A 48,800-nucleotide genomic window follows, 5' to 3' on the forward strand; every position below is an offset into this window, starting at 1 on the left:
ACCATAACACCTCTCTCTTTATTTTAAATTACTAAAAATCAAAACTAGAAAAAATAATTATTCCTTAGAGTTCTTAACTTATCTTATCTTAAAAAATAAAAAAGCCCTTTCATTCATACTAAATTTCCTAATAATTACAGTTTCAGTTTCACACCTCTAGCGTGATTCCCATTTGCCAAAATCGCTGTACGAATTGCTTGAATCCAAATTAAAAAGAGCACTTAAAAGTGCTCTTTTCGTGATAAGGAGTTTTCAATGAGTATGAAAAAAGCGATTTACGCTTGTCCCATACTTTAATATATGCTCGTTCTGTTCAAAAGGTGTACGGTTTATAAAATAAAAATGCTGATCCATAAAGAAATTAAAATTTTTATTATTTCACATCAAAATACTTTTCAAATACAAATGTTTGATCACCTATATAATTCAGCATAATGTTGAGTAATCTTCATATCATTCATATAATCTTTGAAACCTTGCCCTTCTAAATAATCTAATTTCCCTTACAAGATTGTAAGGATAGTGTAATCTAACATGATTTTTTTATTATCAAAAAAGCAGTATACTCTCTACAGAAACACATAAAAGGAGAAAAAATCACAAAAAAATTTTTAGCTATCATTTCATTATTTGCACTATTTTCTAGTTTTGCTATAGAGAGCCTATATAAAAAAAGCCGCTATTCTATAGCGACTTGCTTAGCTAATTCACATTGCAATCTATATTCTTCTAACTCCCAAATTTTATCAATAATGCGGTCTTTGCAACATTGAATTCCAATATTCACATCATAATTAGCAGGGGCTACACACGCGCTAGATTGGGTTAAAATGAATCCATTCGGCAACTTAGCAACCACTACTGTACATTTGCCATGAAACTCCTCAACTGTCCATCGAGTTTTTTCTAAAATACCATTAATATCTTCTTGTGTCACAGTATTCTTCATTTACTTCTCACCCTTCTGCCTTTGTTTTTCACCCTTCTTCTCTTCGATGTCTAACTTATGATGTTGTAACTCTAAGCCTTGTTCCTGCTTTTGTCTTTTCTCTTCTTGTATTTGTTACTCTTGTTCCATCTGCTGTTATACTTTTGGCGGTAACTAATCTTATAAGATGGATTTTCGAAATCCATTATGAATATATATATATGCACTTCATGTTCATAGAAGTCGCTAATTTTTAGCCTTTCTAATAGGAATTGTGGTGTCTGCATTGGGATTTCTCATAAATACTTTTTACCCTTCGTTTTATTTCATTAAGCAACTTTTTGGACATGAGCCTGGTATTATACCGAGCTCATGTCTTTTAGTTTTGTCTTAATTCTTTTATGATTATAGTATTCTATATACTTTGCGAATATTGCTTTTCCACCTTCATTACTATTTAAATACCGTCTCACTGCTCGTATTTTTTCTTTTGAAGAAAATTTAGCTATAAAAACTACATTCCAATTATAGCCCACTCTTCCCACTACCTAATATCAAAATGCTTTTCTTCTACAAATGTTTGTTGTCCAATATCAATCCAGCCATCTTCACGAGAATAAATATCATATGCAGTTGTACCATCAACTCGTCCCTTGAAACTTCCATCCGGAGCACCCGGTGCTGTATAAGTGTTGATGCCATACCCAACAGGATATTTTGAATAAGCACGGAACCATTGTACGTCAAAATGCTTCTGTTCAGCCCATTGTTGTCCACCAAGGCAAATCATATTTTGGTCACCACCGTACCAAGCGCCAGCAAGAATTAGATATGGTGTTTTATCAGTGATACGACCATTATAATAGCCGTCTTTAGGTGCTGTATATAAATTAATTCCATATCCTTCACGGTATTTTGAAATAGCAATACCAATACCTTTTGGTTGATTATTACTTGCATCCTCTCCTGTAAACCAAGAAAGTGGTTTACCTCCAACCAATTGATTTAAATCACAAGTGCCAATACCAGATACATTCCCTTTATCAGTATACTGCCAAATGTCACATGGAAATGCTGGTTTATTTCCGCCATAACGAGGTATCCATACAAAATCTGTATTTACTTTATCCATTCCAAAAGGCTCGTACATTTGATGAGCTACGTATAACCCTACCTTTCCAGCACCTAAGCGCCGCAATTCATCGATAAATGCTTGTGTACCAGCTCTCATGTCATCCATTGTCTTGACTTCAACGTCCGCTACCCAAACCGTAGCGCTCTTGTCACCGCGGTTCCAAAAGTCTTGTGCTTCTTTCTTTGCATCAGTAATAGATACAAAACGACAAAATGCGTAGTTTCCAAATGGTACACCATAATTCTTCATAGACGTTACGTAAGACTTGTACATTGGATCTACATAGGTTGAACCATCTTGTACACGGGCGATAACCCAATCAAGCTGAGGAGCCGCGACTGACCAATCAATATTACCGTTCCATTTTGAAATATCTACGATGTATCCCACTATTGAACATCTCCTTTATTATTATCATATTCAAGGCTTGTCTTTTTGCTCTTCACTCCTACAAATTCGAGCACATTTCTTAAAATATTAGGAAACTTACTCTCCACATGGCTAATGTTCATTTTTTCAATTTTTAATGAGAATTCGGCTCATTTTCTTCGTTTTTGGGGACAATTGATCCCTTAAGTTGATGTGGATGGAGTAGCACCAACATGTCGCAAATTTCGTACGCTAAAAAATTGTTCATTGTTTATTCAAATTACAGTGAACAAAAAAATGAACCTAAACAACCTTATTCTTCAAGACTTTAGGACAACTTATTTTCGAAAAGGTACAGTACCACATTTTAAAACGAAAAATAGTTATATATTGGAATTCCCATCATATATTTGTCTTATGTTCTATATAGAAGGGAATGTTGAAAAGTGGGGAATAATCACTTTCATAATGTGTTTGCTGTGAAACAAGAACATTTAGGACAAGTTCTTAAATTAAAGAAATTCTTTGAAGAATTGGATATGGATTTTAATGATTTCGCTGATCCTCGCACTCTAGTCAACGTGCTAGAATCAAATCGTGATATAAACTTTTTGAAGTCGTCACAGGAAGCAATCATCGGAGGAGAAGCACTTCAAATTTCAGAATTGATTGAGAAAATTAGTAATCTAATTATTAAAGATATATTAGCACTTCCTACTTATCGTTGGGGAGAAAGTATAAATCAAGATATTGTGAGGCAGGTGACCGATGCTATTACTAACATGTTTATTAATTTAAATAAGCAAGATGCTGAACCATGGATTTCCTGGTATAACACTGAGAATAGTTTTCCAAGATATACTTATAATATTTTAATCGCTATAGATACTCAGGAAAAAGACTATCTTATAGACGTTTTAGCAATTAGTTTTGATATTTTGGTTGTAAAAAAAACCAAACAGGAAGTTTGTTCTTTCACAGTTAATGATAGTGCACAATGCCTTATAATGATGAAACATATGCTTGTTGGGATTAAATTTGAAGATGTTTATCCCTCGTAACCCCCGCCCTTCTACTTATAAGTAGAGGGGCTGTTATTTTTGTTACACTCTTATATACTTTGAATCACATAGACCTTCACATATATATCATATTTTGCTGCTAACTGTTCCAATTTCTTTTCCCTATATTTTGAAACTGTAAAGATAAGATCCGGTTTCTTTTTCTTACTTTGTAAAACGAATTATATATAATAAAAAAATAAATAAGACACACATATAAGAAGAATGCATGTCTTACATTAAAAATGTCACAACCAAATAGAATTATTCCATATCCCTCTTCATTGTAATGAACTGGTTTATTAGAATAATCTAAAAATAACGATTTTTTAAGAACAAAAAACAGTAGTAATATTTAGTGTCCAGCCTCCCATGATAGAACCATCAAATACAACAAAATCATCAAATACAAAAAGGTTCCATACACCATTTGGATCTATTCCATTGAAAACACTTAAAGTCGATCCATATGGTCGTGACGGTGCTGGCGAGGGAAAAGTATCTAAAATTATAGGATCAATACCAAGATAATTAGTTGGTTTAAATGTACCAGAAACGATTTGACTATTGTCAGGAAGTAAAGATTGCGCAAAATCGTTAAAAGTTAATTTAACGTTATTAACATCAAACCCATCTCCCGCATCTGCCATAAGAATAACGTTTTGCCCTTGTGGTCCTACAAGTAAAATATCAACATCATCAGGAAATGCATGAGTCAAACCGATTAATGTCACTGTAACTTGAGTAACCCCACCAGATAAACCTGTAACATTAATGCTAGACGGATATGGTGTTGCTAGACCTTCGGATGGTATAACAATTGGAGACAAATTACTAAATGTCGCTGTGGAAACGATGCAAGGAGTAGGACAAGAAACAGAACGAAATCTGCATTTTTTTCTATTAAATGGAGACAAAAAATTCACCTCACTTATCTATACTATTATATTTAATGTAAAAATGAAGATTTTGCTTCTTATACTTGTCCCATTTATAGAGTACTTTAGATAATTTATTTACTAACGAATAAATATAGAAAAAAACTGTACGGAAGTGAATATAACGAATATGATTTAGTCTACCCTACCTTTTACGGAAACCCTTGCAGTTTGACACAGCTCTGGAAAAAGCTTATAAAGAAAAGTGAGGTTCCTAATATTCGGTTCCATGATCTAAGGCATACCCATGCAACTTTAATGTTGAAACAAGGGATTCATCCGAAGATTGTAAGTGAACGACTAGGACATAAAAGAGTAGGCATTAGACACCTACTCACATGTCGTACCAGGACTTCAAGAAACTGCGGTGGACCAATTTGCAAACGAATTGTTCGGAAATAAAACCGTTCGTTAGAAATTCGTTAGAAGTTTCGATTTTCCAATGAAATTACCACCTAAAAAATACAAAATAAAACAATTTTAAAGGGAGCGAAAAACATGAAAGAAATCAAGTCTGAAAAGGAATTTAAGGACATTATCGCAAGCGAGGAGCCAGTAGTAGTTAAGTTCTTCACAACATGGTGCCCAGATTGCGTACGTATGGACAACTTTATCGGGGATGTAATGGAAGAGTTCAATAAATTTGAATGGTATTCTATTAATAAAGATGAATTCCCAAGTATTGCAGAAGAGTATCAAGTAATGGGAATTCCTAGCTTATTAGTGTATCAAAATGGCGAAAAACTTGGTCATTTACATAGTGCAAATGCAAAAACAGAAGAACAAGTTACTGAGTTTTTAGAAGCGTACTAACATAGAAAAAATGCCTCTGAGTTTTATTCTTTCAGAGGCATTTTTTTAGCCTTTTTTTATGATTATCTTTCGCAATTGCTTAGTCATTTCTTCAGAAGTGTAATATGCTGTTTCCTCATGACCGATATACATAATTACACTTCTTTCCTCTTCATCTCCAAGGTATAAATGGATTCCATGTGTATCTCCATTTTGATATGTAATTAACAAATCGTATTATGGCTTTTCATTACTTCTTTTTTGTTTTTTTACGTCATGTAGCAGATTACGAATTCCCTCTAATTTTTCTTTATCTTCAATATTCATAAAATAATCTTCGTTTATACCACCAAACCCTTTTGAAGTAGATATCGACAGCTTAGAAATATCTTGTTTCTTTACGTTCTCTTCATTGAATACCCCACACCCTGCGCTAATCAATGTAATAAGCACTAGCATGAAATAAGATAATATTTTTCGCACCCTACTCCCTCCCTTTGTTATATTGCAAAGGAAATCCGATGAAATTTTAATCTTTTCTCACTTTGTACTTCGCAACATATTTTTCCTTCACGAAACTTTGTTACCCCCTACTTAAAAAGCTAAAAAACGTCAACAATGTTTGTATAGACCCACACGAGTTTCGTTTGATACTCTATTACTAGAAAGAAATTCCTAACAGAAAGGTGAGTGAGCGTTATGAATTCACTTTCTAATAAAGAAGCTGATAAAGGAGCTATTGTCAGCATTATCGCCTACATATTTTTGTCATCACTGAAAATCGTAATTAGCTATATTGCTCTTTCCAGTGCATTACGTGCAGACGGTTTAAATAATTTAACAGATATTGGTGCTTCTTTAGCTGTGTTAATCGGTTTAAAAATTTCTCGGAAGCCTCGCGATCCGGATCATCCGTATGGTCATTCACGTGCAGAACAAATCGCTTCACTTGTTGCTTCCTTTATTATGGCAACGGTTGGTTTAGAAGTTATTGTGAGTGCAATTCAATCCTTTTTTAATCCACAAAAAAACGCACCAAGTATGCTTGCAGCGTGGGTTGCCTTATTTTGTGCTGTCGTCATGTACGTCGTGTACAAATATAACAATAAAATTGCACAGCGTACAAAAAGTAAAGCATTAGAAGCCGCAGCGAAAGATAATTTATCAGATGCTCTTATTAGTATAGGTACAGTTGTCGGTATTGTTGCTTCTCAGTTCCACATGCCGATTCTCGATCCAATCGCGGCCTTACTTGTTGGTTTTATCATTTGCAAAACTGCGTGGGACATCTTTATAGAGGCTTCTCATATGTTAACCGATGGCATTGATCCGGATAAAATGGAGGAGTATTCACAAGCTGTCAAACTTGTTTCTGGTGTTGAACATATTGTTGATATTCGTGCACGTATGTATGGAAACCAAACGTATGTAGATATTACAATCGAAGTAGATGCTCATATGGACGTGAATAAAAGCCATCATATTACAGATAAAATCGAGGAAATGTTAGAACAAAAGTTTGGAATTTTGCACACTCATATTCATGTTGAGCCTATGCAAAAAGAACCTATGATGACATAGGTTCTTTTTTGATGAATGCTTGATGGAACATGATACATAAAACAAGCCAACTTCCACCCGCTGCCCAGCCCGCTAATATATCAGATGGATAATGGACCCCTAGATATACACGGCTAACAGAAATAGAGAATATCACGAAACATGTAATAAAAATAATCAATAACTTTCTATGCAATGTAATGCGATGTTCCGTGATTGTTACATAAGCGATAAACCCTAAAAATGCTGTGGCGTTCATCGTATGCCCGCTTGGAAAACTATATCCTGTAGCTGTAACAAGCTGCGTGACATCTGGTCTTGGTCGTTCATACCATAATTTTAGGAGGTTGTTAAGGTGACGAGATCCATAATAATTAATGATTAAAAATAACGCACCTAACAACTTTTTTCGAATGAGAAAGTACATCACAACTATGATTAATAACGGGAAATATATTTTTTTTGAACCAATATAAGACATCCAAGTGAAATAAGCCGTCAAATAATCGTTCCGAAAACTTTGAATAAAGTTAGTAACAACATCATCAAATTTCTCAACACAAGCGGTATGATACGAAAGTGATAATCCGACAAAACAAATAAGTAATACGCTTAACAAGTATACATGTCGATATCGTTTCACATACATAACCTCACTATACAAAAATAAAAAATGGAGCGGTTGTTTTAGTTTCCCTCTCCATTTCTTTTTTTATGCATCATTTATCAAGAAATATAACTATTAATTTTTTGCTGCATAGCCGGAATATCTTCACGCGTTACGGTAAAACGAACGACTCTTTCATCTAAGTCTAACGCTTCTGAAAATAACCCTGCTAATCCGCGGGCTTTTCTGTCTACTTCCATAACAATATCCAATCGATCATGCGCACGTGGTAAAATTAATAATTCCAATTCATCTAATTTTCCATAATATTGCCCTGAAACTGGCACAAACTCAAATTCTTGCGCGAATGGAATATTCGTACGTAAATAACGTGGCAGCTCTTCACATTCTGCTTGACGAAGCCTGAATCCTAATTGTTTTACACTATCTAAAACACTATTTAATAATGCATTCGGCAACACCTGAATGTAATCGCGATCACTCGGATCAATACTCCGCTTAATATCAAGACCTGTATGAACCCAAACCGTTTTCATGCCAAAAGTAAGCGGCGCTTCAATTGGCATGGGGAATGAAAATGGAATTTCTACTTTTTCATTTGGAGATATCGTAATAGGATCCGTTAAACGTACTCGTTCTAAATCGAATGTAGCGCTTACTTTTTTATCATCTACTTCTCTTATATACGACGTCGTTAATGTTAAGTAAATGCTTTCAATTTGTTGATCAACTGATCCGCCTGTAATATGAACCACGCCTACAATTTCTTCTCCTACTAAATATTCTTCTTTCTCAAGAACTGTATCAACTTTCGCGCTTCCTATTCCAACACTTGCTAAAAACTTTTGAAACATGTATCCCCCATCCTTTCTAATGTATGGCGTACATCTTTTCTAATCGCTTGTACATCTTCATAATATGGAGTCTTCATCCGTAGCATTCGCATAATAATTTCACGGTTTTCTTCCGCTAGCTGCAACTCTTCATACCATGGTCTTTCTTCTTTTGCAGTAGACTCATAACCAGAATATAATAAAAATAATGTAAAGTGACCTAGTGCATAAAAATCACTGCGATAGTGAACCTCTCGCATATAGGCTTGTTCTCCTTCATAGATCGATGCTCGTTCATCGATTTCTCCTATAAATCTAGCTAACCCAAAATCAATTATGCTAATCTGCCCCTCTTCCATTAAAATGTTTGGGGTTCGTAAGTCTCGATGAATAATACCTTTACTATGAAAATAAGAAACGAGCTCAAGTACCTTATATAAAATATGAAAAACTTCACGCTCTTCGTATACATGTCCATCTTTGAAAATGAAGTCTTCAAAATTATTACCTGGCATGTACTCCATTATAAAAAACGGCTGTTTTTTCCATATAAAACTATCATGTAAGCTTGGTATTGCTGGATGATCTAACTGTTCTAAAATTGCTTGCTCCTGTGCAAATGACCTTCGACCTGACATATACCTTTGCTTACTTTGTCTTAATTGTTTCAAAACCTTTTTTTCTTTCGTTTCCAAATCATAAACGATATATGTAAAGCCATAGCTACCCATTCCAATTACTGATTCAATTTTATAGCGCTGCGTAACAATTGTATCAGTGCGCAGCGGTCTATCAAACCAAGCAAGTATGTCACGCCACTTCATCAACTACTGGAAAAGAAACTACGGCTTTTACGTTTTCTTTTATAGTGTTGATGTCCATAGCCATGAGAATTTCTTCTCCTGTTATAATCGCTACTTGAATACGAGCGACCTCTATGACGATAATCGCTACTTGAGTAGGAACGATATCTACTCTTCTTTCCTAGCAAAGAATCAATAATTTTTTTGAACATCCCTTCACCTCTTGTTTCGAATTTTCCTTTTATTATACCAATAATAATCCTTTATGTTTGTGACAAGTTTGTAAAGAAAGAATTTTGAAGTGTAAAAAACGACGAGTAGGTCCCGTCGTTACTTTCACCCTTCATCTTCATCAAACACTTCATCAATCATACATTTTTCTAGTAAATACTCAAATGTAATATCAGCGAGATCCTCAATCTCTTCTCGCTTTGGCACATACCCTCTCTCAATTAGTTGCTCATAAAAAAACTCCGCAATTTCTTCCGTATCAATTACGACTTCAATTTCCTTCATGAGCATCACTCCTTTATTTCTGTTTTATGAAGAAATTTCAAAATTATGTATACGAGATTAGAAAAATAGATTTTCTTTTCTATATCATACTTGTCTGTCATATCAATTCAGCTCACAGCATACGATGTAGTACAAGCTATTTAAAGGGGGAAATAAAAAATGGAATACCAATATGAAGTAGAGCAAAGAAAAGAAGAGTTCATGCATGAAGATAAATGGGCAGACTCTGTCATTAAAGGGCTTATTATTTTTTTAACAATTGTAGGTATACCTTACACAGCTTATATTTTTGTTCAGTTCCTACTTACTTTCTAGCTATTTTTTCTCTGTTAATTTAACTAAATAATTATGGACGACATCCATAACAATTTTATATTCTTCATCTTGAAATGTTTCATATAATAATTGATAGTCATTATAAATGTCTAATAATCCATCAATAATTTCTTGTCGGCTTGTTTTAATACTCACCTTTTTGGAGTTGTTTATTGATTTCAATTTTCCTAAATCTAATTTATTCATCCCTGCTTTATCTTGTTTTAGTTTTTTCAAAATTGCATTAGCAGTTTGCGCATTCGCAAGCAAGGTTAAATCTGATTCATCAGCCTCTAACCACTCACCATCTGTAATTCTCGATAATTCATATATCGTATCTTCCCAAGCGTCATTTTTATACCGCCACACCTCTGTGCGAAACCCAACGATACGAAAAACATCTTTATCATATCCCGTAACTTGCACTAGGTCACCGAACGTAAAATGATAACGCAGTTCAATCCATTCTGTTTCACCTTTTTTCATTTCTTGTTCCGTGACATGTTGAAGTGTTTGTTCCACATAAAATCCATCATGATTATTAACTTCATATACATAAACACCATCTAATATTTTCATATTCGTAATTTTACCAACAGTTCCATATAGCGTAATCACGACTATGTCTCCCACATTGTATTTAGGTTGTTTTTTTCGTGCCATTTATCTCTCTCCTTTTTAAAGTCGTGATTTTGATAACAGTATATGCAAACGATGAAAAAACGCTTACCACATAAGCTTATATTCAAAAAAATTTTCAATAAAAAATACATCACTTTTTATAAAGTGATGTACCAGTATAGATATATTTTGTTTGATTATTATCTTTCCTGTATGTATAAATCCCAAGCTTCATCAAAAATAGTCATGCTGCCTAGTAATCCACTTAATTCTAAATACGAGCTAATTTCATCGTAATCTTCTGATTGCTTCGGAAAACTTAAATCATCATACATAGCTTCAGCTAAATCAGATACTTCATTTTTAACTAAAGACGCACGGTGCTTCATCATATAGTGATAAAATGACTTTTTCAAACATATTCCCTACCTTTCTAACTTGGATACATTATACAAGGGAGAACAGAAAAAAACCAGCATAATCGCTGGTTTTCTGGTTAAAAGTCAAAATAATTTCTCTTTAATAAGCGTGGACGTTCCATTAGTTCTTCATATGTTAATTGTTTCGGTAAATCTTTTGTATAAATTAAAAACAATTGATCTTCTATTTCTTTTACAACATGATCAGGCTGATAGTCCATTCCACATGATGAACAAGAAATACATGGTGTCTTTTGAATTTCAATGGCTTTTGTACCATCTGGCAATTCCCAATATACAGTATTCAGACTTTCTTTCGCTTCTGTACTGTCACACCACATACAATTCATACTGCGTCACCCTCAGCTTTTTTATTTTCTTCTAATTTCGCCATTTGTGCTTGATATTTTTTATCTTTTAACTGGTCACGCTTATCACGTTTATCTTTTAAAGAAGCATGTTCGTCATTTGTTTCATAATCTTTACGGCGATTCATACGTTGCAAGTCATCAGGAACAAGATTGAATTTCTTATCACTCATCAATCCAGCTACTCCAATATCAGAACGCTTCTCTTCATATGTTGGATAAATTTCTTTAAAGTAACCTTCTGCTCTTCCTGGCACATAATTTTCTGGTTCTGGATATGTTGTAATAACTCCTTCAAAGTTACGGAGTACAACTTTATCCGCGCTTTGTGAAATTAAATAGTTTGGCTGCAGGGCAATTTTTCCGCCTCCGCCTGGCGCATCAACAACAAACGTTGGAACCGCGTAACCAGACGTATGTCCACGTAGTCCCTCAATAATTTCTAACCCTTTGGAAACTGGAGCACGGAAGTGACCGATACCTTCTGATAAATCACATTGATAAATATAATACGGACGAACGCGAATTTTTACTAAATCATGCATTAGCTTTTTCATGATTGGTACACTATCGTTAATTCCAGCTAAAATAACTGCTTGGTTTCCTATTGGAACACCTGCATTTGCAAGCATTTCACATGCTAGTTTTGACTCTTCTGTAATTTCAATTGAAGTGTTAAAATGTGTATTTAACCATACTGGGTGATATTTTTTAATAATATTACATAGATTTTCTGTAATACGTTGTGGAAATACAACTGGTGCTCTCGTTCCGATACGAATAATTTCCACATGCGGAATTGCTCGTAAGTTCTTTAATACGTACTCTAAAATTTTATCATTAATAAGAAGACCATCACCGCCAGAAATTAAAACATCACGTACTTGTGGCGTTTGACTAATGTAAGCAATTGCATCGTCTAGTTGTTTTTTCGGAACACCCATTCCAATTTGTCCACTAAAACGACGACGTGTACAATAACGACAATACATAGAACATTGATTTGTTACTAGAAATAAAACACGATCTGGATAGCGATGTGTTAAACCTGGAACTGGTGAATCTTCATCTTCATGAAGTGGATCTTCTAAATCATATTTTGTTTTATATAATTCTTCCGAAATCGGTACAGATTGCATCCGAATCGGACAGCGTGGATCATCAGGATTCATAAGAGAAGCATAGTACGGTGTAATATTTAACGGAATCGTTTTCGTTGAAATCTTAACCCCTTCTTCTTCTTCTGGTGTTAAATTGATTACTTTCTTTAAATCATCTAACGTTTTAATCGTATTCGTTAATTGCCAAACCCAATCATTCCATTGCTCTTCTGTAACATCTTTCCATAATTCGATATCTTTCCAGTGACGATTTGGTTTGTATACATCATGTAACATTGCTATTCCCCCTTTTTTTACGCTCGCCATTTATATAAGCAATAATTATGCCAACTTTACATTCCCAATAAGAAATGGTGAAAAATATCCTATTATATAAGGAAAAAAGATTTTTTCTTATTTTAAATGGCGCTTATAATAAGCAGAATATTCATTACTTTCTGTATATGTAAACGCTCTTTTATTGGTGCAAACACACAAAAACCGCCGATTATTCGGCGGTTTTGTCATACTTATTTAATTTATACTGCAATGTTTGCCTTGGAATACCTAATAATTTAGCAGCTTGCAAAATATTCCCATCTGTTTCTGTTAGTGCTTGATCAATTAATTCTTTTTCTGTTTGATAAAGTGCCTCACGTAAAGGGAGGATGCTTTTCTTCTTATTCTTTGAATCCACCTCTTTTCGAAATGTTCGTGGTAAACAACTAACCGTTAAGGAGCTTCCTTCAGCAATAATTACAGCGTGTTCCATAGTATGTTTTAACTCTCTTACATTTCCAGGCCAATGGTATGCTAGTAATCTTTCTTTCGTCTCATTGTCAATATGAAGTACCTCTTTTTTATATTCTTTATTATAATCGTTTAAAAAGTACGACGCTAACAATAATACGTCTTCTTTTCGTTCACGAAGCGGTGGAATATATAGCGAAAATACATTTAAGCGATAATATAAATCCGTTCGAATTTTATTTTCACGTAAACATATCTCTGGAGGCTGATTCATCGCCGTAATGACGCGAACATCAACTTTTCTCGTCTTACTATCCCCTATACGACGAATCACTCCATCTTCTAATGCCCGAAGCATTTTTGCCTGCAGATCAAGGGGCATCGAATTTAATTCATCTAAAAATAATGTCCCTCCATCTGCAAGTTCAAATAACCCCGCACGTTCAATAGCACCTGTATAACTACCTTTTGTTGTCCCAAATAATAAACTCTCTAAAAGAGATTCTGGAAGAGCTGCACAGTTTTGAGCAATAAACGGTTTATTTTTCCGTTTTGAAGCCTCATGAATCGCTTGTACGAATAATTCTTTTCCAGTCCCTGTCTCCCCGTAGATTAAAACATTGGCATCTGTTGGGGCCACCTTTTGTGCCAAATCTTTCGTTTGTTTAAAGCGAGAATCTTCTGTCACAATTGTATTAAAGGCAACGTGCTTTTTTGTTACCTTTTTCCTAGAAGAACGTTTCATTTTCGATTGTAAATCGACAATGGTATCAGTTAACTTTTGAATTGTCGAGTAATCTTTTGCAATTTCAACAGCACCTGCAATTTTATCTTCTATAAAGATAGGTAATGTAGTATTTACAGTACAGACATCTTCACCGTTTAAATTTTGATACCGCTGTACTTGATGCAAAATCGGCTTTTTCGTATCTAAAACTTTCATAAGTGTACTCGTTTCCCTTGATAAGGATGGGAATGCTTCTAATAAATGCTTTCCTAATACATTCTCAATCTTTGAACCATCATGTTTTGCAGCAACAGTATTATAAAAAATTGTAATACCATTTTCATCCACCGCATGAATAGCTTCATCAATACTGCCCAAAATCGCCTCAATGACTTCTTGTGTCGAAACTGCTAGCATTGTCATCCCCCCTCTTGCCAAAAATCCAGCAAATTATATGCCGAATTTTCAGCACACCTGTGTGCGATTATAAGCATTACGATTCCGTTCTACTTTTTATTTATTTCATATTATTTATTTCTCATTTACAAGTGATATAATAAAATACACATCAGTGAAGGATTTTTCTATCCTCCACTGATGATTCTCCTAGCAAGCGAGGTTCTTACTACCCGTTAATACGAGATAAATCTTTCACCCATACATTCATATCTTCTAATTTATCAAAAATGTAGCAATTATTCGCTAGCCTTCCTGTATATGTATACCCTAGCTGATGAAAAGCTGCGTTCATTCCAAATGAAAGCGAACGTGCAATTGTGTAAGAACAAAAGATTGCTCTCTCTTGCAATTCTTCTTCTAACTTAATAAGTAAACTTTTCATAAATCCATGTTTTCGATATTCAGGTAACGTTGCACAATTCGTTAATTCCGCATTACCCTCTTTTACATTCATTTCTGCTGAAGCAGTACTAATAATACGCCCGTCTAATTCATACACATAATAAATTGTATCTTCTTTCATCGTTTGAACAACATAGTCTGCTTCATTTAACGGAGTTGGATAAATTTCAAACACTTTTCCAAACACACTTGCCAATTCTTCTGCGTCTTCCTCTGTCGCTTTTCGCAAGACAAATTTCTCAGGAACTTCTTTCTCCTTTACCTCTTTTTCCCTCACACCATCTATAATACGATCCTCATCAACCCACTGAATACTATTTCGTCTTTCATCATCACGGTATTTCACAAGAAAATACGCATCATGTCCTTGAAAATAATGTGGTATCGTCGCTTCTAATAAAAAGCCAAAAGAGAGCCACGCCGAAACATGCTCTCCCTTTCCTTTTATAATGCATTTGGTGAAAGAATGCTTCTCTGCTAACTCTTCTATTTTTTGCACAAGACTTTCTACATTTCCTGTATAATGGTCTACCCGAATACGTTTATTAAAATAATCTAGCGCTCCTTCTACAGTATAGTGGTTCGTCTGTTCTTTAAATAATTCATAATATTTCATTTTTTCACCTCACACCAGTCTAGTAATGTACATGCAATAATTTTTGCTGCGGCAATCATTTTATCCACTTCAATGTATTCATTTGGATAGTGGGCTACCTTTGTCTCCCCCGGTCCGAATATAATAGTTGGAATTTCTGCAATTTGTGTAAACAAACCACCATCCGTTCCCCATGGTGATGCTTCTATAATTGGACTTCTTCCTTCAATTTGAAGAAAATTATCTTGAAGCGTTGCAATAAGTTCATGCTCCTCATCCAATTCACCTGGGACCCATCTTGCTCCAAACCATTCTACTTCTACTGGATATTCTTCGAACCATGGATCTACATTTTTTAATTGTCCTATCCAACTTTCAAATTCTTCTTTTACCGCCTCCATAGTTTCATTCGGTGCAACTCCGCATCTTCCTTCTAAAATCAATGCATCTGGTACAGAGCTTGGCCAACTACCACCTTCAATTTTCCCAATATTGATTGGAACAGGGATTGGAATTTCTTGATATAATGGATCTATAATTCGCTCATTTCTTTTCTGTTCTAACTGTCTCAAATGCTCAACGACAAACATGCTTTTTTCAATCGCACTTACACCTTCATAACGTGTACCACCATGTGCTGCCTTTCCTTTTACATGTAGGCGAAACCACATAGAACCTTGTTGTTTTGGGAAGAACTTCATATTTGTAGGTTCTGGAATAATAACCCCATCTGCCTTATAGCCTCGTAAAATTGCTGCTAAAGTACCTGCTCCACCGCTCTCTTCTTCTATGACACTTTGAAAATAAATATCTCCTTTTAGTTCAATACCCAGCTCTATAATCGCTTCCATTGCTAACATAAGAGCCACATTTCCGCCCTTCATATCCGTTGTTCCACGACCGTATATGCGATTTCCTATTTTTTCACCACTATATGGATGGTGTTCCCACTGATTCACGTCACCTTCTGGTACCACATCAATGTGTCCGTTTAAAATCATTGATTTTCCATCGCCGCTTCCTTTTAACGTCGCAACAATATTGGGACTATCTGAAAAATTCGTTCTTGGAGATACAAAATAAGGATGATCTTTCATTTTTGTAAAAGAAGGTTCCCAAATATCGAGATCTAAACCTAATTCACGTAGTTTTTCAATGACAATTGCTTGCGCGCCGCTCTCATCTCCAGATACACTTTTTTCTTGAATTAATCGTTTTAAGAGTTTTACACTCTCTCCTTCATGATTTTCAATATAATCACATACTTGTTTTTTTAATTGCTTCATAATTTGTTAGCTCCTCTCATTCAATCACAAGTAAATTAGAACTCACATGAAAAGATGCCTCCGTATTTTGTTTTACATCCTCTACTGTATAAGGACTCATTAACTCTTGAAGTACTAAACCTTCAGAAGTAACTTCCATTACAGCCATATCTGTAATAATTAAATCTACGCATCTTTTCGACGTTAATGGAAGTGTACATTCTGAAACAACTTTTGCATTTCCATACTTATCAACGTGATTCATCACAACAACAACCCGCTTTGCTTTTTGTGCTAAATCCATCGCTCCGCCAATACCTGGAACGCGTTTTCCTGGAACAATCCAATTTGCTAAATCACCTTTTTCACTTACTTGCAGTGAACCAAGTATCGTTACATCAAGCAACCCTTTTCGAATCATTCCAAATGCTGTACAGCTATCAAAATAACTTGCTCCTGTAATGAGTGACGTCGGCAATCCAGCCGCATTACACAAGTTTTCATCTTCGCTTCCTTTACTTGGCGTTGGTCCCATTCCAACAATACCGTTTTCCGCCTGGAACATAACGTGTATATCCTCTGGCAAATGGTTAGGTACAAGAGAAGGAATACCAATTCCTAAATTCACAATCATTCCTTTTTGAATCTCTTTTGCAGCCCGCCTTGCAATCTTATCTCTCACTTCTACTCCCATACCCATGTCCAATTCACTCCTTCCGACGGCACGATATAATCTACAAAAACACCTGGAACAACAATTTCCTCAGGATCTAAGCTTCCAAGTGGTACAATCTCTTCTGCCTCAACAATTGTAATATCTCCAGCCATCGCAACATGTGGATTCATATTACGAGCACTTTTATCAAACACAAGATTCCCAAATGGATCTGCCTTTTTCGCGTATACAATCGATATCTCTGCAGTTAAAGCCGTTTCCACTAAATATGTTTTTCCGTTCATCTCGACTGTTCGTTTTCCTTCTTCCACAATTGTATCAACACCGACATCGACAAGAACTCCACCAAGTCCAACACCACCAGCACGAATCCTTTCTGCCAGCGTTCCCTGAGGTGAAAACTCAATCTGTAATCGACCTTCATTTAACTGTCTGCCCGCATTTGGATTTGAACCAATATGCGAAGTAATTAATGATTTCACTCGTTCTTTCGTTACAAGGCGACCGATTCCTACATCCGGAAACCCTGTATCATTTCCGATTAAATGTAAATTTGAAATTCCTTTTTCTACAATCGCTTGTATTAATGATGGAGGGGATCCAATTCCGCCAAATCCTCCAAACATTAACGTCATATCATCATGAAACAAAGAGATAATATCGTCAATTTCTTTTAATTTTCCAAATGTATTTGTAATAGTTGTCATGCGATACTATGACCTCCTTTTTGCATCATCTCTTCCACACTTTTCGCAAAAATCTCAAGTAATTCATCTAACTCGGAATATGTAGTTGTCATCGGCGGTGCAACAAGCAACGCACTATCCTCTTTTCCTGCCTGTCCTGATACAGCTTGATATAAAAGGAGTCCATTTTTCGCTGCGACTGAAATAAGTTCAGACGATTTTGTAAACGGTTGCAATTCTACTCCGATCAGCAACCCTTTTCCGCGCACATCGGAAATAATTGTCGATTGCTGCTGAACTTTCTGCAATCCTTTTATTAAATATTCTCCTTTTTCCGCTGTTTTCTCAGGCAAGTTATGTTTCTCCATATATTCAATAACCGCTAAAGCCGTCGCGGCTGACAATGGATTAGCGCTAAGCGTATGCCCACTCATTACGGAACGCGATCCTCGTAAAATTGGTTCCATCACACGATCACTCACAACCGTCGCGGCCATCGGTGTATAACCAGCACCTAGTCCCTTTCCTAACGTCATAATATCTGGCTCCACGCCCCAGTGCTCCATCGCAAACCATGCACCAGTACGTCCAAGACCTGTCATAACTTCATCCGCAATAAATAAAATATCATAATGGCTACAAATATCTTTAATCACCTTATAATATTCTTTCGGTGGTACAACCGCACCGCCTGCCGCACCAATAATTGGTTCCGCTATAAAAGCCGCAATATGTTCTGCGCCAATTCGATCAATTGCTCGTTCTAACTCAGTCGCACAAGAAAGCTGACACGTTGGATATACTTTCTGCACCGGACAACGGAAACAATACGGTGCTGGAACAGTTGGGTAATCTTCTAAAATAGACACAAACCGTTGCCTACGTAGTGGATGCCCTGACATGGATAAGGCCCCCATCGTAATACCGTGATAACTCATCCAGCGTGACAAAATTTTATGTTTTCCTTGAATACCACGCTCTTGAAAATGCTGAATCGCAATTTTCATCGCCGTTTCATTCGCTTCCGTACCACTATTTACGAAAAAACTCCAGTTCAAATCCCCTACACTTAAATCACTTAACTTCTTTGCTAACTTCTCAGCTGGCTCACTCGTAAACTGTGAGCGATACACAAAAGCAATCTCCTCTGCCTGCTTTTTAATCACTTCCGCAATCTCTGTTACGCCATGTCCGATACCTGCCGTAATCGCTCCTGACGAACCATCAAAATATTTATTACCATTTTGATCATACAAATACACACCTTTTCCATGCGAAATCATTGGATACGGCTGACCAACAAGTGGCTTAATTAAGTAATCGCGCATAGCGCTCCCCCATTTCTCCAATTTGTATATATATATGAAGAAAATTGACGTTTCTTTCATAAAAAAGAATCCTCTGCAAGCGCAGTGAATTTATCAAAAAACTATTATAAAATATACAAATGAGTGCTAAAAACCGAAATAAAAAGCGAAAATTCAGAAACACAATAAAAGACCAAACCCTTTCCCCCTCTAAAAGGATCCTCCCTTCTATAAAAAATAAGCCTAAAAAACATACGAACTCATTATTTTCTTACCATACTATCAGCTTTACGTAATTGCTGACATTGTGTAAACTTCGACGAAACTCCCGTCAATTTCCTTCCTATTTATTTAGTTTACCCGTCATACTTTTCAACAAAATTAGACAAAATCCTAAAAAAGAAAGAACCGATTAACTTTAATTAACCAGTTCAGCATGACGCTCTTTATTGGTAATTAACGTACGCAACTTGCCCCAATAATGATTAGTAAAATAAACAATACAACGATTAACGCAAACCCAGAACCTGTACCGCAACCTCCGCCGCCATAGCCACCGTATCCGCAATAACTACTAGGATATCCATATCCCCACATGATTTGTCCCACTCCCTCCACAACTTAAAAATTAATTTTCCTTAATAAATTATGTAGGACAACTACCACTTTGTATGTGCGTTTGCCTATAAATCAAAAAATCCCTAGTTCTCAGTTAGAGGTTTTTATATGCGTAAAATTTCTGACATCACATACATCATCTGTTCGCATTTTCATATTTCAAAACATTTTTGTTGCATAAGCCCTTTTCCAAGATGCATATAGTTATAGTGATGAAAAAGGAGGAATTTACATGGCGCAATCTGAAATTGAAAAATATGGCCAAGAAGCAGCCCTGTATGAACAGCTTGCTCGTTACTATCAATATACAAACCCCAAAAAATATATGGAATTATATATGAAATATCATAGTGCGATTACAAAACTTGTACATGCATATGAAAGACGCGATTCTCAAGAAGCGGTATTGCCATCTTATATGAGACTATTCCACTCATCCCCTCAAACACCAGCTGTTGATTTTTTAGTGAATGGACAAAGGGTAATTAAAAATATTTCATTTAAACAATATAGCCCTTATTTGTCCTTGGCTCAAGGGAAATACCGAGTTGATATTGTACCTACTGGTAATGAAACACCTATTTTCTCAGCACTTGTTCCCATGATGGGCAACCGCTCTTATACACTTGCAGCAATCGGTACAAATGCACATATACAATTACAACCAATGCTTGATACTACTCCTTTACAATCAGGTCAAGCAAAAATAAGATTTTCACATTTTTCACCCGATACCCCTGCCGTTTACGTATCAATAAAAGGCGGCGATTATTTATTTGAAAATGTTTTATTTAAACAAATAACAGATTATTTGCAGGTGAGTTCTGGAACTGCTGATATTGAAATTTCTCTTGCTGATACAAAAAAAGTGCTTGTAACCATTCCTAACGTAAAAGTAGAACCAAATACAATTTACACATTTTCATTAGTAGGTTATTCTAATCAATCCCCAAAATTAGAAGCAGTGGTTCTGACAAATTAAAAAGTCTATACCATTCTCTCTTGGTATAGACTTTTCTTCTTTATTTTTGAAATGAAATATGAAATTCTGTCCATTCTGAATCAGAGCGACACATAATCGATCCATTATGCTTTTCAACAATTTGTTTACATACAAACAAACCGATACCCGTTCCTAATTTCTTTGTCGTAACAAATGGTTCAAAGATCGTTTCAATACTTTCTGCCGGAATCATTGGCCCATTATTTTTAATAACAATATGAATCCTCTCTTCCTCTTCACACGCATCGATAATAATTTTACGATCTTCTTTTATCACTTCGAGAGCATCGATTGAGTTCATTAAAATATTTAAGAAAACTTGCCTCACTTCACTACGGTATCCTACAAATGAAATAGGGTACGGTAAGTTTTTTTCAATTGAAACATTCGAATTAACTAGACTTGGATATAAGAAATGAATAATATCATGAAACAAATCATTTAGCCAAAATTGTTCAGATTCATTCCACATTTCTTTTTTTGAAACAAGTAAAAATTGCGAAATACGGAAATTTAATTGGTCTAATTCGTGTGAAATGATATCTAAATATGATAAATTGGGATGATCTAATTTCAATAATTTAACAAACCCCATAATTGAGGTTAATGGATTGCGAAACTCATGAACAAAACTCGCTGACATTTGTCCCAAAATTGTCAATCTTTCTTTATGGGTTTCATTTATATATTGCTGTTTTTCCTCTAAATTTCTCGATATAATTTCCGAGTATTTTAAAACCGTATAATAAATTAGTTTGTCAAAACAAGTATGTATTTTTGTCATAATTGGTTTTAATTCCCGAGCCCTAACATCTAATTCGCACATTGCTTCAAATAGTTCATTTCTTCCTACATTCGCGTTATAGACGAAATCTCCAATATTAGCATCTGCCCCTGCACGCTCAATTGCAATTTTTTCACATAACGGCTGTAGCTGAGCTATATCCTTATCTTCCATAATAAGTTCAATAATTAACTCTAATAAATCTGCTCCATTCCGGACTACTTCTTGCTTAAATGGATCTTTCTCGGAAATTATCATTTTGTTTTTCCAGTTCTCTACGAATTGGTGCCTATTGTTTTTCAAGTGCGAACAAAATACTTCTTTAATATCCTTATCGATTGGAAAAACCCCCATTCCCTCCATTTCCATGCGACGTATACCCTATATATTTTGAATATTAACACAAAAAATAAGTTTCGTTAAGAGATTGTTGTCACATTTTGTTAATTTCTGTTGATAAAGTTAATTTAAATACAATATTGAAAATGACTTTTTTGCATCCTTTTCATTTCTTGCGTACAATAAGATATGAAAGGTGTGAAAAATATGGTAAATAAAAATGTGGAAGATTATCTCCAAGAGGGCATTCATGGCCAAAAGCAAAACAAACCAGAAGAACGCAATATGTACTTAAGCACATTGCGTGAGCGTGTAGAAATCGCTTTAACAATCGGTCAAGTGATGCAAAGCAATGTTTACACAGAAGTAGCTCATAGTATGCGCACTTCTCAATCATTACAACTATATGTAAACGGCAGCATCGCTTACCCACATTTATCAAAATACATTAAATTGGCAAATGAAAAAAATGTACCTTTTACAATCGTTCAAAATAAAGGTACACATACACCAATCGGTTTAGTTCTTGCGCATAGTACAGCGATAGATAAAGAACAAATCTATGTTGAAGATTCTATTTTTAAACAAGAGATGAAATAATCCCCTATAAATAAAAGGTACACTTGCCCAAATAGCAAATGTACCTTTTATTTATATTTATTTTTTATTACAGCTTAGTTTCATCTCTTTCATGTCTTCAATCGCATATTTAATTCCTACACGACCTGTCCCGCTCTTTTTTTCTCCACCATACGGCATATGATCCAATCGGGATGTTGGAATGTCATTAATCTTGACACCTCCTACCGCTAGTTCATCAATTGCACGTATTGCTGCTGTTAAATCATTTGTAAATACTCCGGCCTGCAAGCTATACTGTGAGTTATTTACCATTTCTAATGCTTCTTCAAACTTCACCTAATTAAAGAGCTAACTTGTTTTTATTGTAGCATGCCTCTTTTCATATAAAAACATTTTACCAACTAAAAAACTCTGCTATATGCAGAGTTTACGAGCTTATTTGTTCTTGTAATGCTACTCGTTTTTCGGTTTCTGAAATTAAAATGGGAACTGCTCGTTTTGTCACTTCTATCTGTTTGATATAGTGGCCATCCAATTCTTTCACACAAAAATTATAATCTTCAATTTCAACAATGTCACCTTCTACAATTTCTAGATGCTTCGTTAAAATCCATCCACCAATTGTATCAATGTCATCATCATCAATCGATAAACTTAATAATGCGTTCACTTCACTAACAAGCACTTTTCCTTCTAAAATTGTTTTCGTTTCACTAATATGCTGAATTTCTGGTTTTTCATCTATATCAAATTCGTCTTGAATGTCACCAACAATTTCTTCTAATATATCTTCGACCGTTACAAGACCCGATGTTCCGCCATATTCATCAATTAATATAGCAATATGTGTGCGCTCTCGTTGCATTTTTAAAAATAAATCATGAATCGCAATCGATTCAATGACAAGTATAATGGGACGAGTATACTGCTCTACTGTTTCTTTACTAAAATTACTATGTTTCACAAAATCTGTGAAAATATCTTTAAAGTTTACAAAACCAATAACATGGTCTTTATCTCCATCTACAACTGGATACCTTGTATATTTCTCATCGGACATTTTTTGCAACGCCTCTGTAACAGACGTACCTTTATCTAAAATATGCATTTCTGTTCGCGGCACCATAATTTCTTTTGCAATACGATCGTCAAATTCAAAGATTTTATTTACATATTTAAATTCAGATTGATTAATCTCACCGTTTTTATAACTTTCTGACATTAAAAATCGTAATTCTTCTTCCGAATGGACTTCTTCGTGCTCTTTTTCAGTTTCTAAACCAAATATTCTTGCTACATATCGGGCTGATCCATTTAAAAGCCATATAAACGGAAAAGTAATTCGATAAAAGAGCATAAGCGGTTTCGCAACAAGTAAACTCACTTGTTCTGCTTTTTGAATTGCCAATGTTTTGGGTGCCAATTCTCCCACAACAACATGGAAAAAAGTAATGAACATAAACACTAGAGTCACAGCTAAAATATCAGAAACCTGGGGAGGCACTTCCCATCTTGCAAAGAGCGAGTCAAACATATGCTTTAGCGCTGGTTTTCCTAACCACCCGAGTCCAAGAGCTGTAGCTGTAATCCCCAATTGACAAGCAGATAAATACTCGTCTAAGTTTGTAATGACTGTTTTCACAGAAGCTGCTCGTTTATTCCCTTCTGCAATCAAAGAATCGATGCGCGAACTTCTTATTTTCACAATTGCAAATTCAGCTGCAACAAAAAATGCAGTTAAGGCAATCAAAACAATCACCATACTTATACTATATATGTCCAAATACGTTTTCCTTACTTATCCTGTAAGCAAGGAAGCCACCTCCTACAAATTTATTCAAACAAAAAAGCTCTTCTTATCATCTTACAAGTTTCTACATTCGCTATCACCTTTTTATACATTATATGCACACATAAAAAGATAATTATATTTATGATAATCTAATTTTCTTGTTTCCGCCAAACAGGAATCATTACAAAAAATAGACATTTTTCTCTCTTTTTTCAAGTATTTATATGCTTAAAAACTAATTCTCGTGAAAAAACACTTTCTTTGCCGATTCCTCACTTCTTTTGTCATCCATGCAGGGAAGAGACTTTCTACACCGAAATCATTCAACAGGATATATATAGGAGGGATTTACCTTGGAATATAAAACGCCCGTTATTGCGAAGAAGTTAGGTGTTAGCCCAAAGGCAGTGGTTCGGATTGCACAACAATTGAATCTCAATATAGAAAAAAATAAATACGGCCATTTTATTTTCACTCAAGAGGACTTAGATAAAATGTTAGAATATCATCGTACTCAAATCGAACAAACTTCACCACTAGCTACAGAATCATCAATTGATTTCGAAAAATTTGTTACACAATTAAATACAATTACACACCGTTTAAATCATATAGAAGAAAAAATGCAAGATAAAGCAGATGACGTCGTCAATTATCAATTGCTACAACATCGCAGAGAAATGGAAGAAATGATGAATAGAATTCAACAATTAGAGGCTGCTCTTGAAAAAGAAGAACCACTTTACATCACACCTGATATCAAAACTGATATCGCACCAACTTATGAACGAAAAGAAAAACCAAAACGTCGCAAAATGATTTTAAGTATATTTGGATTTTAGTTCTTTTTCAAACGTTGGTTCGCGCATGATACTTGACTCCCCCTAGTCACTTATCATGCGCTTTTTTATGTAATCCAATTGAGGTGACAAACGAAAAACCTTCCAATCATTGGAATTTTACTTTATAACAAAAAGGATGTCTCATTACAAGACATCCTTTTTGTTACGATAACATCATATCCATATCTTCTGCTGCAGTTGTAATAAGTTTTAAACCAAATGTTTCTTGTAATACATTAAGCACACCAGGTGAAATAAATTCAGGTGCCTTTGGACCGATACGAATATCTTGAATTCCAAGGCTAAATAGTCCAAGTAAAATTGCTACCGCTTTTTGTTCAAACCAAGATAAAACAATTCTAACTGGTAATTCATTCACTTCACATTGAAAAGCATCAGCTAAAGCCGCTGCTATTTTTATTGTAGCGATAGAATTATTACATTGTCCTAGATCAATGTAACGTGGGATTTCCGTACCTGGTACCACACCATATTCCACATCATTAAAACGGAATTTCCCGCATGAAGTTGTTAAGATAACCGTTTCTTGTGGAAGTGACGTTGCTAATTCACGATAGTACTCGCCGCCTTTACCTGGAGCATCACAACCTGCGATGACAAAAAAGCGCTTAATTTTCCCTTCTCTTACCGCCTGGATAATTTCTGGTGCTAATGATAATACTGTATTGTGATGAAAACCTGTTACGAGCTGTTCATCCGACTCCATATGTACTTCTGGAAGCTCTAGTGCTTTTTTGATCAATGGCGCAAAATCTTCATTTTCAATTTTTTGTACACCCTCAAGGCCTGCAATATCATACGAAAAGAAGCGATCTGAATATGAACCTTTAATTGGCATCACACAGTTCGTTGTAGCTAAAATTGCGCCGGTAAATTTTTCAAAGAGACGTCTCTGATCATACCATGCTTTACCAATATTTCCTTTTAAATGTTTATATTTTTTCAGCTGTGGATATCCATGTGCTGGCAACATTTCCGAATGCGTATAAATATTAATTCCTTTTCCTTCTGTTTGCTTCAATAATTCCTCTAATGCAAATAAATTATGGCCCGTAACAACAATTGCCTTACCTTCTACACGGTTTTGTGTAATTTGAACAGGTTCTGGAATACCAAAATGATTCGTATGTGCCTCATCTAACAACTCCATCACCCGTAAAGCTGATTTTCCAACTTTCATAGCCATATCAATATGCTCTTGTTCATTAAAGTTAGAATTCGTTAATGTCATATATAACGCTTCATGAGTTGTAGCATCTACAAATGAGTCCGTGTACCCAAGCTGGGCAGCATGGGTACGGTAAGCAGCAATTCCTTTTAATCCAAATACAATTGTATCTTGTAAACTTGCAATTGTTTCATTTTTCCCGCAAACGCCAATTACTTTACATCCGCCCGTTGGCGTTTGTTCACATTGATAGCAAAACATATCCCCCACCCTTTCCTAATCAATCATTACAACTAAATCGTAATATACATGAAGAAAAAAGGATGTGATATCAATCACAATAATTTATAAAAATTTGTGACACATCATCTTGTTAACATAATATTTTTACTGTTTTCTTTTATTAACGCCTGAGCATGAGCATTCCCTTGAATAACATCTCGAAATTCTTTTAAAGAATACAAATGTGTTAATCCTTTCCGAGCATGAATCCGAACAGGTACCCCTTGCAATGTATCATGAAAAGGAAACGGGTCATCAATAGGCTCAATTGGAAAACCAAGTGTAAGTAAATACATATACATTCTTTTTGTAACAACAGCAATATACCACTCAGCTCTCATTTCTAAGGCATGTATAAATAAAATAGCTGTTAACCTTTTGAAATGTCCTCTCCCGCGCGACGTTTTCACAATACTTAATTTCCCTATTTCATAAACATTTTTTAGGCCTTTCACCAGCTCATTTTCAGAAAACGGATAGAAAAACTCAGAATTAGAATGTTCAGGTGTTGTATATCGAATACACTCTACTGTACCGATTGCATGCCCACCTTCTATTAATAAAAATCGTGATGGATTTAAATTACGTTCTACAAACATTAAATCTCTCTCTTCACAAAAATCTCCCCACAGTTGCTCGAACCAAAAATGTTCTTCCTTTGTTTGAACACGCTGGAACATATTTCCCCGCCTCTCCCATCGCCGCTCTATTTTTGATAACGCTTTCACCTTCTATCATATAAGAACAAACCTTCGTATGCAACCTAAAAATATTCCCTTCATCATACATTCTATAAAATAAAACGATCTCCTATTCCGGTTGTGAATTTATGTGAAATTTTTACAATAACAAAACATACTTTACATTCATTAGAAACACCCGAATGTTACACTATCTTTATTCATACAGTGTATGTCTCACACTTCATATAAAGTACACAAAAAAAAATCCTTTCCACAGAAGAGGATTTCTTTTCATGTTCCAATATTTTTTAACCACTTTTCAAAAATTTGCACAAGACCGTGTTTTCCAGCTAATTTCTCTTCTCCTTGCTTCGTTTTATATGGATATAATTGCAAAAAGACTCCGCAACCAGCTTCTATTTTCTTCCCATGCATATGACTGCCTGGGTATACACAAATCACTTCATGGATTGCCCTTCGGTGAAAAATACGTTTTCCATCTTGTTCTTCCACATACTTAATGGACCAATATTTGTACATTTGCTCTGTTGCTTTTGTATTACCAACAGGCTGAAAAATATTAAACATTGGACTATATTTCACTTCAATAATAATAGACGATTGGTACTCATAACGTTTCCCTTGCTTCACATAACAATCTAGACGAATGTCTGGCTTTTTCGTATCTTCTCCATTATAAAAATGACTGCCTTTACTAAGTGCAATGAGCGGATGCGTTTCAATAAGATCATTAAACGCTACATGGATTTGGATGTTTTCCCGATTTAAAACAATTGTCGTGCCGTCTTGTAAACCATCCAAGTAAAAATAGGTTTGAATTTGTTCACGCAGTGGAATTTCATCTTTAAATTCTAACTGTTGCAATAGAGAAATGACGATAAAAAATGCATAATATTCATACACTAAAAACGTGGGTTTATAAACAAATAATAAAGCTGGAGATTGTTGATTATAACGTGGTAGAAACTCTAAATGATATAATAGTTGCCTGTGTGTAACAGGTAAAGCATGCATAGTTATATTTGTTTTTTCAGAAACTCCTCTCCAGAATGAAGAATTCAACAAATTCCGAAAGTACAGTACAGCTTGATGTACAATATGATTTAAAATTTTATACTCTTGTATTTTCACGGACGCTTTCCGTAAGTCTGCCTCTTTCAGCAAATGAATATTCCGATATTTTTGCTTCTCCCTGTCTGTTACAGATCCGTTTCTTTCAATAGTTTTCATAATTGTTTTCACAGATTGATATTCCTCTTTTTTTGTATGCGTTGCTCGTTCTAATATTTCAATTGTCTTTTGTAAGAAAGTCTGCGCTTCAAGCAAATATTGATAAAACTGTTTCGTTGTAAATTTCAGAAAAGCATTCTCCAAACTATCTATTTGTTCTATAAATCTACGGTTATAATGCTTAGCATAAGGCTTTTTCTCGCTCATTATCACACTTTTCATCGTCGCTTTTCGTTCCCTTATTTCCCACTGATAACTATGCACATACCTTGTGTTTTCTTCAATTTTTTTATACAGTTGTTTTATTTTTTTCATTTTCTGTGGCAGCATTCGAAGTAGCATTAAATAAGAAGAATCTTCAATATCAATTAGTGTTGAGAATGTCTTTTTATAATAACCACGGTCTAACATAATTTCATTCAAAATTGATTTCACATAATTTTGAATCGTTTCGAATTGATCATCAACAAAATTTTTTGGAACAATTTGAAACGCTCCATAATATACGCCTTCTTCCACTTGCACCTCAAAGTGATACAAACCGCAGCGCCAAGGATAAAAAAAATCTGTTTTTCCATGTTCATATAATACTACTTTTTGTTTTTTTTCATGCAATTCATATTGCCATTCTTTCTTGTCTTTTTTCCCTTCATACACTTTATTCCATATAAAAGTGACACGAAGCGGCTTTTGGCAATGTAACATCAAGCGTAATGCTTTTAATTCTTGCACTTTATAAACACAATGCGCCATTGTTATCGAGTGTTTACAAAGGCGATTCAAAAATACAAAGTCTCCCTTCCCTTCGGTTCCAATAATTAATTTTAATACAAACGGGAGCTTATCTTTTGTGTCTACAATTTCCGTCTCATGTTGCTCCTCATTTGGCATACCCATACAACTCCAATTCCCGTCGTTTTTCTTTTATATAGGTTAGAGAATGTTCGAATGCAGAAACGCAATTCGCAAGTGGTGATTGCAACAATGCTACTAGCGATAGTCCTTTCTTTTCATCTTCACGAAGAAGGGGACCAATTGTCATTTCCGTACCACGTAATTTTGTTAAAACACGCTGTTTTACTTGTAAATCAAAACCTTCTTCTCGGCTAATCATATAAGACTGATTATCTTTTCGAGGGATATTTTGCAAATACGTTGCAATCGCAGCGGCACATCGAAAAGAAACACCTTTCGATGCGTCATGTGATGATATTAAGCCATGTAATTTGTCTAGTAGTTCTAATTCTTCTTCAGAAAACACATCCATCATCTCTTTATTTCGTAACCAATTCATACGAAATTCTCCTGTTGTAACTTGCAATGGCGGGATTTGTATCCTTTGATTTTGCTGCATATCGATTTCACAGAATGGAATTTTTTGAAGTGTAATGAGGTTTGCTCGATCTAATAAGCGATCCGATAATTCTTTCGTTGTTTCATCAAAATTCACAGTTCCGATAAAAATAATATTTTCACCAATTTCAATTTTTGATGGAACTATATTTTCTATCTCATTTCCTTCCTCATATAAAGAAAGGATACGATTTTTCTTTTCTAATTGAAGAATGGATAAGAATGGTGTAAACCAATGTTCAATATGTGACATATTCATTTCATCAAATACAATCATATAAAGTTGATTCGGATTTTCATATGCTTTTAATAATGTTCGAACTAACTTCGTTTCACTCTCGATATATGTTCCATTTGGATGCAGATAGCCTAGTATATCGTGTGGCTCTTGATAAGATGGAGAAATTGGAATCCATAATAATTCTTCCCCATATGTTAACCCTAATGCTTCGGCATACGCCTGCACAAATCGTGATTTTCCGATTCCCGGAATACCAGCAAGAATTGTTAACAGATTTGTTTTTACGCTAATATGAAAATTAAAAATATCCGTAGCATCTAAATACAATCCTTTATTATTGATTACATCCTGTACATACTGTATAAATGTAGATTCACGTTCATTCCATTCTTGGTCTTCTTTTTGTACTTTTATATCTACTACTTCCACTCTTTTTCCTTCTTCTATGATTTTCTTTAGAAGCTGATCATACATATTTTCTCGTACAAAATACAACTGATCATCTGCTTTCACTTCTATATACTGGTTCCAATCATTAATTTCAATGTACTTACATTCTTTTTTTTGTTCACAATATGCAATTGAACTAATGGATGCTTTTAATGATAAATTTCCATATAATCTACCTTCATACCATAACAACTCGGGTACTTCGAAATCGTGTGGAAATTTAGGAATAAGGAACGATAAATATCCATTTCCCAGTTTTCGCTCTAAAGATTCTCTATTTTTATATCCTGCTAACCTTGGTGATGGAACGATCCTATATGCATCCGCAATCTCCCGCTCTTCTGTACATATTAATTCAACATACAAGTTGCCCCTTTCATAATAAAGGCGAAACAATACTAATTGTTTTTCTAACTTTTTTTTCTTCAAGTCCGCAAAGGTTCTCTCATTTTTTTTGTTTGCATATAGCCCTTCAAACAAATATGTTTCGCCTTCAAATTGCGATTTCAAGATTGGAGGGATTTGTGAAAGACATTGTACCGAAAACGTATCTTTTTTCTTCTCCTCACCTTCAACAAACTTCCCAAGAAATCTCATGTGGTACATCCGTTTTATAAAACTTGAATGGAGAGCTTTATGTAACTTCAATACGACTCACCTTCTTTTTTTTCCATGCTGTTCTTATTGTATGAACTGTAAGGGTAAACTAGAAATAAAAAAACCTGACGGAATACGTCAGGTTACCAAAAGTAAAACTTATATTAATGAGAAGGAAAAGCCTTTTTCTCCTGCATAATCGCATTGTTAGCAATTTTCATTTTAGCAAGTACATATCGTAATTTATCCTCGGCATTTTCATCTTTATTATGCTGCAGACTTGCTAAAGTCTCCACAGAACCAGCCAAATTTTCAATTGCTCCACGTAGTTCGGGATGATGATTAAAAAATGATTCTTGCACTAATACTTTTCGCAAATCACTTGCCAATTCCATAATTCTTAACAGTTGTTCTTTTTCTTCCATTCTCATCCCTCCTAAAACATCTTATATATTAGATATTCTGTGAATAAAATAAAATTCCTTGTATACAAAGAAAAAAAGTCCTTCAGGAGGACTTTTTACATTTTGATAGTACCTGTTGCAAGCATATAAAGTGACACTGCTGCTGCAATTACAATTACAGCCATAACATATTTCTCCATACCTGAAAAACAGCGATTGCCTTTTTCTTTTCGAGCAAACATATAAACAATAAGTCCAATCCCATATACGATTGAGACAAGTAATAAGTTTTTCAAGCCTGCTGCATAAATCAACCATACAGAATATAATGAGGCAATTGAAGCAAGTATTCCATTCTTCAACCTCGTATGTTTCAGTTCCTTCGTTACAACTAATTTCAACTGATACAGTGCTGATAATAGGTACGGAAGTAAAATAGATGTAGACGCGATAAAATACATGATTTGATACGTTGATTCCGAAAACAAAACAATTATAAATAACACTTGTGCGACACCATTTGAAATCCATAATGCAGCATGTGGTGTCTGTTTTTTATTTGTCTTCTTAAAGACTTTCGGAAATACACCATCTTTCCCTGCCACGTGAGAAATTTCAGAAACGAGCAAGAACCAGCCAATTAATGTCCCAACAAGTGAAGCAACTAATCCAATATTAATTGCAAATGCGCCCCAAGGTCCAACAACATGTTCTAATACATGTCCCATTGAAGGCGTTTCTAACATGGAGAGTTCTTGCCTTGTCATAGCCCCCATGGAAAGGACCGAGATTAAAATATAAATCGACATAACTAAAATTAATCCAACAACTGTTGCTTTCCCAACATCACGACTATTTTTTGCTCTACCCGATAACACGACTGCTCCTTCCACACCGATAAATACCCAAAGTGTAACAAGCATCGTATTCTTCACTTGACCAAGGACAGAAGAAATAGAAACGGTTCCCTCTCCCCAAAAATCATGTGTAAATGTATCCCAACGAAATGCTGTAACCATAACTACAATAAATAATAAAATTGGAACTAATTTTCCAATTGTTGCAACAAAGTTCATAATAGATGCTTCACGAATTCCAATTAAAATAAGGAAGTGAAGTGTCCATAATAAAAGAGATGCACCAACGATGGATGCAACGTTGTTTCCTCCCTTAAAAATAGGAAAAAAATATCCAAGTGTACTAAACAATAACATGATCGTAGCTACGTTTCCTAAAATTCCTGCAAGCCAGTATCCCCATGCACTGTTAAACCCGATATATTCACCGAACCCTGCGCGTGCATAACTATAAATTCCACCTTCAAGCTCTGGCTTTTGTCTTGCTAACGTTTGGTATACAAGCGCAAGGGGAATCATTCCCATCGCTGTAATACACCATCCAATTATTGTTGCGCCACTATTTGCACCTACTGCTAAATCATGTGGTAAACTAAAAACACCACCGCCAACCATTGTTCCTACTACTAATGCGATTAATGGAAAAAATCCTAATTTCTTTTCTATCGGTACCACCCCATCTGTCATTCTAGGTGTTATGTTATCCGTTCAACTATTAAAGTCACCTTTTTCTCTAATAGACGTTTCTATTATATTTTTTCAGGAAAACATTACTTATTCTAAAAGAAAATGAACAAAAAGGGAATACTTTTTTGAAAAAATGTATAAGTATGCACAAAAAACCGTTCATTTTATTATGAACGGTCAATTATCAGTCATTAATTTGTATATTTTTTGTAAATATTAATGAATCAATCTCTCTTTTTCCAAAAATTCCCTCGCTACTTTTTCTGCACTTTTACCATTTACATTAACTTCATAATTCATTTTTCTCATATCTTCATCTGATATTTTTCCAGCAAGTTTATTTAATGTCTTTTCAAGTTCAGGATATTTATCAAGCGTTTCTTCTCTTAATAAAGGAGCTCCTTGGTAAGGTGGGAATAGCGCTTTATCATCTTCTAATACTTGTAGTCCATATTGTTCAAGCTCACTGTCAGTAGAATAAGCATCAATGACAGTAACATCTCCAGATTCTATTGCACTATAACGTAACTTTGGTTCCATTGTTTTAACATTTGTAAACTGGAAGTTATATAACTTTTGCATCCCTTTATACCCATCTTCCCGATCTGCAAATTCTAACGTAAATCCAGCTTTTACATTTGCTGCAACATTTCGTAAATCTGAGACTGTTTTCACATTATACTGCTCTGCAACGTTCTTCGGCATTGCAAGTGCATATGTATTGTTATATTCCATCGGCTTAAGCATCACCATATGATATTTCTTTTCCATCCCCTGGCGTGCTTGTTCATATACTTCTTGACGATTTGTACTTTTTGGATCTTCTTTTACAAAAGTAGATAAAGCAGTCCCCGAAAATTCAGGATATATATCAATTTCTCCTGATTTTAAAGCTTCAAAAACAAACGCTGTTTTTCCAAGTCCTGGTTTCAATTCTACATCTAAATCCGTATCTTGCTCGATTAACTGCTTATACATTTGAATTAAAATTTCTGGTTCAGATCCAAGCTTTCCAGCAATCACAATATCTTTCTTTTGCGTATTCCAAAGAAATGGTGCAACTATAACTACAGCGATAATACATATTGCCAATATAATTCGCTTAGGAGAGCGTCTCGTGCTCTCAAACATTCGAAGTACTCCATCAAAGAATAAAGCTAACAACGCGGCTGGTACAGCTCCTAAAACGATAAGAGCATGGTCATTTCGATCTATACCGAGTAAAATAAGCTTTCCAAGCCCTCCAGCTCCTATTAAAGCAGCTAATGTAGCTGTTCCAACAATTAGTACCATTGCTGTACGAATTCCAGCCATTATAATTGGTAACGCTAGCGGTAGTTCTACTCTCCATAATCTTCTAAAACTATTCATTCCCATCGCTCTTGCTGCTTCAATAAGCGATGCGTCTAACTTACGAATGCCCGTATATGTATTTCGTAAAATGGGTAATAGTGCGTATACAACTAGTGCGATAATTGCTGGAACCTTTCCAATGCCAACGAGCGGGATTAAAAGCCCAAGTAAAGCTAATGAAGGAATTGTTTGCATAATAGCAGAGGTGCCTATAATAAACTCAGCAATGCGCTCTCTTCTCGTTAACCAAATACCGAGCGGGACGGCAATCATCACCGCAAAAAATAAAGAAATAAGTGAAATTTGCAAATGCTCAATCAGCGCATGAAGTAATTCCAACTTTCGTTCTTGGAACGTTTGTAATAATATGGACACGATTTACCCCCTCTCCTTCATTTGTCTAGCCAAATACGCCACAATATGACGGCTCGTTAATGTCCCTACATATTGCCCCTCTCTTTCAATCGGGATTGCCTCTTCTGCTTCCAAACGTATCAATGCTTCTTGTAGTGAATCATGTAGGGAGAGAGATAAGGCATCATTGTCTACTTGTCTATCACTCGCTAGAGGCAATACATCTTCAATACTCTTCCCTTCGTACCAAGGGCGAACACGATTTCCAATAAATTCTTCCACAAAATCATTTACTGGGTTATGTATGATTCCTTCCGGTGTATCTAATTGAACAATTTTTCCTTTTCTCATCACACAAATACGATCACCAAGTGTTAACGCTTCTTGCATATCATGTGTCACAAATACAATTGTTTTTTGAATTTTTTTCTGTAATTTTACAATATCCTTTTGCAACTGCTCTCGGCTTAATGGATCTAGTGCACTGAATGGTTCATCCATCAGAACGATTTTTGGGTTGGCAGCCAATGCTCGTACAACTCCCACACGCTGCTTTTGTCCACCAGATAATTCATCAGGCATACGATTTCGATACACATCCGGATCTAATCCAACCATATCAAGTAACTCATCCACACGCTCCCGAACTTTTTCTTTACTCCATTTCCTCATTTCAGGTACAATCGCAATATTTTCAGCAATTGTCATATGCGGAAACAATGCGATTTGTTGCAGAACGTACCCAATATCCCAACGTAGTTCATGGATATTGTAATCTTGAATGTCTTTGCCGTCGATAAAAATTGAACCTTCTGTCGTTTCAATTAAACGATTAATCATTTTCATCGTTGTTGTTTTTCCACAACCACTCGGACCGATGAGAACGAAAAATTCTCCTTTTTTAATCTCTAAATGTAATGAATCTACTGCTTTCGTACCATCTTCATATGCTTTTGACACATGATTAAATCGTATCACAAATACAACTCCCTTATTGTTGTTTCTTTCATTCTGATAGAATCTTGCTTTCTTTTCAAATAATACGCTTTTTCCTCATAAAAAAGAGCCCTTATTTGAGCTCTAATGGTCGAATAATGTTGTTTTAATAATCGCTGCATACTCACGCATATATGCTTTCTTCTTTGAACGCCTTGGCGTTGGTGCTGCGAGCGATTCCATTTTCATTCCTAAACGCTTAGCAATAATTTTTGTTCGATATAGATGATATGTATTACTCACAACTACCGCGTGCGTTACATGGTATAGATCCATGCTAAACTTTAAATTTTCATAAGTACTTGTCGAACGATCCTCAATGAAAATACGCTCCTCTTCAATCCCATGTTGTATTAAATAATTTCGCATACTGTGTGCTTCAGGAATATCCTCATCTTCTCCTTGCCCTCCAGAAACAATTACTTTTGCCTCTGGATGAGAATTTAAATACATTAAGGCTACATCTAAACGGTTTTGAAGAGATAAAGATGGTTTATCCCCAAATAATTTTGCACCTAAAATTATTACATATGGAGCGTTATCACTTACTTTTTCATAAGCAACTTTTTTCATTCGATATGTCATATACATCATACATAGTGGTGGAAATAACAACATAACAAGTAGTATCCATTTGTTCATATATAAGCTTACACTCCCTTTCTTTATATTATATAGAAAAAGAAAGGGAGACAGAAGTGTTTTTTAGTGACTGCGTTGTCCTGCGTTTTGAGCATTACGCCCCTTTTTAGAAGATGTATGGCACTGAGTTTGGTTTCCTTTATGTTTCGCTGAACCTAATGCTTTTGTTTTTCCCATTTTGTTTCACATCCTCTTTTTATATGGTTCCCTTATAGATTTTGTATTTTCTCTCTCGTCATACAATGGATTTGTTGGAAGTTTCTCCTTATTTCCAACGCATTTTATAGGTATCAAAATAATATGAAACTTTAGTCAGCGTGTAGCTCTCCCACTGGCCGTAAAAGCTCTATCTCCCTAACTTCCTTATTGCCCCTTGCATCTTGAAGGGCATATATTTCTGCCCGTTCATTTAGGATAAAAGGTTACATTTAGTGTATCTATTTATAACATCTGTGATTTCTTATATATAAATAAAGTTAAAATCATTGTAATATGGTGAAAAGGAGATGATTTTATGTTAAAAATAGAACAAAACACAGTACGTTTAATTTCAGGAATTAGCTTATTACTATTGGTTATAATCAATTCTTTTATAAGAAATGATTCTTGGGTCATTTGTATAGATGTCATTTTAGTTTTAGTTAACTTATTTTTATTTATTATCTCTAAAGGTGTAACAAAAGCAAATTTACTTAGAAAAAAAGATAAGTTAGATGAAATGAAATAATTTTGTGTTATTTTTTTGGTGAAAAGAGAAAATAAACTTTTATTCAAAAGCTTCTATTTCTTTTAAGAATACATGGGATCCTGTATGTATTATAATAAAATATGTAATAAAACTTATATCTAAAAAGGGGGCGATGCTCTTATGTATAAACTCAAAACAACTGAAACCAACAATAGTGTAATCGAGTTCATTGAAAGTGTTGATAGCCTAAAAAAACGAGAAGACGCATATCAGTTATTAGATATCTTTACTGAAACAACAGGTTATCCAGCAAAGATGTGGGGCCCAAGTATAATTGGATTTGGTACTTATCATTATAAATATGCATCTGGTCATGAAGGAGATGCCCCATTAGTAGGATTTTCCCCTCGCAAGGCGAAAATTAGTTTATATTTTGCAACTGGTGATCCTGAGCGAGAAGAGCTATTAAAAGACTTTGGAAAACACACATCTGGAAAAGCGTGTATATACATTAACAAATTAGCAGATATTGATATCAATGTTCTAAAAGCGCTAATTAAACAATCTGTAAGTTTTTTGCAAGAGACGTATCCAAATCATTAATGTGTGTATAGCAATCAAATGAATTAAACAACAGGTGTTTTGAATATAAGTCAAAATACCTGTTGTTTAATAGAAAACATTTCCAAATAATAGTTTTTCTAACCAATCATTTGTTTACATTACGCTTATGTGAATCGAAATCATTGGAAGCGTTTTCACACTTATCCAAGAGCCAATGGATTATAGACCACTAGCCCTTAAAGGTTCATCATGGGGATTCACAGCACACTAGATGCTTATCACTCAACACCTAATTGCTTTTTCACTTCTTTATATACACTCATATATGCTTTTAATTCTTTGAAAAGATCGTGGATTATCGGTTTTGCATCTTCACTAAGCTCACCATCTTGCACATATAAGCCGTCTAATACAACTTGTTTAGGAATTGCATTCGCATATACACCTCGTGCGACAATACGCATACTATTAAGCGCGTTTATACCGCCTTTTCCGCCGCCTGCAACTGCCAAAAGAGCAACTGGCTTATGGACAAATTCGCTGCTGCTCAAGAAATCTAATGCGTTTTTAAGCGCACCACTCATCGCATTATGATATTCAGGTGTGCAAAGCACAACACCGTCAGCTTCTTTCACTAATGTTTTTAATTTCGTTACCGCTTCTAATTCACGTTGTGATTCTTCACCGTTATATAAAGGCAATTGCTCTATTGCTAAATCATATAACTCTCCTTCAAATTGCTCTGCAATATATTTTGCAATGACACGTGTTCTACCAAATTTACGCGGTGTTCCGTTAATTACGACTAATTTCATGTTTATTTCTCTCCTTTATTTTAGCTTCTATCTCTATACTATCAGAAAATTCCATACAAAATACAGTAAATAGAGGGAAAAGCCTTGAGAAAATAGTATGAGAAATACAAAAAGAACTCATACTTTCGTATGAGCTCCTAATCTATTAATTTGTTATTTTTCACAACAGTATGTCCGCCAAACTGATTTCGAAGTGCTGAAACAACTTTTCCGTGGAATGTATCATCTTCTTGAGAACGGTAACGCATGAACAATGACATTGCAATAACTGGAGCAGATGCTTGTGATTCTAATGCTGTCTCTACAAAAAGGAGGTATACTCTCTTGGCTAATAATAAACAAAGCAATGAAGCAATGGGAATCGGTATAGCTATAGGAACAGCATTAGAAGTATCTTATGGTTTACTTATGGATAATCTGGCTTTAGGGATAGGAATTGGTATTGCAATTGGGGTAGTGTTTGGGATAAACAAAAAGAAATAGCTTAATTTGAAGAAACCTCATTTTACAGCAACACCTTCTGTAGCATACAAAAAAGCGTCTATTTAAAGGGACACTCCTTCCCCTTCAAATAGACGCTTTCATTTGATTCCCATGAAATGCATTTAAAATCAATTCTCTATCAGAAACTTGCAGTTGTTCATAGAGTGCATAAAACAGTGCAAATAGATACACTGGTTTTATATCCGCTTCATTGAAATTGTTTCACGTATACTCTGTAAGTTTTTTAACGTTTCTTCTTGTCGCTGTAATGACAGTCCCACATATAACGTGTCTAATAAACTATGCTGAGCTAACCGTTCCATAGTAGCTTTATTGTACCTAATTATTGAAAGAAGAAAAACCTTTATTCGGTATTGTTATATACTTTTTCTATACAACACCATTCTTCACAGCATACAAAGCCGCTTGCGTTCGATCATCTACTTCTAATTTAGCAAGGACATTTGAAACATGGGTTTTAACTGTCTGTTCTGTAATATGAAGCTCTGCTGCTATTTCTTTATTACTTCTTCCTTTTGCAATCTCACGAAGTACTTCTTTTTCTCTTTTTGTCAACATAAATAAACTATCTTGTTTTTTCTCTTGCGCTACTGGTCGTCTGAGCAAAGCAGGTGTTACTTTTGGATGAAAATTTGTATTACCTTGATATACAGCAATAATGGAAGCAACAAGTTGATCTGGTTGTACTTCTTTTAGTTGATAACCATCCGCACCAGCTTCCAGCGCTGGAAGAACGTAATCTTGCTCTGAAAAACTGCTCAACATAAGGATTTTAATTGTAGCGTCATATTGCTTCAAGCTTTTTGTCGCTTCAATTCCATCCATTTTTGGCATTGACACATCCATTAATACTACATCTGGTTTTTCTTTTTGAACAAGCGCTAACGCATCTTCCCCATTCTCTGCTTCTCCTATAATTTCAAATTCCTCTTTCGTTTTTAGAAAGAATACGAGTCCCCTCCGAACAATATGATGATCTTCTACAAGTAATAGTTTAATTTTCAATGCAATTCTCCCTTTCAAACCGGTAATTGAATCTCAATCTTTGTTCCCTGCCCCGGCTTCGTTTTGATTCGAAATGTTCCTTTCATCAGTTCAATTCGTTCTTTCATACTTTTTAAACCAAGTGCTGAATCTCTTACTGTTTCTCTAACAAACCCAATGCCGTTATCTTCAATTTGAAAGTTCAACTTATTATTTTCTGTTTTCAAGCTAACAGATACCCTCTCACATGAAGCATGCTTTTTACAATTATGTAAGGCTTCCTGACTCACACGCCATAGCGCTTCTTCTATTTCATCACCAATTGAAATAACCCCATCAATTCGAATTGTTACTTGAATACCTAATAGTTTTCCATAATTCTGCACTGCTTCTGCAAGCCCTTTTTCTAATCCTTCTGGACGTAATTGCCAAATTAATAATGTCATCTCTTCTAGCGCTTCTTGCGATAATTCGCCTATGTAACTAAGCATCTCTTGTAATTCTTTGTCCTTCGTCATATCAAGAGTACCTCTAGCCGTTAACATAATGGAAAATAGCAATTGTTTCACCGAATCGTGTAAATCGCGTGCAAGCCTGTTTCTCTCCGCTACCACTACATATTTCCGCTCTTTCTCAACTAACTGAATTCGTTGTATTGTTGTTCCGATTTGGAACGCAATCGCTTCTAACAATGCCAGTTCTTCCTCTGTAAAATGTGTTTTATGAGATGAAGCGACATTTAATAAGCCGAACTTCTCTGCTCCAGCGCGAAGAGGAATCGTCGCATGATGTGTAATTTCTTCCGTCTCTCCCCAATTATATTCAATGGCATCTTCAATTCGTTTACACTCAATAATATTTGTCGCCTTTTCTAGACGCCCATTTACGAATCGATTTACACACCAACAGTCTCCCTCACACATCGGTTTCTTTTCTTTCCATGTGAGTGCTGGTGGCAAATTTCTATCAACAAGCATACGATGCGTTCCTTTTTTATCAATAAAAAATACCCATCCTGTTTGTAAATTCATAACTTGCAATAGTGTATGTAATACTTCCTCTAACATTTCCTGTAAATCCGTTGCCTCATTTAACAACTCTGCAATTTCTTTTAATGCCTCTAACCGGCGCATTTGTTTTTCATCATAGTTCATGTTCATCACCATTTATCATTATAACATTAAGAAATTTCTAAAAACTACAAAATACAGTATGGTATGTGAAATTTTTATGTTTTGGAGAACCATTACCTCTTCAACTTCTTAAAAATCCAAATATAAAGGAATAAAGTAGCACCATCTCGAATACATAATTTAAAATTTACAATCTATTATTGGAGGACAATACTATGGGCTATATTGAAGACTTACGCGAAATTGTGGGTTCACGACCACTTAATCTAGCAGGAGTTGCTGTTGCTGTTTTAAATGAGCAAGGACAAATTTTACTTCAGAAGAGAAAAAGTGGTGTTTGGGGTGTTCCTGGTGGGTTTATTGAATTAGGTGAATCAACAGAAGAAGCAGGAAGGCGTGAAGTTCTCGAAGAAACAGGTATTGAAATTGGAAAACTCGATTTAGTAGGTGTTTTTTCTGGAAAAGAATTTTTTGTGAAATTACCGAATGGTGATGAATTTTATCCCATCACAATTGCTTATATGTGTAAAGAAATAAAAGGTGGCATTCTACAGGCCGATGGCACAGAATCTTTAGAAGTTAAATTTTTCAACTTGAATCAATTACCAGAAAAGATTAGCCCGTTTATTAAGAAACTCATTCAACAGCAGGTTGTAGCCGTATAAAGTAAAAGTTCTTACATAGAAAAGATCATTACCTTTTTATTGAACTACCCCCACCTACCTCTACAAGAGCTTGAGGTAGGTGGGCTCCCCTCACAAAAACAGTTCCCGCGTTCAACAAAGAGGATACAACGATATAGAGTTCGGTAGTGTCTGTATGGAATGTAAGACGACCTATTCTATCTTCCGACAAAAGGCAAACAAAATAGGTGCAACTACTTTTTCTTATATCGAGGCTAGAACACTTTGTCATGCATCCAGTTCCTAGACTTATTATCTGCTCTGGTAATAAGCGTAAAAATCTGGGACAAAGTGTTCTTTTTTATCATACAAATAGTTTTACTAGTTTTTTCTTTTCACTTTCAAATAAGTTTAATCGCTCGATTTGCAATGCCTCTTGCGGCTGATTCACATCGTATAGCTGATAGAAATGATGCGTGCGAATATCCAATCGATTGTTTAATTGCTGCCAATGACTCCAGTGATGTGCGTCTTTCTTTGGAATATAAGGCTGAAGCACCCAAGGTACTTTTTCTTTATACCGTAATCCCCGGCGACCAATCGTAAAAGCCGCGGATTGATGAATAGAGATACCGAATTTCCGCATGTATTTCATCTTTCCGGAGATTGAAGTGTAAGCGGGATTTACTTGAAAGACAGCCACGCCCCTTTTATCTGCACGATTCAAAATTGCACTTGTCATCTTCTCATACGCAAACATACTCTTCATCCGATTCGCTCGCTTATTCCCATAGCGATCCCCTGCTTTCGATTGGGTCGTATCTAACTTCTCGATGACAACCGGCTTGTTATACCGCCCCGCTAAGTCTACTAAGCGAATCGCCTCCACTTCGATGATCTTTGTGATTTGTCCGGTGGATTTACCTAGAATCGAAAAATGGAGGGAACCACTTCCTTTGTAATTCCCATCCTTCGTTACATTTGCCCAAGCAAAATGCTCAAGATTACAATCTACACCGATCACACCATCTGATATACTGTAATTCGTATGAGGGTTTTTCGGCACATCGAATAAACATTTTACAATGTAATACTCCCCGTGGTCTTCAACAGACCATGCAATCGGTTTGCCATGCTTTTTCTTATTCTTACACTGTAATTGAGTTGTGATTACCTTCTCAATGACTTCTTGTCCATACGGAAACGTAACAGCTGGAAACATAAGTGTTTTCCCAGAACTTGTCGTCATCCACAATTCTTTTGTCTCGGGCACATACTGAAACACAAAACTCCCATGTTTGGCATCTTTCCGTCCAGATAGGATCAGTTGTTTATTTCGAGCACGGGAAAATAATGTTTTCCATTTGTCATGGTTACGTACAAACTCGCGGATGGTAAATTGCGAGCGAAACAGTTTTTTGCTTCCAAATACTGCACTTGGAATATGCGTTTGATCGGATGAAAGTTTTTGCGTTAAACGGGATTGTCTGTGAGTGAGATGACCGATTTTCGCCTGAATTCTTTTGATTTGAACATCTAAGTATTGGTGTTCAAACAAATATTCATTTAGCCAAATTAAGGTGTCTTTTTTACGAGATAAGGAAATGAGGTTGTTGTGCTTCGCGAAGCGGGTGTTTTTCGGAAACGTCAGCGTTCCTTTCACACAACTTTGTTTGATTTTGCGAAGGTTTGTTAGTTTTGTCCGTTCTTGTTTCAACTTTTTCTTGAGCTTCTTAAGCTTCTCTTGCGTTTGCTTCTCATATCGTTTTTGTAACGCCATTAAACCTGTAAACAACGCCTTTGCTTCTTGCGCCGCACTGTTTGCATAATAATCATTCAATTGATAGTTCCACTTGAGAACGAGATGAAGACTGTCTGGATACAACTTACGGTTCCAACGTTTTTCACGAACAATCGTTTGAAATGCAAAACGTTTCGCCTGATTAAATGTTTCGATTGTCTCTGCCAATGTATCTACCATTTCATGCGGTACATCTATCTTGTAGATCCGTTTCGAAAAATACGCTTTCTTCACCTGTTTTCACTTCCTTTTATTTGATAAGATCATTATACACCGATTCAAACGTATGTTCTGCAAAAAAAAGAGACGTTTTCTTTAAAAAGAAAAAACCGAGAAGACCCCCACCTTCACTTCGTTTAGAGGAGGGGGTCTTCTCGGTTAAAATGATAAACTTTTCTACAACGTTCGTTTGAGATTCTGCCATCGTCATTTGATTTGATGACATATGCATTGCAAAGGAAAATAATAAGATAACTAAAAGTTTTTTCTTCATTTTGATCACCTATAGCTATCTTTCCTTATGTTTACACAATCTATGTATATCCATAACGTGCTACACTCTCATATGCAATAACAACAAATCTCTGATTGACACGCTATTATTTACTGAATAAGTATATAAAATAAAAAGCACATCACTCTCAAGTAAGTGATGTACCCGAAATTACATAATGTATAACATTGCATTTTTAAAAATAAATGGTCCTTTTTTAATATAACTAGACAGTTACTAACAGGTATGATCCTCAATGTTTCCTCTACCTTCACTGTACTTCTGCGTGCAAACAAGACTTGAAGTGTCCTAAGGCAAACTCATGTCCTTGTTCATTAAAAGAAGCCACTGCTTTTTCGTGTACAACGATGTGAAATCCTTTATTATAAGCATCCACCGCTGTATGGAGAACACAAATATCCGTACATACGCCAACAAGGTGAACTTCTTGTATACCCCTTTCTCTTAGTTTCATTTCTAAGTCCGTTCCAGCAAAAGCACTATAACGTGTTTTGTCCATATAGTATACATTCTCATTGTTACGATAGTTTTCATACAGGTTTTGCAACTCTCCGTATAAATCTCTTCCTTTTGTACCCGCTATATTATGCGGCGGAAATAGTTGTGTCTCTGGATGATAGGAATCATTTCCCTCATGCCTATCAATGGCAAATACAACATAATCTCCATTTTCAATAAACTGCTTGGTAACCTCTACAAGAGGCTTTTCAATAGTTTGCCCTGGCTTCCCACATGTTAAAGCACCATCTTTAGCCACGAAATCATATGTATAATCAATATTGATAAGAGCTCGTTTCATTACATCTTTTCCTCCCTACTCGTTTCACGTTAAACAATAGAAAACGTGTTTTTACGACGCAGTATACTATATTCGACATTTTCATACAAGATTCCTACAAGGTATTTATACTATAGGTATATATATTGTCATTTTCATTTGATTTGGATATATTGATTGTAATACATCGGTAATCTCAAAATCTGGTCCTTCTCTTCTTTCATAATTCGAGTTTGGTAGCCATGTACCATAAATATACCTTCTCGTATTTTGAACTGAATCAGCTGCGCCATTTACTTTGAATTCAGCATATTTTCCTTCTGGAATTTCAAAATTAACAAACCCTTTTTCTAATTCGTAAGCAAACTCCTGCACTTCTTCTCCAACAATGAACGAAAAATTACCATCATCATGAAAATTACATGCGATACCATATGGCATATTAGGTGCAGCCTTCTTAGGAATTTGCAAATAATATTCATTACGTCCAAAATCAAAATAAAAACCAGGAATTTCCTCAAAGTATTTTTCATTGTTTAGATTGGTTTTATATTCAACACCGATAATATTTCTTTTGTTTAATTGTAAAATATTAGGTTTATTCATAATCAACTCTTCCTTCATCTCCTTTTTATAGTCAAAAAAATTCAGTTTAGCTTGTAAATGCAAAGCGATTTCTAACTTTCGATATTTAGCAGGAGTCATTCCAAAATAATTTACAAACGCACGTGTAAATGCTTCTTGGGAATTATATTGAAAATCAATTGCAACTTCTAATATATTCTTTTTTGTTTTCCTTAATGAAATAGCAGCTTCAGATAATCTCCTATTTCTTATGTATTTTTGTACAGAAAAGCCGGTAATTGCTTGAAAAAGCCTTTGAAAATGAAATGGAGAAAAACAAGATTGCGAAGAAACCTCAACAATATTCAATTCATCCTGTAGATTACTTTCAATAAATTCAATAGAGCTTTGTATTCTTTTGAAATAATCCATCCCCAACTCTCCCTTTATTCTATTTTATATTTTCATCAAAATCTTTTTTTGATAATTTGTGCTATTCCCCATTGTAACCGATCCAATTTCTTGTAACTACATATTTATAAGGGCTAAAGTGAGATTTTAATTAGGTGTTTTTTCATCTCTCACCTAACTTATTTTCCTTCGCTGGATTTTGAAGTGTAGCTCTTACTATCCGCCAATAGCGGGATAAACATATTATCATGTTGCATTATATACACATATAAAGTCGTACTCCATAGAAGATCTAAGGCACATAAAAACAAAAAAGACACACCACTCTTTAACGTGATGTACCTTTTTCTCTCTAACATAACAAAATATATCTTTTTAATGTGCAGGTTTATTTTCAAATTTAGCCTGTACAAAGTTAATAACTTTTCCTGATGGATCATTATTTTCAAATTGAACTGCAGTTACTGTGTGATACCCTGCCTCTAACGTTTTTTGTTTTAATTCTACTGTTGTCTGCGTTATGCTCGTAACATGATGTTTATCTTCAAATATATTATCTACGAATACAAATGTTTCTTTATCCTTTTGAAAATTGGTAAGTTCTAATTCAACTTGCTGAATTAGAGCGTCTTTCTTTACAAATACAGTTGGTATATTTCCATCTTCAGAAGTACCATCTGGTGTAATTACTTTTACTTTCCCTTCACCAATTGGCATTGTCCCCTCAGGAAAAGAAGTTACACTCTCATCACTTGCATTTACAACTTGTTCTTCTTTTATAGACTGGGCTTCTTCTTTTTCATTTGAAACACCACACCCAACCAATAACAAAGCAGACAATCCAGCGATTATGAATTTTTTCAAAATTCATCCCCCCTGTAAATTTATTCTTTCATTTATTATACAAAAATAATTATCTGTTTTAAGTTCAGTTTTTTAAACTTCCGTGAACAAACATTCTGTTCACTATTACTGTACCATATTTTCTTTTTTAACATCATTAATTTTTTCAAGAAATAATTAGGAATTCCTTCTTATTCTCCATTTTAGCCCATTATTAGCAAAAAATATTCCCTTCTAGAAAAAATAGAAAAAAGACATTGGGCGCACCAATGCCTTTTTTCTATTTTTTACACAACATCCTAAAAAATAAATTTTGTAATATCCTCAATTTCTTTTCGAGCAAGTTTTTTGGGCTGGTCTTTCGGATAACCGAGTGAAATTACCATATTGATTTGTTTCTCAGGCTCAATTTGTAAATATTGTCGCAATTCATTTTGAGCTAATAACACAGGCCCTGTCATCGGGCAAGTCCCAAGTCCTCTTGCGTGTGCTGCTAACATTAAATTTTGTGCAGCTAAACAACTACTCTTAATCCCCTCTTCTTCCCATACTGAATCTGGAACGAAGTCAATTGGATCAAATATTTTTTCACGAAACTTTGACTTGTAAAGTGTAGCTAAACATACGATTAAAACCGGTGCATCAGAAAATGCAGTTGCGTATGGTCCAAATGAACGTGTAAGTAATTTACCTGCTTTTTCTTCGCCCTTTTCCGCTGCTTGTTCAGCCAATTTATGTAAAGCATCCCATGTCATTTGTTCAATTTCTTTAATTTTATCCCGATTCATGATGACAATAAATTCCCACGTTTGTGAATTTGTATCACTTGGTGCGTAACGAGCACAATCAATAATTTCTTCCATGTCACGAACTGATACTTCTTGTTCTGTAAATTTTCGAACACTACGTCTTCCGTGAATCACTTCTTTAAATGCTTCATATTTCATATATAATCCCCTTTTATAGCGTTTTCAAAAATCATTCTACGTTTGATTATATCACGAAAAAAGCTGGTGGAATACCAGCTCCATTTTCCTTGTACATTCAGTTTATTACTTTTAAAGACGCAATACTCTCCTCATAAGCAGCTTGTAGCTTCTTCGTAATTACTCCTCTTTTTCCATTACCAAATTGCTCTTTTCCTATTTGAATGACAGGAAATATTTCAAGAGGTGTTGCTGTAAAGAAACATTCATCTGCCTCATATACTTCTTGTAATGAAAACTCTCGCTCTTCTACTTCAATATGTAGAGCTTTTGCTAATGAAATGACATGATAACGAGTAATTCCATGTAAAATAAAATGATCTGCCGGGTGCGTAATCACTTTATTATTTTTTATAATAAAGAAATTTGAATGGCAACCTTCTGTTACAATCCTATCTCGAACTAATATTGCTTCTTGATACCCTTCTTCATTAATTTTATTCTTAATCATAATATTAGGGAGAAGATTTAAAGATTTGATATGACAAAACTTCCAGCGAATATCTTCTTCCACTGTTACCTTTATTCCCTTTTCCATTACAGAAATCGGTCTCGGGAATGAAACGATATTTGCGAAATAAGTTGGCACTAAATTGGATTCATATACATGATTTCGGGGCTGCATACCTCTTGAAATTTGAATATATACATTCCCATCTTCTTGAAATTGATTTTTTTCAATTAATTGCTGAAGTTGCTCAATTAATTCTTCTTTAGTAAAAGGTGGAACAAGCTGAATCTCCTTCATAGATTTAAAAAATCTTTCTAAATGTAAATCTAATAAGTGAGGTTTCCCATTGTATAAACGAAACACTTCATATATACCATCACCAAATTGAAAACCACGTTCTTCGAGCGCCACCATTGGCTGCTCTTCCTTCGTATTCACAATTCTCCCATTAAATAAAATCCAATCTTTATGAGAACCTTTCACTTTTTCCACTCCTTTACTTATTCTTAACTCCATTTTACAACTTATCCCATTAAATAGAAATAATTTTCAGTTATTTTAATTTATAAAAAAACACATCACTTCAAAT

Annotated in this window: 52 protein-coding genes and 6 pseudogenes; 12 read left to right on the top strand and 46 right to left on the bottom strand. The window is 35.0% G+C overall.

Annotation, left to right across the window (positions count from 1 at the left end):
• Positions 1-416: 416 nt before the first annotated feature.
• From LOK41_RS22880 to LOK41_RS22895, 3 genes and pseudogenes are all read right to left on the bottom strand, one after another.
• Positions 417-500 (bottom strand): annotated as a pseudogene (locus LOK41_RS22880) (RtcB family protein); the annotation flags it as partial.
• Positions 501-679: 179 nt separating this feature from the next.
• Complete coding sequence (locus tag LOK41_RS22885) at positions 680-949, bottom strand: Gp49 family protein (protein WP_241818431.1); 270 nt, start codon at positions 947-949, stop codon at positions 680-682.
• A gap of 523 nt (positions 950-1,472) precedes the next feature.
• Positions 1,473-2,453 (bottom strand): glycoside hydrolase family 25 protein, encoded by a 981-nt coding sequence (locus tag LOK41_RS22895; RefSeq protein WP_241818432.1) that lies wholly within the window; start codon positions 2,451-2,453, stop codon positions 1,473-1,475.
• A gap of 425 nt (positions 2,454-2,878) precedes the next feature.
• Between LOK41_RS22895 and LOK41_RS22900 the strand changes: the two genes are divergently transcribed.
• Entirely contained in the window at positions 2,879-3,493 is a 615-nt protein-coding gene (locus tag LOK41_RS22900; protein ID WP_347269354.1) for a pesticidal protein, read from the top strand.
• 50 nt (positions 3,494-3,543) lie between these two features.
• On the opposite strand, the pseudogene LOK41_RS29340 reads toward LOK41_RS22900, so the two are convergent.
• Positions 3,544-3,636: pseudogene (locus LOK41_RS29340) on the bottom strand (replication-relaxation family protein); the annotation flags it as partial.
• Between the two features lie 186 nt (positions 3,637-3,822).
• Positions 3,823-4,419, bottom strand: coding sequence for a hypothetical protein (locus tag LOK41_RS22905; protein ID WP_241818434.1), 597 nt, complete (start codon positions 4,417-4,419; stop codon positions 3,823-3,825).
• An 81-nt stretch (positions 4,420-4,500) separates the two neighbouring features.
• Here LOK41_RS22905 and LOK41_RS22910 point away from each other — a divergent pair.
• A pseudogene (locus tag LOK41_RS22910) lies at positions 4,501-4,846 on the top strand (tyrosine-type recombinase/integrase).
• An 83-nt stretch (positions 4,847-4,929) separates the two neighbouring features.
• On the top strand, positions 4,930-5,244 hold the full coding sequence (locus LOK41_RS22915; protein WP_026594348.1) for a thioredoxin family protein: 315 nt from the start codon (positions 4,930-4,932) through the stop codon (positions 5,242-5,244).
• A gap of 216 nt (positions 5,245-5,460) precedes the next feature.
• On the opposite strand, the gene LOK41_RS22920 is transcribed toward LOK41_RS22915, so the two are convergent.
• Positions 5,461-5,706 (bottom strand): hypothetical protein, encoded by a 246-nt coding sequence (locus LOK41_RS22920; RefSeq protein ID WP_241818435.1) that lies wholly within the window; start codon positions 5,704-5,706, stop codon positions 5,461-5,463.
• Positions 5,707-5,922: 216 nt separating this feature from the next.
• Here LOK41_RS22920 and LOK41_RS22925 point away from each other — a divergent pair, with 216 nt between their 5' ends.
• The gene (locus LOK41_RS22925; protein ID WP_241818436.1) at positions 5,923-6,804 is read left to right on the top strand and encodes a cation diffusion facilitator family transporter; all 882 of its coding nucleotides are present in this window, start codon (positions 5,923-5,925) and stop codon (positions 6,802-6,804) included.
• Here the strand turns inward: LOK41_RS22925 and LOK41_RS22930 are convergent.
• From LOK41_RS22930 to LOK41_RS22950, 5 genes are all read right to left on the bottom strand, one after another.
• Positions 6,791-7,426, bottom strand: coding sequence for a phosphatase PAP2 family protein (locus LOK41_RS22930; RefSeq protein WP_241818437.1), 636 nt, complete (start codon positions 7,424-7,426; stop codon positions 6,791-6,793). The two genes, LOK41_RS22925 and LOK41_RS22930, sit on opposite strands and share 14 nt — an antisense overlap.
• Positions 7,427-7,509: 83 nt before the next feature.
• Entirely contained in the window at positions 7,510-8,265 is a 756-nt protein-coding gene (locus LOK41_RS22935; RefSeq protein ID WP_241818438.1) for a sporulation protein, read from the bottom strand.
• The gene (locus tag LOK41_RS22940) at positions 8,247-9,068 is read right to left on the bottom strand and encodes a serine/threonine protein kinase (protein ID WP_241818439.1); all 822 of its coding nucleotides are present in this window, start codon (positions 9,066-9,068) and stop codon (positions 8,247-8,249) included. Before LOK41_RS22940 ends, LOK41_RS22935 begins: the two co-directional genes overlap by 19 nt.
• On the bottom strand, positions 9,068-9,259 hold the full coding sequence (locus LOK41_RS22945) for a hypothetical protein (RefSeq protein ID WP_241818440.1): 192 nt from the start codon (positions 9,257-9,259) through the stop codon (positions 9,068-9,070). Before LOK41_RS22945 ends, LOK41_RS22940 begins: the two co-directional genes overlap by 1 nt.
• Before the next feature lie 124 nt (positions 9,260-9,383).
• On the bottom strand, positions 9,384-9,563 hold the full coding sequence (locus LOK41_RS22950; RefSeq protein ID WP_003197525.1) for a YozD family protein: 180 nt from the start codon (positions 9,561-9,563) through the stop codon (positions 9,384-9,386).
• A 159-nt stretch (positions 9,564-9,722) separates the two neighbouring features.
• Between LOK41_RS22950 and LOK41_RS22955 the strand changes: the two genes are divergently transcribed.
• The gene (locus tag LOK41_RS22955) at positions 9,723-9,878 is read left to right on the top strand and encodes a DUF3930 family protein (protein WP_174100772.1); all 156 of its coding nucleotides are present in this window, start codon (positions 9,723-9,725) and stop codon (positions 9,876-9,878) included.
• Here the strand turns inward: LOK41_RS22955 and LOK41_RS22960 are convergent, their stop codons facing one another.
• From LOK41_RS22960 to LOK41_RS23010, 11 genes are all read right to left on the bottom strand, one after another.
• Entirely contained in the window at positions 9,879-10,541 is a 663-nt protein-coding gene (locus LOK41_RS22960) for a hypothetical protein (RefSeq protein WP_174100770.1), read from the bottom strand.
• A gap of 158 nt (positions 10,542-10,699) precedes the next feature.
• A complete protein-coding gene (locus LOK41_RS22965) occupies positions 10,700-10,915 on the bottom strand; it encodes a YozE family protein (protein ID WP_098337230.1) in 216 nt (71 codons plus the stop codon).
• An 80-nt stretch (positions 10,916-10,995) separates the two neighbouring features.
• Positions 10,996-11,268: a YokU family protein gene (locus LOK41_RS22970; RefSeq protein WP_017149664.1), complete on the bottom strand. Its 273-nt coding sequence runs from the start codon at positions 11,266-11,268 to the stop codon at positions 10,996-10,998.
• The gene (gene kamA, locus LOK41_RS22975) at positions 11,265-12,683 is read right to left on the bottom strand and encodes a lysine 2,3-aminomutase (protein WP_098490834.1); all 1,419 of its coding nucleotides are present in this window, start codon (positions 12,681-12,683) and stop codon (positions 11,265-11,267) included. Before kamA ends, LOK41_RS22970 begins: the two co-directional genes overlap by 4 nt.
• Before the next feature lie 211 nt (positions 12,684-12,894).
• Positions 12,895-14,286 (bottom strand): sigma-54 interaction domain-containing protein, encoded by a 1,392-nt coding sequence (locus LOK41_RS22980; RefSeq protein WP_241818441.1) that lies wholly within the window; start codon positions 14,284-14,286, stop codon positions 12,895-12,897.
• 202 nt (positions 14,287-14,488) lie between these two features.
• A complete protein-coding gene (gene ablB, locus LOK41_RS22985) occupies positions 14,489-15,340 on the bottom strand; it encodes a putative beta-lysine N-acetyltransferase (protein WP_241818442.1) in 852 nt (283 codons plus the stop codon).
• The gene (locus LOK41_RS22990) at positions 15,337-16,605 is read right to left on the bottom strand and encodes a peptidase (protein ID WP_241818443.1); all 1,269 of its coding nucleotides are present in this window, start codon (positions 16,603-16,605) and stop codon (positions 15,337-15,339) included. Before LOK41_RS22990 ends, ablB begins: the two co-directional genes overlap by 4 nt.
• A 16-nt stretch (positions 16,606-16,621) precedes the next feature.
• Positions 16,622-17,284 carry a CoA transferase subunit B gene (locus LOK41_RS22995; RefSeq protein WP_241818444.1) on the bottom strand — a complete coding sequence of 221 codons (663 nt, stop codon included), beginning with the start codon at positions 17,282-17,284 and terminating at the stop codon, positions 16,622-16,624.
• Entirely contained in the window at positions 17,269-17,967 is a 699-nt protein-coding gene (gene atoD / locus LOK41_RS23000) for an acetate CoA-transferase subunit alpha (protein ID WP_241818445.1), read from the bottom strand. Before atoD ends, LOK41_RS22995 begins: the two co-directional genes overlap by 16 nt.
• Positions 17,964-19,274 carry an aspartate aminotransferase family protein gene (locus tag LOK41_RS23005; protein WP_241818446.1) on the bottom strand — a complete coding sequence of 437 codons (1,311 nt, stop codon included), beginning with the start codon at positions 19,272-19,274 and terminating at the stop codon, positions 17,964-17,966. Before LOK41_RS23005 ends, atoD begins: the two co-directional genes overlap by 4 nt.
• Positions 19,275-19,709: 435 nt before the next feature.
• Complete coding sequence (locus tag LOK41_RS23010) at positions 19,710-19,850, bottom strand: YjcZ family sporulation protein (RefSeq protein WP_241818468.1); 141 nt, start codon at positions 19,848-19,850, stop codon at positions 19,710-19,712.
• Between the two features lie 253 nt (positions 19,851-20,103).
• On the opposite strand from LOK41_RS23010, the gene LOK41_RS23015 reads away from it, so the two are divergent.
• Entirely contained in the window at positions 20,104-20,853 is a 750-nt protein-coding gene (locus tag LOK41_RS23015; protein ID WP_241818447.1) for a DUF4397 domain-containing protein, read from the top strand.
• A gap of 40 nt (positions 20,854-20,893) precedes the next feature.
• Here LOK41_RS23015 and LOK41_RS23020 read toward each other — a convergent pair whose 3' ends face one another.
• Complete coding sequence (locus LOK41_RS23020) at positions 20,894-22,027, bottom strand: BA2291 family sporulation histidine kinase (RefSeq protein ID WP_347269356.1); 1,134 nt, start codon at positions 22,025-22,027, stop codon at positions 20,894-20,896.
• Positions 22,028-22,204: 177 nt separating this feature from the next.
• On the opposite strand from LOK41_RS23020, the gene LOK41_RS23025 reads away from it, so the two are divergent.
• Entirely contained in the window at positions 22,205-22,597 is a 393-nt protein-coding gene (locus LOK41_RS23025; RefSeq protein ID WP_241818448.1) for a YueI family protein, read from the top strand.
• 57 nt (positions 22,598-22,654) lie between these two features.
• Here the strand turns inward: LOK41_RS23025 and LOK41_RS23030 are convergent.
• Both LOK41_RS23030 and LOK41_RS23035 read right to left on the bottom strand, forming a co-directional pair.
• Positions 22,655-22,909 (bottom strand): annotated as a pseudogene (locus LOK41_RS23030) (aldehyde dehydrogenase family protein); the annotation flags it as partial.
• Between the two features lie 97 nt (positions 22,910-23,006).
• Positions 23,007-24,341 carry a hemolysin family protein gene (locus tag LOK41_RS23035; RefSeq protein ID WP_241818470.1) on the bottom strand — a complete coding sequence of 445 codons (1,335 nt, stop codon included), beginning with the start codon at positions 24,339-24,341 and terminating at the stop codon, positions 23,007-23,009.
• Between the two features lie 383 nt (positions 24,342-24,724).
• Between LOK41_RS23035 and LOK41_RS23040 the strand changes: the two genes are divergently transcribed.
• Entirely contained in the window at positions 24,725-25,213 is a 489-nt protein-coding gene (locus LOK41_RS23040; RefSeq protein WP_241818449.1) for a chromosome segregation protein, read from the top strand.
• Between the two features lie 163 nt (positions 25,214-25,376).
• Here LOK41_RS23040 and hcp read toward each other — a convergent pair whose 3' ends face one another.
• From hcp to LOK41_RS23085, 9 genes are all read right to left on the bottom strand, one after another.
• Positions 25,377-26,663 carry a hydroxylamine reductase gene (gene hcp, locus LOK41_RS23045; RefSeq protein WP_241818450.1) on the bottom strand — a complete coding sequence of 429 codons (1,287 nt, stop codon included), beginning with the start codon at positions 26,661-26,663 and terminating at the stop codon, positions 25,377-25,379.
• Positions 26,664-26,767: 104 nt separating this feature from the next.
• On the bottom strand, positions 26,768-27,364 hold the full coding sequence (locus LOK41_RS23050) for a hypothetical protein (protein ID WP_241818451.1): 597 nt from the start codon (positions 27,362-27,364) through the stop codon (positions 26,768-26,770).
• A 294-nt stretch (positions 27,365-27,658) separates the two neighbouring features.
• On the bottom strand, positions 27,659-29,509 hold the full coding sequence (locus tag LOK41_RS23055) for a hypothetical protein (RefSeq protein ID WP_241818452.1): 1,851 nt from the start codon (positions 29,507-29,509) through the stop codon (positions 27,659-27,661).
• Complete coding sequence (locus LOK41_RS23060; protein ID WP_241818453.1) at positions 29,499-31,310, bottom strand: AAA family ATPase; 1,812 nt, start codon at positions 31,308-31,310, stop codon at positions 29,499-29,501. Before LOK41_RS23060 ends, LOK41_RS23055 begins: the two co-directional genes overlap by 11 nt.
• 113 nt (positions 31,311-31,423) lie before the next feature.
• On the bottom strand, positions 31,424-31,684 hold the full coding sequence (locus tag LOK41_RS23065) for a LemA domain protein (RefSeq protein ID WP_174100743.1): 261 nt from the start codon (positions 31,682-31,684) through the stop codon (positions 31,424-31,426).
• Between the two features lie 95 nt (positions 31,685-31,779).
• The gene (gene arcD, locus LOK41_RS23070) at positions 31,780-33,207 is read right to left on the bottom strand and encodes an arginine-ornithine antiporter (protein WP_241818454.1); all 1,428 of its coding nucleotides are present in this window, start codon (positions 33,205-33,207) and stop codon (positions 31,780-31,782) included.
• A gap of 216 nt (positions 33,208-33,423) precedes the next feature.
• Positions 33,424-34,935, bottom strand: coding sequence for an ABC transporter permease/substrate-binding protein (locus tag LOK41_RS23075; protein WP_241818455.1), 1,512 nt, complete (start codon positions 34,933-34,935; stop codon positions 33,424-33,426).
• 3 nt (positions 34,936-34,938) lie between these two features.
• Positions 34,939-35,892: an ABC transporter ATP-binding protein gene (locus LOK41_RS23080; RefSeq protein WP_241818456.1), complete on the bottom strand. Its 954-nt coding sequence runs from the start codon at positions 35,890-35,892 to the stop codon at positions 34,939-34,941.
• A gap of 102 nt (positions 35,893-35,994) precedes the next feature.
• Positions 35,995-36,552: a YdcF family protein gene (locus LOK41_RS23085; protein WP_174100739.1), complete on the bottom strand. Its 558-nt coding sequence runs from the start codon at positions 36,550-36,552 to the stop codon at positions 35,995-35,997.
• 514 nt (positions 36,553-37,066) lie between these two features.
• Here LOK41_RS23085 and LOK41_RS23090 point away from each other — a divergent pair.
• On the top strand, positions 37,067-37,279 hold the full coding sequence (locus tag LOK41_RS23090; protein WP_241818457.1) for a hypothetical protein: 213 nt from the start codon (positions 37,067-37,069) through the stop codon (positions 37,277-37,279).
• A 141-nt stretch (positions 37,280-37,420) separates the two neighbouring features.
• A complete protein-coding gene (locus tag LOK41_RS23095; protein WP_241818458.1) occupies positions 37,421-37,843 on the top strand; it encodes a DUF1801 domain-containing protein in 423 nt (140 codons plus the stop codon).
• A gap of 239 nt (positions 37,844-38,082) precedes the next feature.
• Here LOK41_RS23095 and LOK41_RS23100 read toward each other — a convergent pair whose 3' ends face one another.
• Both LOK41_RS23100 and LOK41_RS23105 read right to left on the bottom strand, forming a co-directional pair.
• Complete coding sequence (locus LOK41_RS23100) at positions 38,083-38,619, bottom strand: NADPH-dependent FMN reductase (RefSeq protein WP_241818459.1); 537 nt, start codon at positions 38,617-38,619, stop codon at positions 38,083-38,085.
• A gap of 137 nt (positions 38,620-38,756) precedes the next feature.
• Positions 38,757-38,924: pseudogene (locus LOK41_RS23105) on the bottom strand (phosphogluconate dehydrogenase (NAD(+)-dependent, decarboxylating)); the annotation flags it as partial.
• A gap of 19 nt (positions 38,925-38,943) precedes the next feature.
• On the opposite strand from LOK41_RS23105, the gene LOK41_RS23110 reads away from it, so the two are divergent.
• Positions 38,944-39,102 carry a glycine zipper domain-containing protein gene (locus tag LOK41_RS23110; RefSeq protein ID WP_241818473.1) on the top strand — a complete coding sequence of 53 codons (159 nt, stop codon included), beginning with the start codon at positions 38,944-38,946 and terminating at the stop codon, positions 39,100-39,102.
• A 197-nt stretch (positions 39,103-39,299) separates the two neighbouring features.
• On the opposite strand, the pseudogene LOK41_RS23115 reads toward LOK41_RS23110, so the two are convergent.
• The 3 genes and pseudogenes from LOK41_RS23115 to LOK41_RS23125 form a co-directional block, all read right to left on the bottom strand.
• Positions 39,300-39,434, bottom strand: a pseudogene (locus tag LOK41_RS23115) (RpiR family transcriptional regulator); the annotation flags it as partial.
• 58 nt (positions 39,435-39,492) lie between these two features.
• On the bottom strand, positions 39,493-40,128 hold the full coding sequence (locus tag LOK41_RS23120; protein WP_241818460.1) for a response regulator: 636 nt from the start codon (positions 40,126-40,128) through the stop codon (positions 39,493-39,495).
• Positions 40,129-40,142: 14 nt separating this feature from the next.
• A complete protein-coding gene (locus LOK41_RS23125; RefSeq protein WP_277818737.1) occupies positions 40,143-41,261 on the bottom strand; it encodes a GAF domain-containing sensor histidine kinase in 1,119 nt (372 codons plus the stop codon).
• 194 nt (positions 41,262-41,455) lie between these two features.
• Between LOK41_RS23125 and LOK41_RS23130 the strand changes: the two genes are divergently transcribed.
• Complete coding sequence (locus LOK41_RS23130) at positions 41,456-41,905, top strand: NUDIX hydrolase (RefSeq protein ID WP_241818461.1); 450 nt, start codon at positions 41,456-41,458, stop codon at positions 41,903-41,905.
• Positions 41,906-42,227: 322 nt separating this feature from the next.
• On the opposite strand, the gene LOK41_RS23135 is transcribed toward LOK41_RS23130, so the two are convergent.
• The 7 genes from LOK41_RS23135 to dat form a co-directional block, all read right to left on the bottom strand.
• On the bottom strand, positions 42,228-43,898 hold the full coding sequence (locus LOK41_RS23135; RefSeq protein WP_241818462.1) for an IS200/IS605 family accessory protein TnpB-related protein: 1,671 nt from the start codon (positions 43,896-43,898) through the stop codon (positions 42,228-42,230).
• A 16-nt stretch (positions 43,899-43,914) separates the two neighbouring features.
• On the bottom strand, positions 43,915-44,157 hold the full coding sequence (locus LOK41_RS23140; RefSeq protein ID WP_241818463.1) for a hypothetical protein: 243 nt from the start codon (positions 44,155-44,157) through the stop codon (positions 43,915-43,917).
• Between the two features lie 271 nt (positions 44,158-44,428).
• Positions 44,429-44,977 (bottom strand): cysteine hydrolase family protein, encoded by a 549-nt coding sequence (locus LOK41_RS23145; RefSeq protein ID WP_241818464.1) that lies wholly within the window; start codon positions 44,975-44,977, stop codon positions 44,429-44,431.
• Positions 44,978-45,082: 105 nt separating this feature from the next.
• Complete coding sequence (locus LOK41_RS23150; protein ID WP_241818465.1) at positions 45,083-45,952, bottom strand: AraC family transcriptional regulator; 870 nt, start codon at positions 45,950-45,952, stop codon at positions 45,083-45,085.
• Between the two features lie 354 nt (positions 45,953-46,306).
• A complete protein-coding gene (locus LOK41_RS23155) occupies positions 46,307-46,795 on the bottom strand; it encodes a hypothetical protein (protein WP_241818466.1) in 489 nt (162 codons plus the stop codon).
• Between the two features lie 278 nt (positions 46,796-47,073).
• Positions 47,074-47,721 carry a nitroreductase family protein gene (locus tag LOK41_RS23160; RefSeq protein ID WP_241818467.1) on the bottom strand — a complete coding sequence of 216 codons (648 nt, stop codon included), beginning with the start codon at positions 47,719-47,721 and terminating at the stop codon, positions 47,074-47,076.
• 97 nt (positions 47,722-47,818) lie between these two features.
• Positions 47,819-48,694, bottom strand: a complete 876-nt coding sequence (gene dat, locus LOK41_RS23165) for a D-amino-acid transaminase (protein WP_241818472.1) — start codon at positions 48,692-48,694, stop codon at positions 47,819-47,821.
• Between the last annotated feature and the right edge of the window lie 106 nt (positions 48,695-48,800).

It is taken from the genome of Bacillus sp. TL12 (assembly GCF_022625245.1).
GTDB lineage: Bacteria > Bacillota > Bacilli > Bacillales > Bacillaceae_G > Bacillus_A.

Excerpts from the sequence above, each read along its gene's own strand:
- LOK41_RS22885 (WP_241818431.1), bottom strand. The coding sequence starts at position 949 with ATGAAGAATACTGTGACACAAGAAGATATTAATGGTATTTTAGAAAAA.
- LOK41_RS22915 (WP_026594348.1), top strand. The coding sequence starts at position 4,930 with ATGAAAGAAATCAAGTCTGAAAAGGAATTTAAGGACATTATCGCAAGC.
- LOK41_RS22925 (WP_241818436.1), top strand. The coding sequence starts at position 5,923 with ATGAATTCACTTTCTAATAAAGAAGCTGATAAAGGAGCTATTGTCAGC.
- LOK41_RS22935 (WP_241818438.1), bottom strand. The coding sequence starts at position 8,265 with ATGTTTCAAAAGTTTTTAGCAAGTGTTGGAATAGGAAGCGCGAAAGTT.
- LOK41_RS22940 (WP_241818439.1), bottom strand. The coding sequence starts at position 9,068 with ATGAAGTGGCGTGACATACTTGCTTGGTTTGATAGACCGCTGCGCACT.
- LOK41_RS22945 (WP_241818440.1), bottom strand. The coding sequence starts at position 9,259 with ATGTTCAAAAAAATTATTGATTCTTTGCTAGGAAAGAAGAGTAGATAT.
- LOK41_RS22950 (WP_003197525.1), bottom strand. The coding sequence starts at position 9,563 with ATGAAGGAAATTGAAGTCGTAATTGATACGGAAGAAATTGCGGAGTTT.
- LOK41_RS22955 (WP_174100772.1), top strand. The coding sequence starts at position 9,723 with ATGGAATACCAATATGAAGTAGAGCAAAGAAAAGAAGAGTTCATGCAT.
- LOK41_RS22960 (WP_174100770.1), bottom strand. The coding sequence starts at position 10,541 with ATGGCACGAAAAAAACAACCTAAATACAATGTGGGAGACATAGTCGTG.
- LOK41_RS22970 (WP_017149664.1), bottom strand. The coding sequence starts at position 11,268 with ATGAATTGTATGTGGTGTGACAGTACAGAAGCGAAAGAAAGTCTGAAT.
- kamA (WP_098490834.1), bottom strand. The coding sequence starts at position 12,683 with ATGTTACATGATGTATACAAACCAAATCGTCACTGGAAAGATATCGAA.
- LOK41_RS22980 (WP_241818441.1), bottom strand. The coding sequence starts at position 14,286 with ATGACAATGCTAGCAGTTTCGACACAAGAAGTCATTGAGGCGATTTTG.
- ablB (WP_241818442.1), bottom strand. The coding sequence starts at position 15,340 with ATGAAATATTATGAATTATTTAAAGAACAGACGAACCACTATACTGTA.
- LOK41_RS22990 (WP_241818443.1), bottom strand. The coding sequence starts at position 16,605 with ATGAAGCAATTAAAAAAACAAGTATGTGATTATATTGAAAATCATGAA.
- LOK41_RS22995 (WP_241818444.1), bottom strand. The coding sequence starts at position 17,284 with ATGGGTATGGGAGTAGAAGTGAGAGATAAGATTGCAAGGCGGGCTGCA.
- atoD (WP_241818445.1), bottom strand. The coding sequence starts at position 17,967 with ATGACAACTATTACAAATACATTTGGAAAATTAAAAGAAATTGACGAT.
- LOK41_RS23005 (WP_241818446.1), bottom strand. The coding sequence starts at position 19,274 with ATGCGCGATTACTTAATTAAGCCACTTGTTGGTCAGCCGTATCCAATG.
- LOK41_RS23010 (WP_241818468.1), bottom strand. The coding sequence starts at position 19,850 with ATGTGGGGATATGGATATCCTAGTAGTTATTGCGGATACGGTGGCTAT.
- LOK41_RS23015 (WP_241818447.1), top strand. The coding sequence starts at position 20,104 with ATGGCGCAATCTGAAATTGAAAAATATGGCCAAGAAGCAGCCCTGTAT.
- LOK41_RS23020 (WP_347269356.1), bottom strand. The coding sequence starts at position 22,027 with ATGGAAATGGAGGGAATGGGGGTTTTTCCAATCGATAAGGATATTAAA.
- LOK41_RS23025 (WP_241818448.1), top strand. The coding sequence starts at position 22,205 with ATGGTAAATAAAAATGTGGAAGATTATCTCCAAGAGGGCATTCATGGC.
- LOK41_RS23035 (WP_241818470.1), bottom strand. The coding sequence starts at position 24,341 with ATGGTGATTGTTTTGATTGCCTTAACTGCATTTTTTGTTGCAGCTGAA.
- hcp (WP_241818450.1), bottom strand. The coding sequence starts at position 26,663 with ATGTTTTGCTATCAATGTGAACAAACGCCAACGGGCGGATGTAAAGTA.
- LOK41_RS23050 (WP_241818451.1), bottom strand. The coding sequence starts at position 27,364 with ATGTTCCAGCGTGTTCAAACAAAGGAAGAACATTTTTGGTTCGAGCAA.
- LOK41_RS23055 (WP_241818452.1), bottom strand. The coding sequence starts at position 29,509 with ATGCCAAATGAGGAGCAACATGAGACGGAAATTGTAGACACAAAAGAT.
- LOK41_RS23065 (WP_174100743.1), bottom strand. The coding sequence starts at position 31,684 with ATGGAAGAAAAAGAACAACTGTTAAGAATTATGGAATTGGCAAGTGAT.
- arcD (WP_241818454.1), bottom strand. The coding sequence starts at position 33,207 with ATGACAGATGGGGTGGTACCGATAGAAAAGAAATTAGGATTTTTTCCA.
- LOK41_RS23085 (WP_174100739.1), bottom strand. The coding sequence starts at position 36,552 with ATGAACAAATGGATACTACTTGTTATGTTGTTATTTCCACCACTATGT.
- LOK41_RS23090 (WP_241818457.1), top strand. The coding sequence starts at position 37,067 with ATGTTAAAAATAGAACAAAACACAGTACGTTTAATTTCAGGAATTAGC.
- LOK41_RS23095 (WP_241818458.1), top strand. The coding sequence starts at position 37,421 with ATGTATAAACTCAAAACAACTGAAACCAACAATAGTGTAATCGAGTTC.
- LOK41_RS23100 (WP_241818459.1), bottom strand. The coding sequence starts at position 38,619 with ATGAAATTAGTCGTAATTAACGGAACACCGCGTAAATTTGGTAGAACA.
- LOK41_RS23125 (WP_277818737.1), bottom strand. The coding sequence starts at position 41,261 with ATGAACTATGATGAAAAACAAATGCGCCGGTTAGAGGCATTAAAAGAA.
- LOK41_RS23130 (WP_241818461.1), top strand. The coding sequence starts at position 41,456 with ATGGGCTATATTGAAGACTTACGCGAAATTGTGGGTTCACGACCACTT.
- LOK41_RS23140 (WP_241818463.1), bottom strand. The coding sequence starts at position 44,157 with ATGAAGAAAAAACTTTTAGTTATCTTATTATTTTCCTTTGCAATGCAT.
- LOK41_RS23145 (WP_241818464.1), bottom strand. The coding sequence starts at position 44,977 with ATGAAACGAGCTCTTATCAATATTGATTATACATATGATTTCGTGGCT.
- LOK41_RS23150 (WP_241818465.1), bottom strand. The coding sequence starts at position 45,952 with ATGGATTATTTCAAAAGAATACAAAGCTCTATTGAATTTATTGAAAGT.
- LOK41_RS23160 (WP_241818467.1), bottom strand. The coding sequence starts at position 47,721 with ATGAAATATGAAGCATTTAAAGAAGTGATTCACGGAAGACGTAGTGTT.